Annotated in this window: 51 protein-coding genes (1 of these 51 cut by a window edge); 24 read left to right on the top strand and 27 right to left on the bottom strand. The window is 60.9% G+C overall.

The annotated features are described in order from the left end of the window. The 4 genes from HX807_RS13110 to rpsU form a co-directional block, all read right to left on the bottom strand. Positions 1–2273, bottom strand: partial view of a bifunctional diguanylate cyclase/phosphodiesterase gene (locus HX807_RS13110; RefSeq protein ID WP_177008800.1) — the 5' portion only. It extends 1471 nt beyond the left edge of the window; 2273 of the gene's 3744 nt are visible here — the first part of the coding sequence; it begins with the start codon at positions 2271–2273; the stop codon falls past the left edge of the window. 120 nt (positions 2274–2393) lie between these two features. After that, complete coding sequence (rpoD, locus tag HX807_RS13105) at positions 2394–4244, bottom strand: RNA polymerase sigma factor RpoD (RefSeq protein WP_003211014.1); 1851 nt, start codon at positions 4242–4244, stop codon at positions 2394–2396. Between the two features lie 67 nt (positions 4245–4311). Further along, positions 4312–6273 (bottom strand): DNA primase, encoded by a 1962-nt coding sequence (gene dnaG / locus HX807_RS13100; protein ID WP_003211012.1) that lies wholly within the window; start codon positions 6271–6273, stop codon positions 4312–4314. A 445-nt stretch (positions 6274–6718) separates the two neighbouring features. Beyond that, complete coding sequence (rpsU, locus tag HX807_RS13095; protein WP_002551877.1) at positions 6719–6934, bottom strand: 30S ribosomal protein S21; 216 nt, start codon at positions 6932–6934, stop codon at positions 6719–6721. A gap of 203 nt (positions 6935–7137) precedes the next feature. Here rpsU and tsaD point away from each other — a divergent pair, with 203 nt between their 5' ends. Next, positions 7138–8163 (top strand): tRNA (adenosine(37)-N6)-threonylcarbamoyltransferase complex transferase subunit TsaD, encoded by a 1026-nt coding sequence (gene tsaD, locus HX807_RS13090; RefSeq protein WP_087694726.1) that lies wholly within the window; start codon positions 7138–7140, stop codon positions 8161–8163. 33 nt (positions 8164–8196) lie between these two features. Here the strand turns inward: tsaD and plsY are convergent, their stop codons facing one another. Beyond that, positions 8197–8766 carry a glycerol-3-phosphate 1-O-acyltransferase PlsY gene (gene plsY / locus HX807_RS13085; protein WP_003211009.1) on the bottom strand — a complete coding sequence of 190 codons (570 nt, stop codon included), beginning with the start codon at positions 8764–8766 and terminating at the stop codon, positions 8197–8199. A 74-nt stretch (positions 8767–8840) separates the two neighbouring features. On the opposite strand from plsY, the gene folB reads away from it, so the two are divergent. Together folB and folK are read left to right on the top strand one after the other, a co-directional pair. Further along, positions 8841–9194 carry a dihydroneopterin aldolase gene (folB, locus tag HX807_RS13080; protein WP_003211007.1) on the top strand — a complete coding sequence of 118 codons (354 nt, stop codon included), beginning with the start codon at positions 8841–8843 and terminating at the stop codon, positions 9192–9194. After that, positions 9185–9703 (top strand): 2-amino-4-hydroxy-6-hydroxymethyldihydropteridine diphosphokinase, encoded by a 519-nt coding sequence (gene folK, locus HX807_RS13075; RefSeq protein ID WP_102370018.1) that lies wholly within the window; start codon positions 9185–9187, stop codon positions 9701–9703. Before folB ends, folK begins: the two co-directional genes overlap by 10 nt. Here folK and HX807_RS13070 read toward each other — a convergent pair. The 11 genes from HX807_RS13070 to HX807_RS13020 form a co-directional block, all read right to left on the bottom strand. Then, positions 9673–10908, bottom strand: coding sequence for a multifunctional CCA addition/repair protein (locus HX807_RS13070; RefSeq protein WP_008434412.1), 1236 nt, complete (start codon positions 10906–10908; stop codon positions 9673–9675). The genes folK and HX807_RS13070 overlap by 31 nt on opposite strands. A 63-nt stretch (positions 10909–10971) precedes the next feature. Then, positions 10972–12534, bottom strand: coding sequence for a SpoVR family protein (locus HX807_RS13065; RefSeq protein ID WP_003211001.1), 1563 nt, complete (start codon positions 12532–12534; stop codon positions 10972–10974). Continuing rightward, the gene (locus HX807_RS13060) at positions 12531–13802 is read right to left on the bottom strand and encodes a YeaH/YhbH family protein (protein WP_003211000.1); all 1272 of its coding nucleotides are present in this window, start codon (positions 13800–13802) and stop codon (positions 12531–12533) included. Before HX807_RS13060 ends, HX807_RS13065 begins: the two co-directional genes overlap by 4 nt. 126 nt (positions 13803–13928) lie before the next feature. Beyond that, a complete protein-coding gene (locus HX807_RS13055; protein WP_003210999.1) occupies positions 13929–15851 on the bottom strand; it encodes a PrkA family serine protein kinase in 1923 nt (640 codons plus the stop codon). A gap of 285 nt (positions 15852–16136) precedes the next feature. Next, on the bottom strand, positions 16137–16466 hold the full coding sequence (glpE, locus tag HX807_RS13050; RefSeq protein WP_008434417.1) for a thiosulfate sulfurtransferase GlpE: 330 nt from the start codon (positions 16464–16466) through the stop codon (positions 16137–16139). Positions 16467–16499: 33 nt separating this feature from the next. Then, positions 16500–17351: a symmetrical bis(5'-nucleosyl)-tetraphosphatase gene (locus tag HX807_RS13045; protein WP_177050171.1), complete on the bottom strand. Its 852-nt coding sequence runs from the start codon at positions 17349–17351 to the stop codon at positions 16500–16502. Continuing rightward, a complete protein-coding gene (gene apaG / locus HX807_RS13040; RefSeq protein WP_003210996.1) occupies positions 17351–17731 on the bottom strand; it encodes a Co2+/Mg2+ efflux protein ApaG in 381 nt (126 codons plus the stop codon). The genes HX807_RS13045 and apaG overlap by 1 nt, the downstream gene beginning before the upstream one ends. A gap of 106 nt (positions 17732–17837) precedes the next feature. Then, on the bottom strand, positions 17838–18650 hold the full coding sequence (rsmA, locus tag HX807_RS13035; RefSeq protein WP_076017896.1) for a 16S rRNA (adenine(1518)-N(6)/adenine(1519)-N(6))-dimethyltransferase RsmA: 813 nt from the start codon (positions 18648–18650) through the stop codon (positions 17838–17840). Then, on the bottom strand, positions 18647–19636 hold the full coding sequence (gene pdxA / locus HX807_RS13030) for a 4-hydroxythreonine-4-phosphate dehydrogenase PdxA (protein WP_003210992.1): 990 nt from the start codon (positions 19634–19636) through the stop codon (positions 18647–18649). Before pdxA ends, rsmA begins: the two co-directional genes overlap by 4 nt. Beyond that, positions 19633–20970 (bottom strand): peptidylprolyl isomerase, encoded by a 1338-nt coding sequence (locus tag HX807_RS13025; protein ID WP_003210991.1) that lies wholly within the window; start codon positions 20968–20970, stop codon positions 19633–19635. Before HX807_RS13025 ends, pdxA begins: the two co-directional genes overlap by 4 nt. After that, a complete protein-coding gene (locus HX807_RS13020; protein WP_102604411.1) occupies positions 20951–23749 on the bottom strand; it encodes an LPS-assembly protein LptD in 2799 nt (932 codons plus the stop codon). Before HX807_RS13020 ends, HX807_RS13025 begins: the two co-directional genes overlap by 20 nt. Before the next feature lie 130 nt (positions 23750–23879). Between HX807_RS13020 and HX807_RS13015 the strand changes: the two genes are divergently transcribed. From HX807_RS13015 to HX807_RS13005, 3 genes are read left to right on the top strand one after another with little or no spacing between them, the layout of a single operon-like run. Further along, on the top strand, positions 23880–24899 hold the full coding sequence (locus HX807_RS13015) for an aminoglycoside phosphotransferase family protein (RefSeq protein WP_008434428.1): 1020 nt from the start codon (positions 23880–23882) through the stop codon (positions 24897–24899). After that, complete coding sequence (gene murU, locus HX807_RS13010; protein ID WP_003210984.1) at positions 24896–25570, top strand: N-acetylmuramate alpha-1-phosphate uridylyltransferase MurU; 675 nt, start codon at positions 24896–24898, stop codon at positions 25568–25570. The genes HX807_RS13015 and murU overlap by 4 nt, the downstream gene beginning before the upstream one ends. 1 nt (position 25571) lies before the next feature. Continuing rightward, on the top strand, positions 25572–26339 hold the full coding sequence (locus HX807_RS13005) for a TerB family tellurite resistance protein (RefSeq protein WP_177050169.1): 768 nt from the start codon (positions 25572–25574) through the stop codon (positions 26337–26339). A gap of 180 nt (positions 26340–26519) precedes the next feature. On the opposite strand, the gene HX807_RS13000 is transcribed toward HX807_RS13005, so the two are convergent. After that, positions 26520–27494 (bottom strand): alpha/beta hydrolase family protein, encoded by a 975-nt coding sequence (locus tag HX807_RS13000; protein ID WP_177050167.1) that lies wholly within the window; start codon positions 27492–27494, stop codon positions 26520–26522. Positions 27495–27571: 77 nt separating this feature from the next. Here HX807_RS13000 and HX807_RS12995 point away from each other — a divergent pair, with 77 nt between their 5' ends. The 10 genes from HX807_RS12995 (at position 27572) to trpE (ending at position 39794) form a co-directional block, all read left to right on the top strand. Continuing rightward, positions 27572–29959, top strand: a complete 2388-nt coding sequence (locus HX807_RS12995; RefSeq protein ID WP_177050166.1) for a PAS domain S-box protein — start codon at positions 27572–27574, stop codon at positions 29957–29959. 25 nt (positions 29960–29984) lie between these two features. Further along, positions 29985–30614 carry a response regulator transcription factor gene (locus HX807_RS12990; RefSeq protein WP_003210977.1) on the top strand — a complete coding sequence of 210 codons (630 nt, stop codon included), beginning with the start codon at positions 29985–29987 and terminating at the stop codon, positions 30612–30614. A 226-nt stretch (positions 30615–30840) separates the two neighbouring features. Then, entirely contained in the window at positions 30841–31953 is a 1113-nt protein-coding gene (locus HX807_RS12985) for an ABC transporter ATP-binding protein (protein WP_003210974.1), read from the top strand. A gap of 43 nt (positions 31954–31996) precedes the next feature. Continuing rightward, positions 31997–33037 (top strand): ABC transporter substrate-binding protein, encoded by a 1041-nt coding sequence (locus tag HX807_RS12980; protein ID WP_003210973.1) that lies wholly within the window; start codon positions 31997–31999, stop codon positions 33035–33037. Positions 33038–33249: 212 nt separating this feature from the next. After that, entirely contained in the window at positions 33250–34482 is a 1233-nt protein-coding gene (locus tag HX807_RS12975) for an ABC transporter permease (protein ID WP_003210972.1), read from the top strand. 13 nt (positions 34483–34495) lie between these two features. Next, a complete protein-coding gene (locus HX807_RS12970; RefSeq protein WP_003210970.1) occupies positions 34496–35320 on the top strand; it encodes an ABC transporter permease in 825 nt (274 codons plus the stop codon). Between the two features lie 202 nt (positions 35321–35522). Continuing rightward, the gene (locus tag HX807_RS12965) at positions 35523–36671 is read left to right on the top strand and encodes an iron-containing alcohol dehydrogenase (protein WP_003210968.1); all 1149 of its coding nucleotides are present in this window, start codon (positions 35523–35525) and stop codon (positions 36669–36671) included. 83 nt (positions 36672–36754) lie between these two features. Further along, positions 36755–37429 carry a ribulose-phosphate 3-epimerase gene (rpe, locus tag HX807_RS12960; protein ID WP_003210966.1) on the top strand — a complete coding sequence of 225 codons (675 nt, stop codon included), beginning with the start codon at positions 36755–36757 and terminating at the stop codon, positions 37427–37429. Continuing rightward, the gene (locus HX807_RS12955; RefSeq protein ID WP_063026787.1) at positions 37426–38244 is read left to right on the top strand and encodes a phosphoglycolate phosphatase; all 819 of its coding nucleotides are present in this window, start codon (positions 37426–37428) and stop codon (positions 38242–38244) included. Before rpe ends, HX807_RS12955 begins: the two co-directional genes overlap by 4 nt. 68 nt (positions 38245–38312) lie before the next feature. Further along, positions 38313–39794 carry an anthranilate synthase component I gene (gene trpE, locus HX807_RS12950; protein ID WP_003210962.1) on the top strand — a complete coding sequence of 494 codons (1482 nt, stop codon included), beginning with the start codon at positions 38313–38315 and terminating at the stop codon, positions 39792–39794. A gap of 138 nt (positions 39795–39932) precedes the next feature. Here the strand turns inward: trpE and estP are convergent, their stop codons facing one another. After that, positions 39933–41855: an esterase EstP gene (gene estP / locus HX807_RS12945; RefSeq protein WP_003210959.1), complete on the bottom strand. Its 1923-nt coding sequence runs from the start codon at positions 41853–41855 to the stop codon at positions 39933–39935. Between the two features lie 412 nt (positions 41856–42267). Between estP and HX807_RS12940 the strand changes: the two genes are divergently transcribed. Genes HX807_RS12940 through HX807_RS12925 form a run of 4 tightly spaced genes read left to right on the top strand, consistent with a single transcriptional unit; the run spans position 42268 to position 45451 of the window. Next, positions 42268–42861: an aminodeoxychorismate/anthranilate synthase component II gene (locus HX807_RS12940; protein ID WP_003210957.1), complete on the top strand. Its 594-nt coding sequence runs from the start codon at positions 42268–42270 to the stop codon at positions 42859–42861. Positions 42862–42870: 9 nt separating this feature from the next. Then, positions 42871–43920: an anthranilate phosphoribosyltransferase gene (gene trpD / locus HX807_RS12935; RefSeq protein ID WP_003210955.1), complete on the top strand. Its 1050-nt coding sequence runs from the start codon at positions 42871–42873 to the stop codon at positions 43918–43920. Beyond that, a complete protein-coding gene (trpC, locus tag HX807_RS12930) occupies positions 43917–44753 on the top strand; it encodes an indole-3-glycerol phosphate synthase TrpC (RefSeq protein WP_102606385.1) in 837 nt (278 codons plus the stop codon). The genes trpD and trpC overlap by 4 nt, the downstream gene beginning before the upstream one ends. A 2-nt stretch (positions 44754–44755) precedes the next feature. Next, positions 44756–45451, top strand: coding sequence for a lipoate--protein ligase family protein (locus tag HX807_RS12925; protein WP_177050331.1), 696 nt, complete (start codon positions 44756–44758; stop codon positions 45449–45451). Here the strand turns inward: HX807_RS12925 and crp are convergent. Next, positions 45448–46092: a cAMP-activated global transcriptional regulator CRP gene (crp, locus tag HX807_RS12920; RefSeq protein WP_003210949.1), complete on the bottom strand. Its 645-nt coding sequence runs from the start codon at positions 46090–46092 to the stop codon at positions 45448–45450. The two genes, HX807_RS12925 and crp, sit on opposite strands and share 4 nt — an antisense overlap. A gap of 250 nt (positions 46093–46342) precedes the next feature. Between crp and HX807_RS12915 the strand changes: the two genes are divergently transcribed. Continuing rightward, positions 46343–46765: an OsmC family protein gene (locus tag HX807_RS12915; protein ID WP_003210947.1), complete on the top strand. Its 423-nt coding sequence runs from the start codon at positions 46343–46345 to the stop codon at positions 46763–46765. A 64-nt stretch (positions 46766–46829) separates the two neighbouring features. Here the strand turns inward: HX807_RS12915 and coq7 are convergent, their stop codons facing one another. The 6 genes from coq7 to hemJ all read right to left on the bottom strand — a co-directional run bounded on the left by coq7 (position 46830) and on the right by hemJ (position 51342). Continuing rightward, entirely contained in the window at positions 46830–47477 is a 648-nt protein-coding gene (gene coq7 / locus HX807_RS12910) for a 2-polyprenyl-3-methyl-6-methoxy-1,4-benzoquinone monooxygenase (RefSeq protein WP_003210945.1), read from the bottom strand. Positions 47478–47655: 178 nt separating this feature from the next. After that, positions 47656–47994: a histidine triad nucleotide-binding protein gene (locus tag HX807_RS12905; RefSeq protein ID WP_003210943.1), complete on the bottom strand. Its 339-nt coding sequence runs from the start codon at positions 47992–47994 to the stop codon at positions 47656–47658. Between the two features lie 46 nt (positions 47995–48040). Next, positions 48041–48829 (bottom strand): SDR family oxidoreductase, encoded by a 789-nt coding sequence (locus HX807_RS12900; protein WP_003210941.1) that lies wholly within the window; start codon positions 48827–48829, stop codon positions 48041–48043. A gap of 62 nt (positions 48830–48891) precedes the next feature. After that, entirely contained in the window at positions 48892–49857 is a 966-nt protein-coding gene (locus HX807_RS12895) for a DUF805 domain-containing protein (protein WP_003210940.1), read from the bottom strand. A gap of 63 nt (positions 49858–49920) precedes the next feature. Then, positions 49921–50889 (bottom strand): nitronate monooxygenase family protein, encoded by a 969-nt coding sequence (locus tag HX807_RS12890; RefSeq protein ID WP_008434459.1) that lies wholly within the window; start codon positions 50887–50889, stop codon positions 49921–49923. Positions 50890–50913: 24 nt separating this feature from the next. Beyond that, positions 50914–51342, bottom strand: coding sequence for a protoporphyrinogen oxidase HemJ (gene hemJ / locus HX807_RS12885; RefSeq protein ID WP_003210937.1), 429 nt, complete (start codon positions 51340–51342; stop codon positions 50914–50916). 136 nt (positions 51343–51478) lie between these two features. Between hemJ and argC the strand changes: the two genes are divergently transcribed. Both argC and erpA read left to right on the top strand, forming a co-directional pair. Beyond that, on the top strand, positions 51479–52513 hold the full coding sequence (gene argC / locus HX807_RS12880) for an N-acetyl-gamma-glutamyl-phosphate reductase (protein ID WP_076953354.1): 1035 nt from the start codon (positions 51479–51481) through the stop codon (positions 52511–52513). 162 nt (positions 52514–52675) lie between these two features. Continuing rightward, positions 52676–53026: an iron-sulfur cluster insertion protein ErpA gene (gene erpA / locus HX807_RS12875; RefSeq protein ID WP_003176443.1), complete on the top strand. Its 351-nt coding sequence runs from the start codon at positions 52676–52678 to the stop codon at positions 53024–53026. A gap of 66 nt (positions 53027–53092) precedes the next feature. Here erpA and HX807_RS12870 read toward each other — a convergent pair whose 3' ends face one another. Together HX807_RS12870 and HX807_RS12865 are read right to left on the bottom strand one after the other, a co-directional pair. Further along, positions 53093–54184, bottom strand: a complete 1092-nt coding sequence (locus HX807_RS12870) for an anhydro-N-acetylmuramic acid kinase (protein ID WP_008434463.1) — start codon at positions 54182–54184, stop codon at positions 53093–53095. Between the two features lie 3 nt (positions 54185–54187). Then, on the bottom strand, positions 54188–55603 hold the full coding sequence (locus HX807_RS12865) for a peptidoglycan DD-metalloendopeptidase family protein (protein ID WP_003210931.1): 1416 nt from the start codon (positions 55601–55603) through the stop codon (positions 54188–54190). Positions 55604–55814: 211 nt separating this feature from the next. Between HX807_RS12865 and tyrS the strand changes: the two genes are divergently transcribed. Beyond that, the gene (tyrS, locus tag HX807_RS12860; RefSeq protein WP_003210928.1) at positions 55815–57014 is read left to right on the top strand and encodes a tyrosine--tRNA ligase; all 1200 of its coding nucleotides are present in this window, start codon (positions 55815–55817) and stop codon (positions 57012–57014) included. Positions 57015–57070: the final 56 nt, after the last annotated feature.

Raw genomic sequence — 57070 nt, 5'->3', positions numbered from 1 at the left:
GAGATCTCGCCTTGCCAGTGGCCGTTGGCCGTCAGTTGGTGCCACATGGCCGCGTAGAAGGCGCTGTCGTGCAGGCCCGAGGCAAGCAGGCGCGGGGTTTGGCCAAGGGCCTCGGCTTCGCTGTAGCCGGTGATCTCGCTGAAGGCGCGGTTCACGGCGCTGATGTTTTGCCGGGTGTCGGTGATCAGTACGCCTTCGGCCGTGCTCTCGAACACGGTGGCGGCCTGTTGCAGTTTTTCCTGCATCAGTTGGCGTTCGGTGATGTCCCGGGCGATGGTCAGCATGCAGTCGTCGTCGCCGATGGGCAGCGGGCGGCTGGAGACTTCACATAGGCGAATTTCGCCGTCGCTGCGGCGGATGTGGCAGACAAAGTCGCGGACAAATCCATCCCGTTGCAGCCGTTCCAGCATATCTTTGCGTTCGTTCAGGTCGACCCAGATCCCGAGGTCCAGGGTTGACTGGTCCAGCGACATCACGCTGTTGAAGCCGGTAATTCGACTGAATCCTTCGTTGACCTCAATCAGCAAACCGTCGCTTTGGCGGGACAACAGCAGGCCGTCGGGAGAGGCATGAAAGGCCTTGGCGAATTTCTCTTCGGAGGTCTGCAGTCGCTGCTGGGTTTCTTTCAGCTGGGTGATGTCACGCACCACCACGACCAGAGCTTCGGTGGTATCCAGTTGAAAGGGTTCGGCGGAGATCAGTCCGGTGAAGGCCTGGCCGTTGCTGCGCAGGAAGGGCATTTCCAGGTTGCGGATGCTGGTGGTCTGTACCCGTTGCAGCAGGCCGGGGCCTACGCCCTGGATGCCCCAGATATTCAGTTCAGTGGCGGTTTTTCCTACGACTGCTTCGGCGCTCAGGCCGATCTGGTCTTCGAATGCCTTATTGACCTCCATCAGGCAGCCGTCCGACAGGCGGGCGATGACCAGGATGTCCGGGCATTGCTGGAACACAGAGGCGAATTTCTGTTCCGAAAGCTGCAACGCTTCCTCGGTGCGCTTGGCTTCGCTGATGTCGATCATCAGGCCGCGCAGCACGGGTTCGTGGCCGTGTTCGATCAGGCTGACGATGTCCCGCACCCACAGGCAGCGGCCATCGGCGGTGATCACCCGATAGTCGACACTGTGGTCGCGGTTGGCCCGGGTTTCGGCGTAGCAATAGGATTCGGTGCGGGTCAGGTCCGCGGGGTGGATGATGTTGCGCCAGAAGCCCGGGATCAGCCAGTGGGCACGGGGGTAACCCAGCAGTTCCTCGGCGTGGGGCGACACGTAGCTGTAGGTGAAATCGCTGATGCTGGCTTCCCAGGCGATCGCGGAAAGGCTCTCCACCAGGCCGCGATAGTGGTATTCGCTGCTGCGCAGTTCCTGTTCGAGGGCGACCCGGCGGGAAATTTCCGAGCTGAGCCGACGATTGATCCGAATAACCACGGCCAGCACGATGCTCAGCAACAGCACGGCAGGCAACCCGTAGAGCAGCACGTCCGTCCAGAGCGTGCGGTGGTCGATGACGTTGCCGACCCAGCGCTGCTGGATGGCCTCGGTCTCAGACGGGCTGATGTCGGCCAGGACTTTATCGAGGATGCCCACCAGCATCTTGTCGTCCTTGGGTACGCCCATGGCCAACTGATAGCGGTAAGGCGTTTCGCCGCTGATGTACAGGCCTTCCAGCTTGAGTTGACGCAGGCTCCACACGCTGGACGCCAGATCGCCCACTACGGCGTCGACCTTGTCGGTGGCCAGGGCCTGCAGCGTAGCGCTGACATTGGGCATGGCCACCAGGTTGAGGTCCGGGTGGTGAGTGCGCAGCAGTTCATGGGGCGCGTAGTTTTCCACCACGGCCACCTTCAACCCGTACAGGTCTTTGAGGCTGCGTGGTTGCGGGCCGCCTTCGTGGGCGAGGATGACGATGGGGAAGTCGAGATAAGGCCGGGTAAACGACAGGAAACCCTGGCGTTCCGGTGTGGACATGATGCCCGGCAGCAGGTCGAGCTGGTTGTTGCGGGCCTGTTCCAGCACGGCGCTCCAGTTCACCGGCTCGATCAGTTTTATCCTGACGCCAAGGCGATCCTGCATCAGCCGCACATAATCAGCGGCCAGGCCCTGGTAGCGACCGTCTTCATCGCGGTATTCAAAGGGTGGCCAAGAGGCGTCGACGCCCAGGCGCAACTCTTGGTGGTCCGCCAGCCAGCCACGCTCTTCATCGGTGAGAGTCAACGCGCCAGCCGTTGCGGTCCAGGTCAGCAGCGACAGCAGTAACACGGTCGGCAATCTGGGCATAACGGTCTCGTTATGGCACGGGGAATGTTTCGAGTGTAGACGGGCATTGCGGGGGAGGGGAGGCAGCGAGGATTTAATCTGCAGAAGCAAAAACCCCGGCCTGGGCCGGGGTTTTTGTGATCACTCGTCGAGGAAGGAGCGCAAATGCTCGCTTCTCGTCGGGTGGCGCAGCTTGCGCAGCGCCTTGGCTTCGATCTGACGAATCCGCTCACGGGTAACGTCGAACTGCTTACCAACCTCCTCAAGGGTGTGGTCGGTATTCATGTCGATGCCGAAGCGCATGCGCAGTACCTTGGCTTCACGGGCAGTGAGGCCGGACAGTACGTCGCGAGTCGCTTCTTTCAGGCTCTCAACGGTAGCAACATCGATTGGCGACTGCATGGTCGAGTCTTCGATGAAGTCACCCAGATGGGAGTCTTCGTCATCACCGATCGGGGTTTCCATGGAGATCGGCTCTTTAGCGATCTTCAATACCTTGCGGATTTTATCCTCAGGCATTTCCATGCGTTCGCCCAACTCTTCCGGGGTCGGTTCGCGACCCATTTCCTGCAACATCTGCCGGGAAATACGGTTGAGCTTGTTGATCGTCTCGATCATGTGCACCGGAATACGGATGGTGCGGGCCTGGTCGGCGATCGAGCGAGTGATCGCCTGACGGATCCACCAAGTGGCATAAGTCGAGAACTTGTAGCCGCGACGGTATTCGAACTTGTCCACCGCTTTCATCAAGCCGATGTTGCCTTCCTGGATCAGATCGAGGAATTGCAGGCCACGGTTGGTGTACTTCTTGGCGATGGAGATCACCAGACGCAAGTTCGCTTCAACCATCTCTTTCTTCGCGCGGCGGGCCTTGGCCTCACCGATCGACATGCGACGGTTGATGTCCTTGATCTCGGCAATCGTCAGACCGGTTTCAGTCTGCAATGCAGTCAGCTTCTGCTGGCAACGAACGATGTCGGCCTGGAAGCGACCAATGGCTTCAGCGTATTTGCTTTTGCCTTTGGCCAGTGCGTCGGTCCAGCTTTCGTCGACTTCGTTGCCCGGGAACTGGCGCAGGAAGTCGGCACGCGGCATGCGCGCATCACGGACACAGAGCTGCATGATCGCACGCTCTTGTGCACGCAGACGCTCAAGGGCGCTACGAACTCGCTCAACCAGGCCTTCGAATTGCTTCGGTACCAGTTTGATCGGCATGAAGAGTTCAGCCAGGGCCAGCAATTCAGCAGTTGCCTGCTTGCTGCCGCGACCGTGCTTCTTCAGGGCCTTGCGAGCCAGTTCCATCTGATCGGAGACCGCGCCAAAGCGCTGGGCTGCGATGATCGGATCCGGACCGCTTTCGACTTCTTCTTCGTCATCAGTGCTGGCTTCAGCTTCGTCGTCGTCGGTGTCGTCGTCTGCTTTCGCAGCCTTGGCATCGATCGGTGGCGGAATTTCAGCCGCAGGTGGCGCAATGCCGTCGTCCGGGTCGATATAACCGCTCAGGACGTCGGACAGGCGGCCACCTTCGGTGGTGACGCGAGTGTACTCGGAGAGAATGTGGTCAACCGTGCCTGGGAAGTGCGCGATTGCGCCCATCACTTCACGGATGCCCTCTTCGATACGCTTGGCGATTTCGATTTCGCCTTCACGTGTCAGCAGCTCTACCGTACCCATTTCGCGCATATACATGCGCACAGGGTCAGTCGTGCGACCGATGTCGGTCTCGACCGCTGCCAACGCGGCGGCTGCTTCTTCAGCGGCTGCCTCGTCGGTATCGGCGTCGGCCAACATAAGGGCGTCCGCATCCGGAGCACTCTCGTGTACGGGGATCCCCATGTCATTAATCATGCGGATGATGTCTTCCACCTGCTCTGGATCTGAAATATCCTCAGGCAGGTGGTCGTTGACCTCTGCGTAAGTCAGATACTTCTGCTCACGACCAAGGGTGATCAACTCTTTGATACGAGACTGCTGTTGCGCTTTTCCGGACATAACACCCTATCCACTGAAGGTCTTGGCGGGCAAAAAACAAGCCGAGGATTATACCCGAGCTATGACCTCACACGCCAGCTGAGGTCGGGTTTGATGCGGAAACATTGCGACTTAAAAGGTCGCGCAGTTGATTTTTCTCTTCGGCGGTCAATTCACTCTGACGCGCTTTTCGAAGAAGTTGTTCCAGGTTTCGCTCGCGTTGACGAGCTACCAAGCTAGTAATGGTGTCGAAAAACTGTTGTTCAAGGTTATCGCCATCAATCAGCCATTCCTTTTCTGCCAATGCCTTCAGCAAACGGCCCTGTTCGGTGCCGTGCCAGCGTGCAATCAGCTGGAATGAGTTTAGCTTAGGATTCTTCTGTACGGCTTCGAGCAGGGCCACCAACAGTTGCGTATTGGTGTGGTCTTCGGCCGCAAAGTGCCCCGCATCCTCGACTTTTTGTGCCAGTTGCGGGTGGTGCAAAAGTGTACGCAGGGCTGCCATGGTGGGCGGCTCTACTGCTGCTGGGACGCGTGGGCCGCGCGGTTCGTCACGGTCACCGCCACGTTTGCCGTTTTTGTCCCAGGGTTTCTTGTCCCATTTCTTGCCGCCGGCGCCGGGTTTCTTCGGTGTCCACTCCTGCTGGGGCGTGTAGGCCTCCTGCGGTTGGTGGAAGTCGGAGTAGTCCGGCATGGCGTCGTAATCCATGCCCGGGTCGTAGGCCGGCGGCGCCTCTTGCGGCGCGCTGCGGGCCAGCTGGCTGACGGCCTCGCCACTCAAGCCGGTGATTTCCAGCAGGCGCTGGCGCATCAGGGTGCGCAGGTTGGCGCCCGGAACCTTGTCGATTAGCGGGGCCGCGAGGGTGACCATGTGGGCCTTGCCTTCGAGGGAGCGCGGGTCGGACTCTTCGGTCAGTTGCTGGAAAAAGTAATCGGCCAGCGGTTGTGCGTGTTGGTTGATGCGCGCGCGGAACGCGTCGGTGCCTTCGGAGCGGACCAGGGTGTCCGGGTCTTCACCTTCGGGCAGGAACAGGAAGCGTGCGCGCCGCCCGTCCTGCAGGCTCGACAGGGTCGACTCAAGGGCACGCCACGCTGCGTTGCGGCCGGCCTGGTCGCCGTCGAAGCAGAACAGTACGTTGGGCACCACGCGAAACAGGCGCTTCAAGTGCTCTTCGCTGGTCGCGGTGCCCAGGGTCGCCACGGCGTTGCGCAAACCTTGCTGGGCCAGGGCAATCACGTCCATATAGCCTTCAACCACGATGATTTCGTCGAGGTTGCGGTTGTTCTTGCGCGCCTCAAACAGGCCGTAGAGTTCCTGGCCTTTATGAAACACCGGGGTTTCCGGTGAGTTCAGGTATTTGGGCTTGTCGTCCCCCAGCACCCGGCCGCCGAACGCGATGATGCGGCCGCGGCTGTCGCGGATCGGGAACATCACGCGGTCGCGGAAACGGTCATAACGCTTGCCGGTCTCGGCGTTTTCCACCAACAGGCCGGCGTCGATCATGGCTTTTTGCTGCAGGGTGTCGCTGCTCAGGTGCTTGTACAGGTTGTCCCAGCCCGGCGGGGCGAAGCCGAGGCCGAAGTCGCGGGCGATTTCACCGGTCAGGCCGCGGCCCTTGAGGTAATCGACGGCGGCTTTGCGCTGCGGGTGGCTTTTCAGTGCCTGGCGGTAAAAGTCGGCAGCAGCGGTAAGCAGCGGGTACAGCGGCGAATCGGTGGGTTGCCGCGGTTTGTGCGGGCGGCCACTTTCTTCGCGGGGGATTTCCATGCCGGCGGCTTTCGCCAGTTCCTCGACGGCCTGGGGGAAGTCCAGGTTGTCGTGGTCCATGATGAAGCCGAGGGCGTTGCCGCCAGCGCCGCAGCCGAAGCAGTAGTAGAACTGCTTGTCGGGGCTGACGCTGAACGACGGAGTCTTTTCCTTGTGGAACGGGCAGCAGGCGGTGTAGTTCTTGCCGGCCTTTTTCATCTGCAGGCGCGAGCTGACAACATCGACGATGTCGGTGCGGTTCAGAAGGTCGTCAATAAAGCTCTGGGGAATTAGCCCGGCCATGGCGTTCTCGTCATCACTGCGTGTAAAAGAGGGCCCGCAAAGTGCTCAAGGCGCGCGTGTTGTGCGGCTCGATCTACTGTCGTCTGCTTGGTCTGTCAGGAAGTGTATCTGCCGAACATTCACTGACGTTAGTTCCGATCAGTGCCCGGCGTAGAAATGTTGCCCGGGAGTCCGGTCTTGGCCATGTGGGGGCCTCGGAAGCTCATCGGTGGGCGCAGCCGACCTGTTGATCGCCTGTTAAAAAATAAGTGTGCTCGTCAGTAGCCTTGTTAGGCTCGTCAGAAGAGACGTGCACCGCTGGCAAAAGAGCCAGTCCTGACGTGTGAAGCAGTTCGTTTCAGTCGCGTGTGCGGCGTCAACGGTGAAGCATCAAGCGATATCCGCAAATGCCAACAGCCCGGCTGAGGGCCGGGCTTGGCAGAAGCTTGCTACGAACGTCTGTGTATTAGTACAGACGAACGGCGCGGCGCTGCTCGCGCTGAACTTTCTTGGCGTGACGCTTAACAGCGGCTGCTGCTTTACGCTTACGCTCAGAAGTTGGCTTCTCGTAAAATTCGCGGCTACGAACTTCAGCCAGAACACCGGCTTTTTCGCAGGAGCGCTTGAAACGACGCAGAGCTACGTCGAAGGGTTCGTTCTCTTTTACTTTGACGGCTGGCATCCAGAGCTACCTTCTTTCATTACCGGGAATCAACGTTCTCGTCGCAAAAAATTCGCGGCTGAGGTCGTCGGTTTTTAAGGGTTGCGGATGTTAACCCCTCATTGCCCGGAATGCAAAGCCTCTGATCGAAAACCGCTAGTCGGGAGGGGGAGTGGCGACTATTATGCGCGCCTTCGAATTCAGCCTCTACAAGGCGCAAACCCATGCTAGTTCTGGGATTAGAAACCTCGTGCGACGAAACCGGTGTCGCACTTTACGACAGTGAACGCGGGCTTTTGGCCGACGCACTGTTCAGTCAGATCGACCTGCATCGCGCCTATGGCGGCGTGGTGCCGGAGCTGGCCAGCCGTGATCATGTCAAACGCATGCTGCCATTGATTCGCCAGGTGCTGGACGAGGCCGGCTGCGTGCCGACCGAGATCGACGCCATTGCCTATACCGCAGGCCCCGGATTGGTCGGAGCCCTGCTGGTTGGGGCCTCTTGCGCCCAGGCGCTGGCATTTGCCTGGGGCATTCCGGCCCTTGGTGTGCACCACATGGAAGGCCATTTACTGGCACCGATGCTGGAAGAAAACCCGCCAGCGTTCCCGTTCGTCGCTTTGTTGGTTTCAGGCGGCCATACGCAGCTGGTTCAGGTCGACGGAATCGGTCAATACACGCTGCTGGGCGAAAGCCTGGACGACGCTGCCGGTGAAGCTTTCGACAAGACTGCGAAGATGATGGGCCTTAATTATCCGGGCGGCCCGGAAATCGCCCGCTTGGCAGAAAAAGGCGTTCCGGGGCGCTATACCTTCCCGCGCCCGATGTGCGATCGCCCTGGCCTGATGTTCAGTTTCAGCGGCCTGAAAACCTCTGCCCTGAACACCTGGCAGCAGAGCGTCAGCGCCGGAGACGACAGTGAGCAAGCCCGTTGCGACATCTCGCTGGCGTTCCAGCAGGCCGTGGTGGAGACTTTGACCATCAAGTGCAAGCGGGCCCTGAAGCAGGCGGGCATGAAGCGCCTGGTGATCGCGGGCGGCGTCAGCGCGAACAAGGCGCTGCGCAGCTCCCTGGAGAAAATGCTCGGCGACATGAAGGGCGACGTGTTTTATGCGCGTCCCGAATTCTGCACCGACAACGGTGCGATGATCGCCTATGCCGGTTGCCAGCGTTTGCAGGCCGGGCAGCATGAAAGCCTGGCAATCAGCGTGCAGGCGCGCTGGCCGATGGAGCAGTTGCCGCCGCTGTAACGGGCGAACGTGAGCCGGGTTCACCGGGCGTATTTAAAAATGCCGTTCGCGCCCGGCAAACAGGTCGCGTAAATTGCCCCGGTGGCGCCAGACGATCAGCAGCGTGAGCACGCTCATCGGCACCAGCGCCTCCGGTTCCTGCCACGCCAGCAACGGCAGGGTCAGGGGCGTGGCGATGAGGGCGGCCAGCGAGCTGGTGCGTGTCAGGTAGAACGTCAGCAGCCAGGCCAGGATGGCCAGCAGCGCCGCCGGTGGGTAGATCCCCAGCAGCATGCCGGCCGCCGTCGCAACGCCTTTGCCGCCGCGAAAGCGAAAGTACAGCGGGAACAGGTGGCCGAGCACCGCGCAGACGCCGATCCAGGCTTGCTGTTGCAGCGAGAGCCCGGCGAGATCGGCGATCAGCACCGGCAGCAGGCCCTTGCAGACGTCGCCGAACAGCGTGAGTACGGCGAGTTTCTTGCCGGCCAGGCGCAACATATTGGTGGCGCCGGCATTGCCTGAGCCACTCATTCGCGGGTCGGGATTTCCCGTCAGGCGGCTGAGCAAAATGGCGAAGGACAGCGAGCCGAGCAGGTAGGCGAGAGTCGCCAGTAACCAAAACATGCTAACTATTCCGGGCGAGGACGCCCTGATTCTAACGGGGCATCGCGCCCTTGTCGTGCAGCGGAGAAGAGTGCTTGGACAGAGTGTTTATCGAAGGCCTGGAAGTCGACACCGTGATCGGGGCCTACGACTGGGAGCGCGGTATCCGGCAATGCCTGCGTCTGGACCTGAGCTTCGCCTGGGATAACCGCCCGGCCGCTGCCGGTGATGACCTGACCCTGGCGCTGGATTACGCGAGCGTGTCCGCGCGGATCCAGGCCTTTGCCGAGCAGGCGCAATTCCAGCTGGTGGAAACCTTCGCCGAGCGCCTGGCTGAAGTGTTGATGAGTGAGTTCCAGATTCCCTGGCTGCACCTCAAACTGACCAAGCCCGGCGCCGTACCGGCCGCCAAGGGTGTGGGCGTGGAGATCGAGCGCGGATGTCGCTAACTCAGGTTTACCTTGGTCTTGGCAGTAACATCGAGCGTGAGGCCCATTTGCACGCTGGCCTTGATGCGCTGGCGGGTTTCCTGACGCAGATGCGCTGTTCGCCGGTGTTTGAAAGCCAGCCTGTGGGCATAAAGAGCGGGCCATTCTTCAATCTGGTGGTGTCGGCGTATACCGACCTGCCGTTGATGGAGCTGGACCGCCGGCTGAAATTCATCGAGGCCGACAATGGCCGCTACGCCCCGGATCGCAAGGGCTTGCCGCTGGACATCGACGTGCTGCTGTATGGCGAGCTGGTGGGTAACTTCGATGGCCTGATCCTGCCCCGGGCCGAAATCCTGAAAAACGCGTTTGTGCTGTGGCCGCTGTCGTTGATGGCGCCGCAGCGTGTGCATCCTGAGGTGGGCAAGTCATTTGCCGCGCTGTGGGAGGATGCACACATTGACCAGGTACTGGCGCCGGTCGCGTTCGAATGGCGGGATCAGCCGTTGACGCCGGACTCGCTCTTGTAGGCTTTTAGCGCCTTGAGCCGTTCGCGTTTCAGCGCTTCGCCCAGTTCGGGACCTTTGTAGCCTTGTTCCAGTAGCGGTGCGACGGCCACACCTCTGGCCGCCAGCGCCGCACCGCGCAAATAATCGGCTTGTGGATAACTTCTCTGCTCAAGGCCCTTGCGCCCGCGGGCGTCCATCTCGCATGCCACCACAAACTCTTCAAAGCGTTGCGGGCGACGGTAAACGTCGAAGCTTTGCAGCAACTCCAGCAATGTCGAGGGCCTCAGCTCCAGTGCGCGGTGGCCATGGGTGTGATATTCGCCCACCAGCAACGCCAACTCCTGGCAATCCCTTGGCACCTTGAAGCGTTCGTTCATCGCCTTGATCAGCTTCACGCCGCGTTGCTCATGAGCGATGTGCTGCGGCAACTTATCCACAGGCGTGAGCCCCTTGCCCAGATCGTGCAGCAGGCAGGCCCAGCGGACGGTCAACGGTTGGGCATGGATGGCTGCCTGTTCCAGCACGCTCAATGTGTGCACGCCGGTATCGATTTCGGGGTGATGGGCCTCGGGTTGCGGCACGCCAAACAGTGCGTCGATTTCCGGCATCAGGGTTTTCAGGGCGCCGCAATCGCGCAGCACCTGGATAAACACCTGTGGCTGGTTTTCCATCAATGCGCGGGAAATCTCCTTCCAGCTGCGTTCGGGCGTCAAGGCTTCCAGTTCGCCCGACGCGCTGAGTTCGCGCATCAGTTCCAGGGTTTCGGGCGCTACCGTAAAGCCGAGGCCGGCATAGCGCGCGGCAAAGCGTGCAACGCGCAGGACACGCAGTGGATCTTCGGCAAACGCCGGGGAAACGTGACGCAGAATGCGTGCGTCCAGATCCTGCTGGCCGTGATAAGGGTCGGTCAGGTTGCCCGCGTCATCCTCGGCCATGGCGTTGATGGTCAGGTCGCGGCGGATCAGGTCTTCTTCCAGGGTAACTTCGGGGCTGGCGTGAAACACAAAGCCGCCATAACCCCGGCCGCTCTTGCGCTCCGTGCGGGCGAGGGCGTACTCGTCACCATTTTTCGGGTCAAGAAATACCGGGAAGTCCGAACCCACAGGCTTGTAGCCCAGGGCGAGCATTTCTTCAGTGGTAGCGCCGACTACGACACGGTCGATATCGGTAACGGGGATGCCCAGCAGGCGATCACGTACCGCACCACCGACTTTGTAGATTTGCATGAAAAAGCCTCCATTAGCGGCACAGGATAACGCCTGCGGCCCGCCAATGGAGGCTTTGCCGTTTCACAGATGCACGACTGCCAGGTCCAGGCGGCCGTAATCGTTATCGCCGTGTTCGTTGCGGGGCGGAACGTGGTGGGTTTTCATGACCTGGTCGCCTTGCAGCGTCTCCAGGTGGATATCGAACCCCCACAGCCGGTGCAGGTGCTTGAGAACCTCCTCAGTGGACTCTCCCAGCGGTTTGCGGTCGTGCTGCTGGTGGCGCAGGGTCAGCGAGCGGTCGCCGCGTACGTCGATGCTGTAGATCTGCACATTGGGTTCGCGGTTGCCCAGGTTGTACTGCGCCGCGAGGGTTTCGCGGATGGTGCGATAGCCCGGCTCGTCATGAATGGCGGGCACCAGCAGATCGTCCTTGAGGTCGTCGTCCATGATGCTGAACAGCTTGAGGTCTCGAATCACCTGAGGTGACAGGTACTGCAGGATGAAGCTTTCATCCTTGAAGCTGCTCATGGCGAACTTGATGGTCGACAGCCAATCGCTGCCGGCAATCTCCGGGAACCAGCGGCGGTCTTCTTCGGTGGGGTGCTCGCACATGCGCCGGATATCGCGGTACATCGCAAAGCCCAATGCATACGGGTTGATACCGCTGTAGTAGGGGCTGTCGAAGCCCGGCTGGAAGACCACGCTGGTGTGGGACGTCAGAAACTCCATCATGAAACCGTCGGTGACCAGGCCTTCGTCATACAGGTCGTTCATCAGGGTGTAGTGCCAGAACGTGGCCCAGCCTTCGTTCATCACCTGGGTCTGGCGTTGTGGGTAGAAATACTGGGCAATCTTGCGCACGATCCGCACGATTTCCCGCTGCCAGGGCTCCAGCAATGGTGCGTGCTTTTCGATGAAATACAGGATGTTTTCCTGAGGTTCGGCGGGGAAGCGCGCATTGTCCTTGTCGTTATTCTTGCCGGCGCGTTTGGGAATGGTGCGCCACAGGTCGTTGATCTGTTTTTGCAGATGCTCTTCACGGTCCTTCTGGCGCAGCCGTTCTTCTTCGGCGGAAATCGGATACGGGCGTTTGTAGCGGTCGACGCCGTAGTTCATCAGGGCATGGCAGGAGTCCAGCAGGTCTTCCACCGCGTCGATGCCGTGGCGCTCCTCGCACTGCATGATGTACTGCTTGGCAAATACCAGGTAATCGATGATCGAGCTGGCATCGGTCCAGGTGCGGAACAGGTAGTTACCCTTGAAGAAGCTGTTATGCCCGTAGCACGCGTGGGCCACCACCAGCGCCTGCATGCAGATGGTGTTTTCTTCCATCAGGTAGGCGATGCACGGGTCGGAGTTGATGACGATTTCGTAGGCCAGGCCCATCTGGCCGCGGGTGTAGGACTTTTCAGTGCTGAGGAAGTGTTTGCCGTAGGACCAGTGGTGATAGCCCAGGGGCATGCCCACGGACGCATAGGCATCCATCATCTGTTCGGCGGTGATCACTTCGATCTGGTTGGGGTAGGTATCCAGGGCATAACCCGCCGCGATGCGGCTGATTTCCCGGTCATAGGCCTGGATGAGTTCGAAGGTCCATTCGGACCCCGTGGATATGGGTTGGCGCTTATGCTCTTTGGCGGTCATGTCACTAACCTGCGCTGGAAGAGTTCACGGAAGACCGGATAGATATCACCGGCCGAGACCAATTGTTGCTGGGCGAAGGTGTCAGCGAAGGCTTCGCTGATGCGCTCGTATTCGAACCACAGCGCCTGATGCTCGCGCGGGGTGATTTCGACGTAGGTGTAGTACTGCACGAACGGCATGATCTGGTTGATCAGGATATCGCGGCAGATCGGTGAGTCGTCGTTCCAGTTGTCGCCGTCGGAGGCCTGGGCGGCGTAGATGTTCCACTCGTTGGCCGGATAGCGTTCAGCCATGATTTCCTGCATCAGCTTCAAGGCGCTGGAAACAATGGTGCCGCCGGTTTCCCGCGAGTAGAAGAACTCTTCTTCGTCGACTTCCCTGGCGCTGGTGTGATGGCGGATGAACACCACATCGATCTTGTCGTAGTTACGCTTGAGAAACAGGTACAGCAGGATGAAGAAGCGCTTGGCGATGTCCTTGGTCGCCTGGGTCATGGAGCCGGACACGTCCATCAGGCAGAACATCACCGCCTTGGAACTGGGATTGGGTTGCTTGACCAGCAGGTTGTACTTCAGGTCGAAGGTGTCGAGAAACGGCACGCGATGGATTCGCGCGCTGAGTTTGGCGATTTCGGCTTCAATTTCCTGGATATCGCCGAAGTTATCCGGCTCTTCGCGTTTCAGGCGTTCCAGTTCCGCCTTGGCATCCCGCAGTTTTGCCCGGCTGCTGCCAGACAAGGCGATACGTCGCGCATGGGCCGAGCGCAGGGTGCGGATGATGTTGATCCGTGACGGGTTGCCTTCATTGCTGATCCCGGCACGCACGGTCTTGAAGGTGTCGGTACCGGTCAGGTTGCGTTTGACCAGGTTGGGCAGTTCCAGGTCTTCGAACATGAACTCCAGGAACTCTTCCTGGGTGATCTGGAACACGAACTCATCCATGCCTTCGCCGGAGTTACCGGCCTTGCCCGGGCCTTTGCCGCCCGCGCCGCCCTGGGGCCGCTGGATATGTTCGCCGCTGGTGAATTCCTTGTTGCCGGGATGCACGACGGTCTGTTTGCCGCCCCGGCCGTGGTGCAGCACCGGTTCATCGATGTCGCGTCCGGGGATGCTGATCTGTTCGCCATGCTCCATATCGGTGATGGAACGGCGGCTGACGGCCTCTTCGACGGCCTTTTTGATGTGGTCACGGTAACGCCGCAGGAACCGCTGGCGGTTTACCGTGCTCTTGTTCTTGCCATTGAGACGTCGGTCGATCACATAGCTCATGCAGGAGCCCTCCGGGCAGCTTCAAGTTACAAGCTTCAAGCGGCAAGCTGGAAGCTTAAAGACAAGCGGTCGATTGCCAGGCTGACCGGCGCACCGGGAGCCTGGCATTGCACGCTTGTCGCTGCCTTACTGCGATTTGCGGACCCGCAAGTACCACTCGGAGAGCAGTCGTACCTGTTTGTCGGTGTAGCCACGCTCGACCATGCGAGTGACGAAGTCGTTGTGTTTTTGCTGATCCTCCTTGCTGGCCTTGGCGTTGAAGCTGATGACCGGCAGCAGATCCTCGGTGTTGGAGAACATTTTCTTCTCGATGACCACCCGCAGCTTCTCGTAGCTGAGCCAGGTAGGGTTCTTGCCGTTGTTGTTGGCCCGGGCGCGCAGCACGAAGTTGACGATTTCGTTGCGGAAATCCTTCGGATTGCTGATGCCGGCGGGTTTTTCGATCTTTTCCAGTTCCTCGTTGAGGGCTACGCGGTTGAGAATCTCGCCGGTTTCCGGGTCGCGGTATTCCTGGTCCTGGATCCAGAAGTCTGCGTACAGTACATAGCGGTCGAAGATGTTCTGGCCGTATTCGCTGTAGGACTCCAGGTACGCGGTCTGGATTTCCTTGCCGATGAACTCGATGTAGCGCGGTGCCAGGTATTCCTTGAGGAAGCGCAGATAGCGCTCGCGGGTTTCAGCCTGGAATTGTTCCTGTTCGATCTGCTGTTCCAGCACGTAGAGCAGGTGCACCGGGTTGGCGGCGATTTCGTGCGGGTCGAAGTTGAAGACCTTGGACAGGATCTTGAACGCAAAACGTGTCGACAGGCCGTTCATGCCCTCATCCACGCCGGCGGTGTCGCGGTATTCCTGGATCGACTTGGCCTTCGGATCGGTGTCCTTGAGGTTTTCGCCGTCATACACCCGCATCTTCGAGTAGATGTTGGAGTTTTCCGGCTCCTTGAGGCGAGACAACACGGTGAACTGGGCCAGCATCTTCAGGGTGTCAGGCGCGCAATGGGCCTTGGCCAGGGAGCTGTTGAACAGCAGCTTGTCGTAGATCTTGATTTCATCGCTGACCCGCAGGCAGTACGGCACCTTGACGATGTAGATCCGGTCGATGAAGGCTTCGTTGTTCTTGTTGTTGCGGAAGGTGTGCCATTCCGATTCGTTGGAGTGGGCCAGCAGGATCCCGGTGAATGGAATCGCCCCCAGGCCTTCGGTGCTGTTGTAGTTACCTTCCTGGGTGGCGGTAAGCAGTGGGTGCAGCACCTTGATCGGTGCCTTGAACATCTCCACGAACTCCATCAGGCCCTGGTTGGCCCGGCACAGTGCGCCCGAGTAGCTGTAGGCATCGGCGTCGTTCTGCGGGAATTCTTCGAGTTTGCGGATATCGACCTTGCCCACCAGCGCCGAGATGTCCTGGTTGTTCTCGTCACCGGGTTCGGTCTTGGCCACGGCGATCTGGTTGAGGATCGATGGATAGAGCTTCACCACCCGGAACTGGCTGATGTCGCCGCCGAATTCGGCCAGGCGCTTGGTCGCCCACGGCGACATGATGGTATTGAGGTAGCGCCGTGGAATACCGAAGTCTTCTTCGAGGATCGCGCCATCTTCCGTGGCGTTGAACAGCCCCAGGGGCGACTCGAACACCGGCGAGCCCTTGATGGCGTAGAACGGCACCTTCTCGATCAGTTGTTTGAGCTTCTCGGCCAGGGACGACTTACCGCCGCCGACGGGGCCGAGCAGGTAGAGGATCTGTTTCTTCTCTTCCAGGCCTTGGGCGGCATGGCGGAAATACGAGACGATCTGGTCAATGCATTCTTCCATGCCATGGAAGTCTTCAAAGGCCGGATAGCGACGGATCACCTTGTTCGAGAAAATTCGCGACAGTCGCGAATTGGCTGCGGTGTCCACCAACTCCGGCTCGCCGATCGCCAACAGCAGGCGTTCAGCGGCAGACGCGTAGGCGCTGCGGTCCTTTTTGCACAGTTCGAGATACTCCTGAAGCGAGAGCTCTTCCTGGCGGGTGGACTCGAAGCGTTGTTGGAAGTGGCTAAAAATACTCATGACGTCGTCACCTCGCTCGATACGTGGAGCCGACGCCGGATCAATCAGTCGATGCTGGCAGTCATTGGTGGACACCAATGGCCGTTTTCCCCCCAGAACACCCTGAAACGCTACCGATGACCCGCACGCCGGTGTACCGGCTCTCCCCTGTTTTGGATGGCCTGCGCTTAAGGATAGTTCGGAATCCGGGAGGTCAAGGCGCGATACGAAATTAGTTTGGCCGCGCCGTTCGTCAGAAACGGCGCGAGGCCAAGCGTCACGCGGGATAGCGGGGTTTGAAAAAAATTATTGCGCGTCGCCTGCGGCAATTTCTGCAGGATAGGTCGCACGCCATAGCTCAAAGCCACCGTCGAGGCTATAGACGTCGGAGAAGCCCTGGCTCACCAGGTAGGCGGCGGCGCTTTGGCTGGAGTTGCCGTGGTAGCACGCCACGATGACCGGCGCGTCGAGATCGGCGGCGCGGATGAAGTCGGCGATGTTGTGGTTGTCCAGGTGCTGGGCACCACTGATGTGGGCGGCGTTGTAGGTCGGCTGGTCGCGGATGTCTACAACCACCGCGCCTTGCTCGCGCAGGGCCTGGGCTTGCTCGGGAGGGATACGTTTGAATTCAGTCATGGCGGGCTCCTTTGGCCTGTGTGAAAGCGCGGCTCAGCGCTTTGCCGCGGCCTGCAGTTGTTCGGGAACGGGGGAGTCGCACTGGCAGCTCGAGCGCTCGCCGGTGTCGATGTTCATCAGGGTCATGGCGCCGCCCCATACGCAGCCGGTGTCGAGGGCGAACACGCCAGGTTCATCACACTTGCCTTCCAGGGCTGCCCAGTGGCCGAAGATGATCTTCGTTTCACGGGTCTTGCGCTCCTTGTGGGCGAACCAGGGCTTGTAGCCGGGGAGGGCGGTGTCGGCGCCTTCCTTGCTCTTGAGGTCCAGCTTGCCTTCGGCGGTGCAGAAACGCATGCGGGTGAAGTAGTTGGTGATCACCCGCAGCCGCGCGACGCCGGTCAGTTCGTTGTCCCACTTAACGGGTTCGTTGCCGTACATGCCATCCAGGTAAGCGGTGTACAGGTTGTCATCGGCCAGGGCTGCTTCGACTTCACTCGCGCACTTGAGGGCTTTCTTCAGCGTCCACTGGGGTGGAATGCCGGCATGCACCAAGGCGGTGTCGCGGCTCTCGTCGTAGTGCATGAGTTTTTGCCGGCGCAGCCAGTCAAGCAGCTCGGTGCGATCCGGCGCTTCGAGGATTTCCCGCAGGGTATCGCCCTTTTTCAGACGCTCGATGTTATTGCCGGCGGCCAGCAAGTGCAGGTCATGGTTGCCCAGTACGCACACCAGGGAGTCGCGCATGCCATAAAGGAAGCGCAGGGTTTCCAGGGATTGCGGGCCACGGTTGACCAGGTCGCCCACCAGCCACAGGCGATCCTTGGCCGGGTCAAAGGCCACACGCTCGAGCAGGCACTCGAGCGGTTCCAGGCAGCCTTGCAGGTCGCCGACGGCATACGTCGCCATCAGTGCAGGGCTCCAGGCACCGCGAGGCGGAACGGGGCGATGATGGCGTCGAAGTGTTTGCCGTCGTCGGCGAGCATCTGGTAGCTGCCTTGCATGTTGCCGACGCGGGAGGTCATGACAGTGCCGCTGCTGTAGGTGTGGCTCTTGCCTGGGGCGATCAGCGGTTGTTGGCCGACCACGCCGGCGCCGCGTACTTCCTCGACCTGGCCGTCACCGTCGGTGATGACCCAGTGGCGCGACAGCAGCTTGGCAGGCAGCTCGCCGTTGTTTTGCACGGTAATGGTGTAGGCGAACGCAAAGCGGTTCTGCTCGGGTTGCGATTGTTCCGCCAGAAAGCGGGTGACGACGCTGACGTCGATCTGATAACGAGGATCGGACATGCAAGAGGCCTTAAAAGCAAAAGCGGGGGAACAGCGGATGCCGGTCAGTCTAGGCCAAGTGGTGGGCACTAGGCCAGACATGCTGTCTGGCCGTGCCCGACTCTACTTATTCGGCCGCTGGCGCAGGCTGAATGGCGAGCTGGTCAGCCAGGCGCACGAAGGCAGCCAGGTCCAGCTGCTCAGGGCGCAGGCTGCCGTCGACGCCGGCGGCTTCGATTTCAGCGTTGCTGAGCAAAGCCTTCAGCGTATTGCGCAAGGTCTTGCGGCGTTGGTTAAACGCCTCGCGTACCACGCGCTCCAGCAACTTGTGATCTTTGGCCGGGTGTGGCAACACCGCGTGAGGCACCAGGCGCACGATGGCGGAGTCGACTTTCGGCGGGGGGTTGAACGCGCCAGGTCCGACGTTGAACAGGTGCTCTACGCGGCAATGGTACTGAACCATGATCGACAGGCGACCCCAGTCACCGCCTCCAGGACCCGCTGCCAGGCGCTCGACCACTTCCTTTTGCAGCATGAAGTGCATGTCGCGGATGATGCCGGCGTTGTTCAGCAGGTGAAAAATCAGCGGGGTGGAGATGTTGTACGGCAGGTTGCCGACCACCCGCAGGCTGTTGGGCGCTGCATTGAGGCTGGTGAAGTCGAACTTCAGCGCATCACCCTGGTGCAGGTTGAAATTGGGCATGCCGGCGAACTGCTGGTTGAGGATCGGGATCAGGTCCTTGTCCAACTCAACCACGTCCAGCTGGCCGCCGCTTTTCAGCAGGCCTTGGGTCAGGGCGCCCTGGCCCGGGCCGATTTCCAGCAGGCGGTCTTCGGGCTTGGCATGGATGGAACGCAGGATGCGATCGATCACGCCAGCGTCGTGCAGGAAGTTTTGCCCGAAACGCTTGCGCGCCCGGTGTTGGTAATGCTCGGTCATATACGGGTCTCGGCCATCTGATAGGCGGTTTCCAGGGCCACGTGCAGGCTGCCGGTATCGATCTTGCCGCTGCCTGCGAGGTCCAGGGCGGTGCCATGGTCGACGGAGGTGCGGATGATCGGCAGGCCCAGTGTCACGTTGACCGCGGCGCCGAAGCCTTTGTACTTCAGCACGGGCAGGCCCTGGTCATGGTACATCGCCAGCACTGCGTCGCAGTGCTCCAGATATTTGGGGGTAAACAGAGTGTCGGCAGGCAATGGGCCGCGCAGGTCCATGCCTTCAAGGCGCAGACGCTCCAGGGTTGGTTCGATGATGTCGATTTCTTCATGGCCCAGGTGGCCACCTTCACCGGCGTGGGGGTTGAGCCCACAGACCAGGATGCGTGGTTGGGCGATGCCGAACTTCTGTTGCAGGTCGGCGTGCAGGATGCGTGTTACACGCTCCAGTCGCTCGGGGGTAATGGCGTCGGCAATCTCGCGCAGGGGCAGGTGAGTGGTCACCAGCGCCACCCGCAGGTCGCCCGTTGCCAGCATCATCACCACTTGTTCGGTATGGGTCAGCTCAGCGAGGAATTCGGTATGCCCGGAAAAGGCGATGCCTGATTCGTTGATCACACCCTTGTGTACCGGGGCGGTGATCATCCCGGCAAAATCCCCGTCGATGCAGCCCTGGCCGGCACGGGTCAGGGTTTCCAGGACGAAGGCAGCGTTGGCCTTGTCCAGTTGCCCGGCCACGACCTTGGTCGCCAGCGGGGTATCCCATACGTACAGGCTGTTGGCCGGTGCCGGCAGATCAGGCCAGTTGCCCGGGCCCACCGGCAGCAGATCGACAACCACACCCAGCTGCGCGGCCCGCTCAATGAGCAGGTCGCGGCTGGTAATGGCAATCAGGGGGTGTGGCTGGGGGTGCGAGGCGAGCAGCAGGCACAGGTCAGGACCAATGCCGGCCGGCTCGCCGGGTGTCAGTGCGAAACGCTTGGGTGTCACTGGGCTGCCTGGTCGGTGCCTGTTTGGTCGGCACCAGGAAGCTTGTTCTCTACGTAGGCTTCGTCACGGATCTGACGCAACCAGGTTTGCAGCTCTTCGTCGTATTTGCGGTTACGCAGTACGGTCAGGGCTTGCTGCTCGCGGGCCTGGGTGGTGTTGTCAGTGGCGCGACGGCCAAGGACTTCCAGCACATGCCAGCCGTATTGGGTCTTGAACGGCTTGGACAGAACGCCTTGCGGGGTCTTGGCCATGACGTCCTGGAACTCTGGAACCAGTGCCTTCGGATCGATCCAGTTCAGATCGCCGCCGTTAAGCGCCGAACCCGGGTCTTCGGAATAGCTCTTCGCCAATTCGCCGAAGTCTTCGCCCGCTTCGATGCGGTCATAGAGCTTCTGGGCCAGTTCCTTGGTTTGGGCTTCGGTACGGATCTCGCTTGGCTTGACCAGGATGTGACGAACGTGAACTTCGTCCTTCATCTGCGCTTCTTCGCCACCGCGCTTGCCGAGCAACTTGAGGATGATGAAACCGCCAGGCGTACGGGCAGGCTGGGTGATGCCACCGACTTCCATGGCACTCAGCTCGCGGTCGAACGGTGGTGGCAGTTGCGCGGCTTTACGCCAGCCCATGTCACCGCCTTCGAGGGCGTTGTCGCTGCCGGACTGGGCAATGGCCATCTGGGCAAAGTCGGCACCTTGCTTGAGACGGTCATAGATAGCCTGGGTTTTCGCTGCGGCAGCATTGAGCTGTTCAGCGTTGGCGCTGTCTGGCGTAGGCACCAGGATGTTCGCCAGGTGCAGTTCTTCGGAAAGCTGCATCTTGCCAAGGTCGGAGGCGAGGAAGTTCTTCACTTCCTGCTCGGACACCTGAATCCGTTCGGCCACGCGACGCTGACGTACACGGCTGATGATCATTTCCCGGCGAATCTGGTCACGGGCGTCCTCATAGGACAGGCCGTCGTGAGCCAGGGCTGCGCGGAACTGATCAACACTCATGTTGTTGCGCTGGGCGATGGTGCCGACAGCCTGGTTCAACTCTTCGTCGCTGATACGGATACCGGAGCGATCGCCGATCTGCAGTTGCAGGTTTTCAACGATCAGGCGTTCAAGCACCTGCTGGTCCAGCACGCTGGTCGGCGGTACGCCGCCGCCACGCTTGGCGATGGTTTGCTGAACTTCCTTGACCCGTTGGTCCAGTTGGCTCTGCATGATCACGTCGTTATCGACGATGGCCACTACCTTGTCCAGCGGTTGAACCGCAGCGTGAGCTGCGGCGGTACCCAAGAACAGCGCGCCCAGCATCAGCGGGCGCAGACAATCAGAAAGCTTGGTCTTCACGTTCACGATAACCTTCAATGCCTTTGTCGAGGAAGCTCTCTACCTTGGCGCCGGTCAGGCCGCCGAGTCCTTTGAGGACAACTTGGAAGAAGAGCCCGTGGTCACCCTTTTCGTTCAGCGGGGCAGCCTGGGTGTATTCGTCGTTGGAGACCCAGTAACGGTTGATCACACGCAGTTTCCAACAGCAGTTGTCGTACTCGAAACCACCAAAGGCTTCCAGGGTGCGGTTGCGGGCATAGTCATACTGCCAGCGGGTGATCAGGTTCCACTGCGGAATGATCGGCCACATCATCGAGAAGTCGTGTTGCTGGATTTTGTAGTAATCCTTCACGAAGTTGTCGGTGCCCGGAGTGCCATAGTCGCCGCCGAACTGCCACTTGCCGGTCGACTGGTTGTAGACGACCTGGTCATTGCGATAGCGGTAGCCGACGTTGATAACCTTGTTCGGGTTGTCTTCCGGCTGATAGTGGAACATCGCGCTGCCGGAGCGTGGGCTGTGGCTGTCGGTGTCCCAGTTATAGTCTGCAGTAGCGCGCCAGTCGCGGTTGAAGCGGAACTCGTAATCCAGTGCGATAGGCGAGACGTTCGAATGCGCATCGTCGCGGGTCTTGGCATCAATACCTGGCAACTGGACTTCGCGATCCTTGAAGTACAGGGCCTGGCCGATGGAGACGCGTTGACGCTCGAAACCGTTGTCCTGAATCCAGCGGCTGGTCACGCCGAGGGACAGTTTGTTCTCGTCGCCGATACGGTCGCTTCCGACGAAGCGGTTGTCGCGGAACAGCGATGAGTAGTTAAACGTTGTCTCGCTGGTGTCGAATACCGGAATGTCGGTTTGATCTTTCTCAGGTACATAGAGGTAGAACAAGCGTGGTTCCAGGGTTTGGCGATAGTTGTCGCCGAACCATTGGGTATTGCGGTCAAAGTAAAGGCCGCTATCGATACTGGCAATCGGTACTGCACGGTCCTCAGAGCTTTTGAAGCTCTCGCCAAGCGAGGAGGAGCCAAGGCGATTGGTGACCAGGTCATTCTTGCCGATGCTGTCCAAGTCCAGATCGTACTTGGTGTAAACGTACTTCAATTTCGGCGTGATGAAACCGTAGGTCCAGTTCAGTGGCAGCGAGACGCTAGGTGCCAGGTTCAGGCGGTTACCGTTCGCACGGTTCAGGCCGGCTACGTTTTTATCGAGTCGGTCAGATGTAAGGCCGTCCTCGTCGGTAAACGTGCCGTTCTCAAGGTCTCGTTCGAACCTGACTGCCTCAGTCTCGTAGGCAAACTCCAGACCGGCTGGATGATATGGCAGCGTGCCGTTGAACGTGAGCTGGGGCAGCCTGTTGTAAGGCGTAATATTGGAGATAGTCGCCAGCTGATAAGCTTGGACGTTCAATCGCGCCGTATAGCTGTCGCCGCGATAGCTTACGGAACCCTGTTGGTTGACGTATTCCTGGCTCTGAACGCCAATCTGGTACGACTTCAGGTCCTGGAAGTAATACGGGTCGCTGATCTTGGTGTAGTCGACCTGTGTCAGCAGGCGTGAATCCAGACCGCCCTTGTGCTGCCAGTTGAGCATGTAGCGGGTTTTTTCGTAGTCGGTCTGGTTTTTGCGCTCGTCGTTATCATCGTTCAGGTACGCGCCGCCGAACTGGCCTTCGCTGGACTTGGTGAGGTAGCGGAATTCGCCTTCCATCAACAGGCCGCGCTTGGTCATGTATTGCGGGTACAACGTGGCGTCGTAGTTCGGCGCCAGGTTGAAGTAGTACGGCGTAACCAGGGTAAAGCCAGTCTCGCTACCGGTGCTGAAGCTCGGCGGCAGGAAGCCGGATTGACGACGGTTGTCGATCGGGAAATAGATATACGGGGTGTAAAGGATCGGAATGTCCTTGACCCGCAACGTCACGTTGGTCGCGGTACCGAAACCAGTGGCCGGGTTGAGCGTGATGTTGTTGCCCTTGAGCTGCCAGGCGTTGCTGTTCGGCTCGCAGGTGGTGTACGTACCGTCCTTGAGACGGATGATCGCGTTCTCGGCACGCTTGGCGTACAGGGCGTTACCGCGGATGCGCGATTTGTGCATCACGTATTCGGCGTTGTCGACCTTGGCGGCGCCGGTGTCCAGCTGGACTTCAGCATGGTCGCCCACCAGCAGGGCACCGTTGTCGCGCAGACGGACGTTGCCGTTCAGCTCGCCACGGTTCTCGGCCTGGTACAGGTTGGCCTCGTCGGCCTCGACCTGCATGCTGCCCTGGCGCATGACGACGTCACCGGCCAGGGAAGCAACTTGTTGTTCCTGCTCGTAACGAGAGACCTTGGCGCCGATGAAGGTCGGCGCGTCGCTCTTGTTCGTCTTGTCGTTCATGCCAGGACGGATCGGCTCGATGTACGCGCCGGAGCAGTACGGGCCGGTTTCGGCCAGTTGTGCGGCGGTGAGCTTCTCGCGAGGGACCCAGTCCAGGTGGCTGTAGTCGGCGCTGCGCGAACGCAGGCCGCGGCCCTTGGCTTCGGTGACCAGAGCGGTCTGCGGCACGGCCTCGGCGGTGCCGCCGGACTCGCCTTGCGGCGTGCCACTGGCAGAGCTGACGGCACTGCCGTCATGCACCGGGCGCGGTGGCAGCGGGGCTGCGGCCGTTTTCGGCGCGCAATCCCAGGCACCCGAAGCAGAGACTGAGCAGTCATACTGTTCCGCGGCGACCACGAATGAGGTGGCGAAAGGTTGCATGGCCAGCAGACTGCCGGTTACCAGCAACGGAAATTTTCTACGAAACGCGGGGGATTTCAATGCCATCTTATTAGTCCGGGCTTCCTGCGTGCCATCTGCCCGCGGTGTGGGCCGCACGCCTCTCGATGGTCTGAAAAAGATGCGTGATAATAAAGCATGACCCGCTTGACGGCTAGCGCCGTCGGAGACCCTTGTAATGCCCGACCAAGATCTACGTTTGCAACAGCTGAAAGTCTGGCTTGATGAGCAATTGCCAGGCCTCTTTACCACCCAGGGCTGGGGTGTCGTACCCCCGGCCACGTTGACTGCGGCCAGCAGTGACGCGAGTTTCAGGCGTTACTTCCGGTGGGAGGGAGGAGGTCGCAGTTTTGTCGTGATGGACGCTCCACCCCCCCAGGAAAACTGCAAACCTTTCGTCGATATCGCTCATTTACTCGGTCAATCGGGAATAAATGTTCCGAAAATTTATGCGCAAGATCTGCTTCGCGGCTTTCTTTTGCTGAACGACCTGGGGAAAAAAACCTATCTGGACGTGATTACGGCTGAAAATGCCGATCAATTGTTCGCCGATGCCATCGACGCATTGCTGGCTTTCCAGCAATTGCCGATGGAAGCCCCGTTGCCCAGTTATGACGTCGCGCTGTTGCGTCGGGAGCTGGAATTGTTTCCTGAATGGTACGTTCGCCGGGAGCTGGGCATCGAGTTTGACGCCCGGCAGCTTGGCCTGTGGCAACGCGTCAGCGAACACCTGATTGACAGCGCCCTGGCCCAGCCCAAGGTCCTGGTGCATCGCGACTATATGCCGCGCAATCTGATGATCAGCGAGCCGAATCCCGGCGTGCTGGACTTCCAGGATGCGGTCTACGGCCCGGTGACCTACGACATCACGTGCCTGTTCAAGGACGCCTTCCTCAGTTGGCCGCAGGCCCGCGTGCGGGAATGGCAGCGCGGTTACTGGCAGCGCGCCGGCGCGCTGGGTATCCCGGTGCAGGCGGACTTCGAGGAGTTCCTGCGGGCCAGCGACCTGATGGGCGTGCAGCGTCACCTCAAGGTGATCGGCATCTTTGCGCGCATCTGCCACCGCGATGGCAAGCCGCGCTACCTGGCGGACGTGCCGCGCTTCTTCGCTTATATAGAGGCGGTGCTCGCGGACCGGCCAGAGTTGAGCGAACTGGGTGAATTGCTGGCGAGCCTGCGCGTCGAGGCGGTGGTATGAAGGCCATGATCCTGGCCGCCGGCAAAGGTGAGCGGATGCGCCCGCTGACCTTGCACACGCCCAAGCCGCTGATCCAGGCCGGCGGCAAGCGCCTGATCGAGTACCACCTCGAGGCGCTGGCGAAAGCGGGCTTTACCGATATCGTCATCAACCATGCGTGGCTCGGCCAGCAGATCGAAGGCTATCTGGGCGATGGCTCGCAGTACGGCGTACGCATCCAGTACTCGGCCGAAGGCGAGCCGCTGGAGACCGGCGGCGGGATCTTCAAGGCCTTGCCGCTGCTGGGGGACGAACCGTTCCTGGTGGTCAATGGCGACATCTGGACCGACTACGACTTCGCCAGCCTCCACCAGCCACTGGATGGGCTGGCCCACCTGGTGATGGTCGACAACCCGCCGCACCATCCGTCCGGTGGTGATTTCTACCTGAAGGACGGCGCGCTTCATGATGCCGCCGCCGGTGCCGATAACCTGACCTTCAGTGGCATTTCCGTACTCCACCCCCAGCTGTTCGCGGGTTGCAGTGCGGGTGCCTTCAAGCTGGCGCCGCTGTTGCGTGACGCCATGGCGAAAGGGTTGGTGACGGGGGAACACATGAACGGACGCTGGATCGATGTCGGGACGCTGGAGCGTCTGGCGCAAGTCGAAACCCTGCTGACAGCGGGGCACTAGGATGTTGTGGCCAGGGACTCTGATCGGAGCCGGGGCGGGCTTTGCCATTGCCAGCATTCCGGGGGCCATGTTGGGCGCACTGCTGGGCCAGGCGCTGGACCGGCGCCTGGAACTGCAAAGCTGGGCCCAGTTACGCGAGCGCCTTGGCGGCCGGCCGGCGTTGCGCAATGACGAACTGCTGTTCGTGTTGCTCGGTCGCCTGGCCAAGAGCAACGGCCGGGTGGTGGACGGGCATATCCAGCAGGCCCGCCAGGAAATGCGCTCGCTGGACATGGCCGAGCCGGCCCAGCGCCGTGCGATTGCCGCGTTCAATCGCGGCAAGTCCGGCTCGGACCGGGTACGCAGTTACCTGGGCGTGCTCAAGGCCCAGCCCCATGCGGCGGAAGGTGTGCTGCGTGCCTGTTGGCGCATGGCCTGGGCGGACGGCAAGGCCAGTACGGCCGAGCGCGAGTTGATTGAACAATGGGGCAAATGGCTCGGCTGGACGGTCCAGCAGATCCAGGCGCTGGCGGCTGACTATGAGCCGGAGCGCAAGCCGTTGGCCAATCGTGGCGGGGCTTATCAGGAGGCGTTGCGGATTCTGGGGGTGACGTCGACGACGGAGCCCGCGGTGATCAAGCGTGCCTACCGGCGCCTGCTCAGCCGGCACCACCCGGACAAGATTGCCGGCAGTGGCGCCAGTCCAGTCCAGGTGCGCGAGGCGACCGAGCGCACCCGCGAGCTGCACAACGCCTACGCGCTGATTCGCGAAAGGCGAGACTTTCGCTAACAGAATTATCAGGCGCTGCTTTTTTATGGCGTAAACCGGATCAACTGTGGGAGTGGCGGTGCGACGATTCGACTTGCTCGCGAATGCGGTGGATCAGTAACAGATGCAGTGACTGACTCACCGCATTCGCGAGCAAGCCCGCTCCCACATTTTACTCTCCAGTGTTTTTGAGATTTACGATCAGTCCCCGGGATTTTGCGGGCTCAGCCACCCGCGAATCCGCCGGTACAGCTGCTCTTGCCCTGCCTGGCTGTTATCGGGGAAGGCCTTCAACGACACCTGCTTGTAGCTGTCATTCTTCAAACGCTTGCTGGCCTGGGAACGTTCCTGGGCCGCTTTGCGTGCCTGGGCGTTGTCCTGGAAGAAAAAGTCTGCCGTGGCCAGCTTCAGTTTCGGTGCCAGTTGTTGCAGGTCCGGGGCACGGCCCGCCGGGGTCTGCGCGGCCACCATGACAAATTTCTGCACCTGCGCCGGTTGTTTTTCACTCAGGTAACGCGCGGCCCACCAGGCGCCGGTGCCGTGGCCGAGCAATACGACGCTGCGGGCATTCTGGGTCTGGGCGAAGGCGAGGGCGGCGTCAATGCGCGCGAAGATTCGCGTGGCGTCGGTCTTGTCTTGTTCATCGGTGCCGGGAACCACGGCCGGGTCAGTGCCTTCCGCTTCGGCGCTGGCGGCTTGCTCCACGGGTTTGGCGACGGTGCTGGCGTCTTTGCTGCTGGTCTCCACGGTCGCCTTGGGCGATTCGATGACGCGGGGTGGCAAGGTGTCCAGGGTCAGGTCCGGCAGCGACAAGCTCAGGGAGCCCCAGGAAGCGTCCGGCAATTTCTTGCGCAACGGCGCGATTGCTTGAGGCCAGTCAGCACTTTCGCCGTTGCCCGGGACGATAATCACCACGCCTTCAGGCTCACCGCTGTTGGCCGGCTTCCACAAAGCCAGGAAAGAATCGCTGCCTGCCTGCAACTGTTGTTGTTCCTGCTGCGGGATTTGTCGTTCCAGGGCGTTGGCTTCTTCCTGGCTGCGCTCCGGCAAGGGCTGGCGCACCACTGGCTTTTCCGGGGCGGGAGCGGGAGTGTCGGCGGCCTCGACACAAAAGGCGCTGGTAAACAGCAGCGACAGGCACAATGCTGGCAGTGCCGAGCGGTGGGAAAGTGGCATCGTTGATTTCCGGCCAGAAGTGATTCCGGCAGCCTAATGGGTTGGTCAGTATTTGTCAGTGATATGAGACGTGGATCATGGGTTTTCGCTACCTGCTGGTTATCGGCTGTATATGCTTTCCCTTGATCGCGGGCGCCGTGCCTGCGCCTGCCACTCACCAGGCGCAGCTCGATGCCGGCCAGCGCGAATGGCTCGAACAGCATCCCGACCTGCGGGTCGGGCTGGTGTTACAGGCGCCTTATGCCCAATACGATCGGCGCTTGCAGCGCCTGTCCGGGGCCAATGTCGAATTGATGCAGTGGTTGGCCAAGGCGCTGAATATCGAACTGACCTGGCGCAACTTTCCCAATCAGGAGCAACTGGAGGCGGCGGTGCGTGACGGCGAGGTCGACCTCGCCCCCGGCCTGCTGCAAACCCCGGCCGGCCTGCGCCTGTGGTTATTCTCCGATCCGTATATGCGGGTGCCCCAGCACATTGTCGGGGTTCGTGATGGCAGCACCGCAGTCGACCTGGAGAAACTCGACGACCAATCCCGCGTCGCCGTGCGCATGCCCAGCGCAGTGGCGGATTACCTGCGCAGCACCTACCCGAGTCTCAACCTGCAAGGCGTGCCCATGGAGCGCCAGGCCCTGCAATTGCTGTTGAGCCAGCAGGCGCGGTATGCGGTGGTGGATGAGGCGCAATTGAGCCGTTTGTCGGGCGAAACCGAGTTCGCCGGCCTTGCCGTGGTCGGCGATATCGGCCTGCCGCAATTGCTGCGGGTGGCCACGCGGCGCGACTGGCCCGAGCTGGCCGATATCATGCAAAGCGCCTTGCGCGCGATTCCCGCTCGTGATCTGGACCAGTTGCACAGCCGCTGGCTGCAGCCCAAATACCCACGGGTGACCGAGTCCCCCGGCTTCTGGCAAAACCTCACGTTGCTGCTGGGCCTGCTATTGCTCGCCAGCCTGGCCGTGGTGTTCTGGCAGCGCCGCCAGCAACGCGGCCTGGAGCATAATCTGCTGGCCGCCCGCGAAGAAAGCGCCGCCCGCGCCGCCGGTGCCGAAGCCTTGCGCCTGACCCAGTTCTCCATCGACCAAAGCACCGTCGGTATCCTCTGGGTCAATTGGGACAGCCATGTGCGCTACGCCAATCAGGCGGCGGAAACCATGCTCGGCTACGCCCCCGGCGCCCTGATCGAACGCCCGCTGATCGAATTCGACCCGACGCTGACCATGGACCGCTGGCTCAACCTGTGGAAGCGCGCCCGGGCCAGCGAAGACGGGCCGCAGAGCTTTGCCACCAATTGCCTGCGCGCCGATGGCAGCGTATTGCCAGCCGATGTGTCCCTGAGTTTCCTGCGCTTTGCCGACGGCGAATACCTGGTGGTCTACCTCAACGATGTCACCGAGCGTCGCCGGGCCCTCGCGGCGTTGCAGGAAAGTGAGGCGCGGCTGCAAGGGATCGCCGCCAATGTGCCGGGGCTGGTGTTTCGCCTGGAGCGCTTGCCGCGCAGCGAGGCGATCGAGTTCGCCTACATCAGCCAGGGCAGCGAGGGCCTGGTGGGGTACGCGCCGGAAGTGCTCAGCCATCCGGCCATGGGCATTCGCAGCCTGGTGCATCCCGACGACCGCGCCAGTTATCACCGCACCCAGGACCAGGCCATCGAGACGGAGAGCAACTGGGCCTGGCAGGGCCGCATCCTGACCCGCCTGGGCGAGCAGCGCTGGGCCGATATCAAGGCCGTGACCCGGCGCCTGGAAGACGGCGCCGTGGTTTGGGACGGAATTGTCTGGGACATCAGCGAGAGCAAGCGCATCGAGCTGGAGCTGGACGCCTCCCGCGCGCAATTGCGGGAATTGTCGGCCCACCTGGAAACCGTGCGCGAGGAAGAGAAGGCCCGCATCGCCCGGGAAGTGCACGACGAGTTGGGGCAGATGCTCACCGTGCTCAAGCTGGAGACCTCGATGTGCGAGCTGACCTACGCCCAACTGGATCCCGGCCTGCACGAGCGGCTGAACAGCATGAAGCGCCTGATCGCCCAACTGTTCCAACTGGTACGCGATGTGGCCACCGCCTTGCGTCCGCCGATTCTCGATGCCGGGATTGCCTCGGCGATCGAATGGCAGGCCCGGCGTTTCGAGGCCCGGACGCAGATTCCGTGCCTGGTGCAGGTGCCGGATAATCTGCCGGCGCTGAGCGACGCCAAGGCCATCGGCCTGTTCCGCATCCTGCAGGAGGCACTGACCAATGTGATGCGCCATGCCCAGGCGCATACTGTCGAGCTGACGCTGGTGGCGGAGGGCGCGCACTTGCGCCTGACCATCAGCGACGACGGTGCAGGTTTCGTCCAGGCTCCCGGGCGCCCTGTATCGTTTGGCCTGGTGGGCATGCGCGAGCGGGTGCTGATCATGGGCGGGCAGTTGAGCCTGGACAGCGCATTGGGCGAAGGCACCACCCTGAGTGTGACGGTGCCGCTGGATTGATAACCAAAAGAAGAGGACATCCACAGTGATCCGTGTACTGGTAGCTGAAGACCACACCATCGTTCGCGAAGGCATCAAGCAACTGATCGGCCTGGCCAAGGACCTGCTGGTGGTGGGCGAGGCGAGCAATGGCGAGCAGTTGCTGGAAACCCTGCGCCACGTGCCTTGCGAGGTGGTGTTGCTGGACATCTCGATGCCTGGCGTCAACGGCCTGGAAGCCATCCCGCGGATCCGTGCGCTGAACAATCCCCCGGCGATCCTGGTGCTGTCGATGCACGACGAAGCGCAAATGGCCGCCCGTGCGCTGAAGGTCGGTGCCGCCGGCTATGCCACCAAGGACAGCGACCCAGCGCTGCTGCTGACCGCGATCCGCAAGGTCGCGGCGGGCGGGCGGTACATCGACCCGGACCTGGCCGACCGCATGGTCTTCGAAGTCGGCCTCACCGATTCCCGCCCATTGCACTCGTTGTTGTCGGAGCGCGAGTTCTCGGTATTCGAGCGCCTGGCCCAGGGCGCCAACGTCAACGACATCGCCCAGCAGTTGGCGTTGAGCAGCAAAACCATCAGTACCCACAAGGCGCGCCTGATGCAAAAGCTCAATATCACCTCCCTGGCGGAACTGGTGAAGTACGCCATGGAGCACAAACTCCTATAGCGGCATACCTGTTTGCGACTACCTGCCGAGCGCCGCGCTGCCCGGTCTTGCTGCTTGTAGCGTGGGGTTTGTAACTGCTCTGTTCTATCCCCGCCATCCGTGTAGGGCAATCCCTACCCCAAACCTTCCATCCTGCTGATGCCAATCTCTCCGGGCCCCCGATTTTCGCGGCCTTGCCCTGGGACTACGCTTGTTCCACGGCAGTCCAAAACAAAAAGGTGCGGGTATGAGCGAGGTGGATTCAAATGATGTGCTGGTCAGCTTTCGTGGCGTGCAGAAGAGCTACGACGGCGAGAACCTGATCGTCAAAGACCTCAACCTGGAGATTCGCAAGGGCGAGTTCCTGACCCTGCTCGGGCCGTCCGGGTCGGGCAAGACCACCAGCCTGATGATGCTCGCCGGTTTCGAAACCCCCACCGCCGGCGAGATCCAGCTGGCCGGCCGCTCCATCAACAACGTGCCGCCCCACAAGCGCGACATCGGCATGGTGTTCCAGAACTACGCGCTGTTCCCGCACATGACCGTCTCCGAGAACCTGGCGTTTCCGCTCTCTGTACGCGGCCTGAGCAAGACCGACATCAGCGAGCGGGTCAAGCGTGTACTGAGCATGGTCCAGCTCGATGCCTTCGCCCAGCGCTACCCGGCGCAACTCTCCGGTGGCCAGCAGCAGCGGGTGGCCCTGGCCCGGGCGCTGGTGTTCGAGCCACAGCTGGTGCTGATGGACGAACCCCTCGGCGCCCTCGACAAGCAACTGCGCGAACACATGCAGATGGAGATCAAGCACCTGCACCAGCGCCTCGGCGTGACGGTGGTGTACGTGACCCACGACCAGGGCGAAGCACTGACCATGTCCGACCGGGTGGCGGTGTTCCACCAGGGCGAGATCCAGCAGATCGCTGCCCCGCGCACCTTGTACGAAGAACCGAAAAACACCTTCGTCGCCAACTTCATCGGCGAGAACAACCGCCTCAATGGCCGCCTGCACAGCCACACCGGCGACCGCTGCGTGGTCGAACTGGCGCGCGGCGAAAAGGTCGAGGCGCTGGCGGTGAACGTCGGCCAGGTCGGCGGCCCGGTGACCCTGTCGGTGCGCCCCGAGCGCGTCAGCCTGAATGGCTCCAGCGAAAGCTGCGTCAACCGTTTCTCCGGGCGCGTGGCCGAGTTCATCTACCTGGGCGACCACGTGCGGGTGCGCCTGGAAGTCTGCGGCAAGACCGATTTTTTTGTGAAACAACCGATCGCCGAGCTGGACACAGCCCTGGCGGTCGGCGACGTGGTACCGATTGGCTGGCAAGTCGAGCACGTTCGCGCACTCGACCCACTTCTAGAGGCGAATTGATCGCCCCCTTGCTTCACCAACCTCGCACGTGGAGAGAACAACAATGTTGAGATCCCTGAAATATTCCGCCCTGGCTCTGAGCTTGATGGGCGCGACACAGGCCATGGCAGGCCCTGATTTGACGGTGGTGTCCTTTGGTGGCGCGAACAAGGCGGCGCAGGTCAAGGCCTTCTATGCACCGTGGGAAAGCGCGGGCAACGGCAAGATCGTCGCCGGCGAATACAACGGTGAAATGGCCAAGGTCAAGGCCATGGTCGACACCAAGAGCGTGTCCTGGGACCTGGTGGAAGTGGAGTCGCCGGAACTGTCCCGTGGCTGTGACGAAGACATGTTCGAGCCCCTGGACCCGAAACTGTTCGGCAACCCGGGCGACTACGTGAAGGGCGCGATCCAGCCGTGCGGCGTGGGTTTCTTCGTGTGGTCCACGGTGCTGGCCTACAACGCCGACAAACTGAAAGCACCGCCAGGCGGCTGGGCCGATTTCTGGGACACCAAGAAATTCCCGGGCAAACGCGGCCTGCGCAAGGGCGCCAAGTACACCCTGGAATTCGCCTTGATGGCTGACGGTGTGGCGCCGAAGGATGTGTACAAGGTGCTGGCCGGCAAAGATGGCCAGGACCGTGCGTTCAAGAAGCTCGATGAGCTCAAGCCGTATATCCAGTGGTGGGAAGCGGGCGCCCAACCGCCGCAGTACCTCGCTTCTGGCGATGTGGTGATGAGTTCTGCCTACAACGGCCGGATCGCTGCCGTGCAGAAAGAAAGCAATTTGAAAGTGGTGTGGAACGGCGGGATCTACGATTTCGACGCCTGGGCCATTCCAAAAGGCCTGGCCAAGGACCGTGCTGACGCGGCGAAGAAGTTCATCGCCTTCTCGGTGCAGCCGCAGCAGCAGAAGACCTATTCGGAAAACATCGCCTACGGCCCGGCCAATACCCAGGCGGTACCGTTGCTGGCGAAGGACATCCTGAAGGATATGCCGACTACCCCGGAAAACATCGCCAACCAGGTGCAGATCGACGTGAGCTTCTGGGCGGATAACGGTGAGCAACTGGAGCAGCGCTTCAATTCCTGGGCTGCCAAGTAACCACCGCACCCAGGGTGGATGGGCTTTTTGTGGCGAGGGGGCTTGTCCCCCGTTGGGCTGCGAAGCGGCCCCAAAACCAGCCACCGCGGTCAGTCTAATAAACCACAGTGGCTTTACTGGGGCTGCTGCGCAGCCCAACGGGGGACAAGCCCCCTCGCCACAGGTGTGGGCCTTCACAGGTCTGCATTCTTTTTTACGATCCGGAGTTCGCCATGGCCCTCGCCATTCCCAGCCCCACCCTGAAACAGCGCCTGGCGCGTGCCGAGCGGCTCAACCGCTGGAAGGCCCAGGCCCTGATCGCGCCATTGGTGGTGTTTTTGCTGCTGGTGTTCCTGGTGCCGATTGTGGCGCTGCTCTACAAAAGCGTCGGCAACCCGGAAGTGGTGGGCGGCCTGCCGCGCACGGTGGTGGCGGTGACGGCCTGGGACGGTCGTGGCTTGCCGGGCGAGCCGGTGTACCAGGCCATCAGCGAGGACCTGGGCGAAGCCCGGAAAAACTCGACCCTGGGCGACCTCTCCAAACGCTTGAACATGGAGCTGGCGGGCTATCGCAGCCTGCTGACGAAAACCGCGCGGGCGCTGCCGTTCACCGAAGCGCCTGCCTCCTATAAAGAAGCGCTGGAAAACCTCGACGAACGCTGGGGCGACCCGGCGTACTGGCAGGCGATCCGGCGCAACACCAGCAGCCTCACGCCATACTACTTGCTGGCCGCCGTCGATCACCGCATCGACGACCTCGGCGAAATCGCCCCGGCCACCCCGGACCAGGCGATCTACCTCGATATCTTCGCCCGTACGTTCTGGATGGGCCTGGTCATCACCGTGTGCTGCCTGCTGCTGGCCTATCCGTTGGCTTACCTGCTGGCCAACTTGCCGGCGCGGCAAAGCAATTTGCTGATGATCCTGGTGCTGCTGCCGTTCTGGACCTCGGTGCTGGTGCGCGTGGCGGCCTGGATCGTGTTGCTGCAGTCCGGCGGCTTGATCAACAGCGCGCTGATGGGCATGGGGCTGATCGATAAACCCGTCGAGTTGGTGTTCAACCGGCTGGGGGTCTACATCTCCATGGTGCACATCCTGTTGCCGTTCATGATTTTGCCGATCTACAGCGTGATGAAAGGCATCTCGCCCACCTACATGCGGGCGGCAATCTCCCTGGGCTGCCACCCATTCGCCAGCTTCTGGCGCGTGTACTTCCCGCAGACCTACGCAGGCGTTGGTGCCGGCTGCTTGTTGGTGTTCATTTTGGCGATTGGCTACTACATCACCCCGGCCTTGCTGGGCAGCCCGAACGACCAGATGGTCAGCTACTTCGTGGCCTTCTACACCAACACCAGCATCAACTGGGGCATGGCCACGGCCTTGGGCGGCTTGCTGCTGCTGGCCACCGTGGTGCTGTACCTGATCTACAACTGGCTGGTGGGCGCCAGCCGCCTGCGCCTGAGCTAAGGAGACCGTTGCGATGCTGAGCCCTTATATGTCGCCCGTGGAACGGGTCTGGTTCTACAGCTTGCGGATCCTCTGCGGCCTGATCCTGTTGTTCCTGATCTTGCCGGTGCTGGTGATCATCCCGCTGTCGTTCAACAGTGGAAGTTTCCTGGTCTACCCGCTGCAAGGTTTCTCGCTGCACTGGTACCAGGATTTCTTCGGTTCGGCGGAATGGATGCGCGCCCTGAAGAACAGCATCATCGTGGCTCCGGCGGCTACAGTGCTGGCGATGGTGTTCGGCACGCTGGCGGCGATTGGCCTGACCCGGGGGCACTTTCCCGGCAAGGCGCTGGTGATGGCCCTGGTGATTTCGCCGATGGTAGTGCCCGTGGTGATTATCGGTGTGGCCAGTTACCTGTTCTTCGCGCCGCTGGGCCTGGGCAACAGCTTCTTCTCGCTGATCGTGGTGCACGCGGTGCTGGGCGTGCCGTTTGTGATCATCACCGTGTCGGCGACCTTGCAAGGGTTCAACCATAACCTGGTGCGGGCGGCGGCCAGCCTGGGCGCGTCACCGCTGACGGCGTTTCGCCGGGTGACCTTGCCGTTGATTGCCCCGGGGGTGATTTCCGGTGCGCTGTTCGCCTTTGCCACCTCGTTCGATGAAGTGGTGGTGACGCTGTTCCTTGCCGGGCCCGAGCAGGCAACCTTGCCCCGGCAGATGTTCAGCGGCATCCGTGAAAACCTCAGCCCTACCATTGCCGCCGCGGCCACCTTGCTGATTGCCTTCTCGGTGGTGCTGTTGCTGACCCTGGAATGGCTGCGCGGGCGCAGCGAGAAACTGCGTACGGCCCAGGTCTAAAGCCAAACAGAGATCAAAATGTGGGAGCGGGCTTGCTCGCGAAGGCGGTGTGTCAGTCAACAGAGATATCGACTGGCCTACCGCCTTCGCGAGCAAGCCCGCTCCCACATTGGGTTTGTGTCTATTCAGTAGCTGAATGCAAGACAACCAGCCCAAGTCAGCTAATCTTGTGCCAGCCCATAACTGATAAGAGGCCGCGCACATGAGTACTTCCTCATTCAAGATCGCCCACAAACTGCTCACCGGCCCAGGCGCCATCGAGCAACTGGCCGCCGAGCTGACGCGGCTGGATGTCGACAACCCGCTGATTGTCACCGATGCGGCACTGGTCAAATCCGGCACCGTGGCGCTGGCGCTGGAACACCTGGGCGAACGGACCTACGAGATTTTCGACCGCGTGCTGCCCGACCCGGAAATCGCCATCGTCGAGGACTGCATGCGCGTCTACCGCGAAGGCGGGCATGACGGCCTGATCGGCGTCGGCGGCGGCAGTGCCATCGACATCGCCAAGAGCGTGGCGGCCTACGCCGGTTACCATGGCGCCCTGGCCGACCTGTTCGGCGTGGACCAGGTGCCGCGCAAAGGCCCGCCGCTGATCGCGATTCCCACCACGGCCGGCACCGGTTCGGAGGTGACCAACGTGGCGATTCTGTCGGACAAGGTCGCGCAACTGAAAAAAGGCATCGTCAGCGATTACCTGCTGCCGGACGTGGCCCTGATCAGCCCGCAGATGACCCTGACTTGCCCGCGCAGCGTCACCGCCGCCAGTGGGGTGGACGCATTGGTGCACGCCATCGAATCCTACCTGTCGCTGAATGCCTCGCCGATCACCGATGCACTGGCCATCGGGGCGATCAAACTGATTGCCAAGGCGTTGCCCAAGGCCTACGCCAACCCCGCCAACCTTGAGGCCCGGGACGACATGGCCACCGCCAGCCTGATGGCCGGGATGGCGTTCGGGAATGCCGGCGTGGGCGCGGTGCATGCGTTGGCCTACCCGTTGGGCGGGCGTTTCAACATCGCCCACGGCGTAAGCAATGCCTTGCTGCTGCCCTACGTGATGCACTGGAACAAGCTGGCGTGTGTGGAGCGCATGCAGGAGATTGCCGAGGCCATGGGCGTGAATATCACGGGTTTGAGTGCGGTGGATGCCGCCGACCAGGCCGTCGATGCGATGACGCGACTGTGTGCCGCAGTCGAGATTCCGTCCGGCCTGCGCAGCTTCGGTGTGCCTGAAGATGCGATCCCGGCCATGGCGGTAGAAGCGGCGGGGATCGAGCGGCTGATGCGCAACAATCCGCGCAAGCTCAGCGCCGCTGATATCGAGAAAATCTACCGGGCAGCTTATTAACCATTGAGCGAGGTCACGGTGCGCGCGGCAAAGCATGAGGTATACAATGCGCGCCATCGTGATTTAGCTCAAAAAGGTGCGTCATGCAGCCCTTCGTCATTGCTCCATCGATTCTCTCCGCCGACTTCGCCCGCCTGGGCGAGGAAGTGGACAAGGTGTTGGCCGCCGGTGCCGACTTCGTTCACTTCGATGTCATGGACAACCACTATGTGCCGAACCTGACCATTGGTCCGATGGTCTGCGCCGCCCTGCGTAAATACGGCGTGACCGCGCCTATCGATGCGCACTTGATGGTCAGCCCGGTGGACCGCATCGTCGGTGACTTCATCGAAGCCGGCGCGACCTACATCACCTTCCACCCGGAAGCCACGTTGCACGTGGACCGCACCCTGCAACTGATCCGCGAGGGCGGTTGCAAGGCGGGCCTGGTATTCAACCCGGCCACTCCGCTGAGCGTGCTTGAGTACGTGATGGACAAAGTCGACATGGTGTTGCTGATGAGCGTCAACCCGGGCTTCGGCGGGCAGAAGTTTATCCCGGGCACCCTCAACAAGCTGCGTGAAGCGCGGGCGCTGATCGATGCGTCGGGCCGTGATATCCGCCTGGAGATCGACGGTGGCGTCAACGTCAACAACATCCGCGAAATCGCCGCGGCCGGTGCTGACACCTTTGTGGCCGGTTCGGCAATCTTCAATGCCCCGGACTATCAGGAAGTGATCGCCAAGATGCGTGCAGAACTGGCGCTGGCGCGTCCATGAGTGGCTTTGAGCAACTGTTCCCCGGCAAACTGCCACGGCTGGTGATGTTCGATCTGGACGGTACGTTGATCGATTCAGTGCCGGACCTGGCCGCGGCGGTGGACCAGATGCTGCTCAAGCTGGGGCGCAAGCCGGCGGGTATCGAGTCGGTGCGCGAGTGGGTCGGCAATGGCGCGCAGATGCTGGTGCGTCGGGCCTTGGCCAACAACATCGAGGCCGAGGGTGTCGATGAGGTGGAAGCCGAGCATGCGCTTGAGCTGTTCAACGTGGCCTACGAAAACGGCCACGAACTGACCGTGGTTTATCCCGGCGTGCGCGACACCCTGAAATGGCTGCACAAGCAGGGCGTGGAAATGGCCCTGATCACCAACAAGCCGGAGCGTTTCGTCGCACCGCTGTTGGACCAGATGAAGATCGGCCGGTATTTCCGCTGGATCATCGGCGGCGATACCTTGCCGCAGAAGAAGCCCGACCCGGCCGCGCTGTTCTTCGTGATGAAAATGGCCAATATCCCGGCGTCCCAATCGCTGTTTGTCGGCGATTCGCGCAGTGATGTGCTGGCGGCGAAAGCGGCGGGGGTCAAGTGCGTGGCCTTGAGTTACGGCTACAACCATGGCCGGCCGATTGCCGAAGAATCCCCGGCGCTGGTGATTGATGACCTGCGCCTGTTAATCCCCGGTTGCTTGGGAACGGGCGCTGAGATAACGTTGCCCGACGCTGTTCCATCCCCTTCTGGAAATCCCATCGTGGTGGTCACTCGCAAACTCTGGATGAAAGTCATCAAGGCCCTGGCCCGCTGGCGTTGGCGCGCCTGACTGATCCTCGCCGCGCTGCGGCACGTTTGCACACCTGACCGTTAGACCCTCAAGCCACGAGGCACCTCATGATCCGCGAAGAATTCCTGCGTTTGGCCGCTGCCGGCTACAACCGTATCCCCATGGCCTGCGAAACCCTGGCCGACTTCGACACCCCGCTGTCGATCTACCTGAAACTGGCCGACGAGCCCAACTCCTATCTGCTGGAGTCGGTGCAGGGCGGCGAGAAATGGGGCCGTTATTCGATCATCGGCCTGCCGTGCCGCACGGTGCTGCGGGTACATGATCACCATGTGAGCATCACCCTGGACGGCGTCGAGATCGAAAGCCATGACGTGGAAGACCCGCTGGCCTTCGTCGAGGAATTCAAGGCGCGCTACAACGTGCCGACCATCGCCGGCCTGCCGCGCTTCAACGGCGGCCTGGTGGGTTACTTCGGCTACGACTGCGTGCGCTACGTGGAAAAACGCCTGGGCAAATCCCCGAACCCCGATCCGTTGGGTGTGCCGGACATTCTGCTGATGGTTTCCGACGCAGTGGTGGTGTTCGACAACCTCGCGGGCAAGATGCACGCTATCGTGTTGGCGGATCCTTCCCAGGCCGATGCGTTCGAGCAAGGCCAGGCGAGCCTGGAAGCGCTGCTGGAAAAACTGCGCCAGCCGATCACCCCGCGTCGCGGCCTGGACCTCAGCCGTCCACCGGCGGCTGACCCGGTGTTCCGCTCCAGCTTTACCCAGGATGACTACGAGCGTGCGGTCGATACCATCAAGGAATATATCCTTGCCGGTGACTGCATGCAGGTGGTGCCGTCGCAACGCATGTCCATCGACTTCAAGGCCGCGCCGATTGATTTGTACCGGGCGCTGCGCTGTTTCAACCCGACGCCGTACATGTACTTCTTCAACTTTGGCGACTTCCACGTCGTGGGCAGTTCGCCGGAAGTGCTGGTGCGGGTCGAAGACAACCTGATCACCGTACGCCCGATTGCCGGCACCCGCCCTCGCGGTGCGACCGAAGAGGCGGACCTGGCGCTGGAACAGGACCTGTTGAGCGACGACAAGGAAATCGCCGAGCACTTGATGCTGATCGACCTGGGCCGCAATGACACCGGGCGTGTCTCGGAAATCGGTTCGGTGAAGCTCACCGAGAAGATGGTGATCGAGCGTTACTCCAACGTGATGCACATCGTGTCCAACGTCACCGGCGAGCTGAAGGCCGGGTTGACGGCGATGGATGCACTGCGGGCGATCCTGCCGGCGGGCACCTTGTCGGGCGCACCGAAGATTCGCGCGATGGAAATCATCGACGAGCTGGAGCCGGTGAAGCGGGGTGTGTATGGCGGCGCGGTGGGGTATTTCGCCTGGAACGGCAATATGGACACTGCGATCGCGATCCGTACGGCGGTGATCAAGGACGGCGAACTGCACGTGCAGGCGGGCGGCGGGATTGTGGCCGACTCGGTACCGGCCCTGGAATGGGAAGAGACGCTGAACAAGCGCCGGGCGATGTTCCGCGCGGTGGCGTTGGCTGAGCAGACCCCGCAGGACTGAAGTCAGACGTAGATCAAAAATGTGGGAGCGGGCTTGCTCGCGAAGGCGGAGTATCAGTCGATATATAAGGCGACTGTCGCACCGCTTTCGCGAGCAAGCCCGCTCCCACATTTGGTATTTGTCAGTTTCAAGTCCGAGTCAGAAATCCAGACTCACCCCGACACTCAGCCCTTGCTGGGTAAAGTTGTCATCCTTTCTCACGTTATAGGCCGCGTTCAGCGCCAGGTCCTTGGTCACCTTGTGGGTAATCCCCAGGTTCAAGCGATCCGAATTGCTGCGTGGCGTGTAGCCGTCCAGTTTGAAATCAATCCCCGGCACGCTGTTGAGGGACATGCCCACTCGCTGCGTATCGTTTTCAAACTCGTGCTCGTGGGCCACTTCGCCAAACACCAGGGTTTGCGGGGTGAAGCGGTAGTTGGCTTGTAATCCGATTCCCAAACGCTTGGAGTCGCGCTGTTGGTCATCAAAGGTCAGCGCGGTGGAACGGGCATCTTTCTCCGAATAACCATTCACCTCGACCCGCGAATAGTCAGCGCTGATAAAGGGTGAGAAGTGCCATTCGCTGTTTGGCTCGGCGATGTCATACCCAACCCGTGCGCTCAATGCCCATAGCCAGCCGTCGGTGTCGCCTTTCTCGGTGCCTTCGCTGATGCCCAGGGCGAACTTGCGCTTGAGGTTGTCGAAGTCCAGTTTGCCGCCGGTCAATGCGGCGTCGGCCCACCAGTGATCTTCCTGATATTGGGCGAACGCGGTGCCCAGGTAGCTGTTGAGCTTGTAGTCCGAATCGCTGGCGCCGGCCTCAAGACTCTGGCGATAGAAGCCTGCTGCCACACCCACGCGCCACTCGTCATTGAGCCTGTAGCTGCCACCGATGTTCAGGTTATAGCCGCTGCCGTCACCGCTGGCCGAGCTGTTCTGATCATCGAAGTCCAGGTGCTGGCCGCCAGCGTCGACGATCGCCCGCCATTGGCCCACGGCCTGCCAGCTACGGGAGTCGGCTTGCCATTGGTTGCGCAATGAATCCTGATGGGCGCGCAAGGTGCCTTGGGCCATTTCCGGAAGCAGGGTGATTTCCCAGGGGGCTGCCAGCAGCGAATACGCGTAGTCGGCGATCAGTGCCTGGCCGGCCTCGGTCGGGTGCACGGTGTCGTTGTAAATCAGCTTGGTCGGGTCCGGATTGGTGCCGCCGACGCCATACACCGGATTCCTGCAGGTGGTGCCGCTGAAGCACGTCTGGTTGAGGTTCTGGTCGGTGGCAAAACCAAAACGCCCGGGATCGGCAAAGGTTTCCTTGAGCAGCAACGGAATGTTCAGCGGGATGATCTGCGCATCGATTTGCGACAGGCGCTGTACCAGGGTCTGGTTGAACGCGCCGGCCAGGGTGCTGACGGCCCCTTGGAGCGGGGTGCCATTGACGGCAGGTGTCAGGCCCAGGTCCGGCAGCATCCATACCATTACATAACGGGCGCCAGCCTGTTGCAGCGCCTGGGCGCTGTCGGCCAGGCGCCCGGCTGCGGCCGAGGCCTGGTCGGGGCTGAGGACCAGGCCGTCGAGGAAGTCATTGCCGCCGCCGGAGAGAAAGTACAACGCGTTGGGGTCGGCTCGGCCCCCCGTTGATGCCAGGTATCCGGGACGTGTACGCAATACCTGCCCGGTGTCGCTGTCGGTGACGGTGGAGTTACCGGTGATGGCATCGTAGATCTGTTGGGTGGTGTAGCCGCCGACGGCCCAGTTATTGCCGTCTGGCTGGCCCAGCGCGGCGCGCTCCGGCGAGGTCGAGGCATTCAGGTCGCCCGGGGCAACCCCCAGCTTGCCGCCCAATAACGTCGAGGAGATCAGCGATGTGCTTTCGCCGCTGCCGTCGAAGTATTGCGGGCCGGTGCGGTTGGTGAAGCGATAGGTTGAGCCCGGTGCGCCAGGGTCGGCAAATGTACCGGCGTCGGCCAGGCTGTCACCGAAAACGACCATCGTCGAATAAGGCGAGGGCGCGGCGAAGGCTTGCGAGCATGCCAGCGCCAAGAGGCAGCCGACGATGGGGGTGAAATAGGGCATCTTGGTCATGAGTCCGTCCATGATTTTGTTTTTTTGTCAGCACTGTGACTGTAGCGCCCTTGGAAGGGTTCTGAAAAGTTTGACGCCAATTATCAGTCGGGCAGTTTTCCCCGTATTTGCGGCTCGATATTGCACCGTTGGCGAGGCTACGTTACTGTGCCTGAACGTATGAATGAGACCCTCCCCGTGTTGATCATCAGCAAACTCTTGATGCGAGTAGTCAAGGCACACGCCCGTTGGCGTTGGCGCGCCTAACTTTTCTCTACCGGCCCCGCCGGACCTGTACCGATTTGCCTTCTTCACCCTCTGTTAAACGCCCCTTGCCGACCAACCCCGGCAACCGGAAAGTGCGTCTGGCAGCGGGTCACTCCCTTGGAAGGCCGTCATTAGAAGTCAGTGAATTCAAGAGGTTTTAACCCACATGTTGCTGATGATTGATAACTACGACTCCTTTACCTACAACGTTGTGCAGTACCTGGGCGAGCTCGGCGCCGAGGTCAAGGTGGTGCGCAACGACGAATTGACCGTGGCCCAGATCGCCGCGTTGAACCCTGAACGCATCGTCGTCTCCCCAGGCCCGTGTACGCCGACCGAAGCGGGCATCTCACTCGAAGCCATCCAATACTTTGCCGGCAAGCTGCCGATCCTGGGCGTGTGCCTGGGCCATCAGTCCATCGGCCAGGCCTTCGGTGGCGACGTCGTCCGCGCCCGCCAGGTAATGCACGGCAAGACCAGCCCGGTATTTCACAAGGACCAGGGCGTATTCCAGGGTTTGAACCTGCCGGTAACGGTAACCCGCTACCACTCGCTGGTGGTCAAGCGTGAAACCCTGCCCGAGTGCCTTGAGCTGACGGCCTGGACCCAGCTGGAAGACGGCTCGGTCGACGAGATCATGGGCCTGCGTCACAAGACACTGAACGTCGAAGGGGTGCAATTTCACCCGGAATCGATTTTGACCGAGCAGGGCTTCGAGCTGTTCGCTAACTTTCTCAAGCAGAGCGGCGGCACGCGCTAAGGACTTTTCATGGATATCAAGACTGCCCTGAGCCGTATCGTCGGCCATCTGGACCTGAGCACCGCTGAAATGAGCGATGTGATGCGCGAGATCATGACCGGTCAATGCACCGACGCGCAGATCGGCGCGTTCATGATGGCCATGCGCATGAAGAGCGAGAGCATCGACGAAATCGTCGGCGCTGTGTCGGTCATGCGTGAGCTGGCCGACAAGGTTGAACTCAAGACCCTCGACGGCGTGGTCGACGTGGTCGGCACCGGCGGCGACGGTGCGAACATTTTCAACGTGTCGACGGCTTCTTCCTTTGTGGTGGCCGCTGCCGGCTGCACCGTGGCCAAGCATGGTAACCGCGCGGTGTCGGGTAAAAGCGGCAGCGCCGATTTGCTGGAAGCAGCAGGCATCTACCTGAACCTGACCCCGGTACAAGTGGCGCGCTGCATCGATCATGTCGGTATCGGCTTCATGTTTGCCCAGTCCCATCACGGCGCGATGAAACACGCCGCCGGCCCGCGCAAGGACTTGGGCCTGCGTACCCTGTTCAACATGCTCGGCCCGCTTACGAATCCGGCCGGTGTGAAGCATCAGGTAGTGGGCGTGTTCAGCCAGGCGCTGTGCCGGCCATTGGCTGAAGTCCTGCAGCGCCTGGGCAGCAAGCACGTGCTGGTGGTGCACTCCAAGGATGGCCTCGACGAGTTCAGCCTGGCGGCGCCGACCTTCGTGGCGGAGCTGAAGAACGACCAGGTCACCGAGTATTGGGTCGAGCCAGAAGACCTCGGCATGAAAAGCCAGAGCCTGCACGGCCTGGCGGTAGAAAGCCCGGCAGCCTCCCTTGAACTGATTCGCGATGCCCTGGGACGCCGCAAGACCGAAAACGGCCAGAAAGCCGCAGAAATGATTGTGCTCAACGCCGGTGCGGCGCTGTACGCCGCGGATCACGCCTACAGTCTTAAAGAGGGTGTTGCCCTCGCTCATGATGCATTGCATACCGGGCTGGCGCGCGAAAAGCTCGAAGAACTGGGTGCGTTTACTGCGGTGTTCAAAGTGGAGAATGAAGGATGAGTGTTCCGACCGTTCTGGAAAAAATCCTGGCCCGCAAGGCAGAAGAAGTCGCCGAGCGCCGTGCCCGGGTCAGCCTGGCTGAGCTGGAAGGCCTGGCGAAAACCGCCGATGCACCGCGTGGGTTCGCCAATGCGCTGATCAAGCAGGCCAAGGAAAAACAGCCGGCCGTTATCGCTGAAATCAAGAAGGCTTCGCCGAGCAAGGGCGTGATTCGCGAGATCTTCATCCCTGAAGACATTGCCAAAAGCTACGAGAAGGGCGGCGCGACGTGCCTCTCGGTGTTGACCGATATCGACTATTTCCAGGGTTCCGACCTGTACCTGCAGCAAGCGCGTGCCGCGTGCTCGCTGCCGGTGATCCGCAAGGATTTCATGGTCGACCCGTACCAGATCGTCGAAGCCCGTGCCTTGGGCGCCGATTGCGTGCTGTTGATCGTCTCCGCACTGGATGACGTGAAAATGGCTGAACTGGCGGCCGTGGCCAAGAGCGTCGGCCTCGACGTGCTGGTGGAAGTGCACGACGGTGATGAACTGGAACGCGCGTTGAAAACCCTCGACACACCGTTGGTGGGCGTCAACAACCGCAACCTGCACACCTTCGAAGTCAGCCTGGAAAACACCCTCGACCTGTTGCCGCGCATCCCGCGCGACCGGTTGGTGATCACCGAAAGCGGCATCGTCAATCGCGCCGATGTGGAACTGATGGAAATCAGCGGCGTGTACTCGTTCCTCGTCGGCGAAACCTTCATGCGTGCCGAGAACCCGGGGGCTGAATTGCAGCGCCTGTTCTTCCCGGAGCGTGGCGTTGCCGTCAGTGGCTCGACCCTGGATTGATGATGACCCAGCCGGTGGCGATGACGGTCGAGGCAGGCCTTAAGGCCGAGCAGGATTTGCTCGCCGCGGTCTGTGCCGGCGAGCAACCGTTCGGCCTGCTGTTCTGGCAGCCCAGCGATCAGGCGTTGGTGATGCCTCGTCGTTTGAGCCGCCTTCCGGCATTCGAGACCGCCAGCCAGGTGTCGGCAGATGCCGGTTGGCCGGTGCTGCTGCGGGAAACGGGCGGTGAGCCTGTTCCGCAATCGGCAGCCACGGTCAATATCGCGTTGGTCTACGCGCCACCACGCAGTGAAGGTGACCAGGGCCGTATCGAAACCGGCTACCAGCGTCTGTGCCAGCCGATTTGCGACCTGCTGATCGAGTTGGGTGGCAACGCGTCGGTGGGCGAGATCGACGGTGCGTTTTGCGACGGTCGCTACAACGTCAACCTTGATGGTCGCAAAATGGTCGGTACCGCCCAGCGCTGGCGCCAGAGTGGCGGGCGCCCGGTGGGGTTGGTGCATGGTGCGTTGCTGCTGGATGACGATCGCGTCGAGTTGATCGCCGCGGTCAATCGCTTCAATGAAGCATGCGGCCTGGAACAACGGGTGCGCGCCGAAAGCCACATCGCCCTGCACGAAGCCTTTGCGGCGCCAGATGCGATTGCCCGGCTTGATACGTTGTACCGTCAGATGCTTGCGAATTTCCTGCCGGTTTAACGCGTACCGAAGACCACCATGGTCTTGCCTTTGACATGCACCAGGTTGCGTTCCTCCAGGTCCTTGAGCACGCGGCCAACCATTTCCCTTGAGCAACCGACGATCCGCCCGATTTCCTGGCGGGTGATCTTGATCTGCATCCCGTCGGGATGGGTCATTGCGTCCGGTTGCTTGCACAACTCCAGCAGGCAGCGGGCAACCCGGCCGGTGACGTCGAAGAACGCCAGGTCGCCGACTTTGCGCGTGGTGTCTCTCAGGCGCTGTGCGATCTGGCCGCTCAGGGCGTACAGAATGTCGGGATCCTGCTGGGCCAGTTCGCGAAATTTCGTATAGCTGATCTCGGCGACTTCGCATTCGACCTTGGCCCGCACCCAGGCACTGCGTTGCTGTTCCTTGCCGGCTTGTTCGAAAAGCCCGAGTTCACCGAAGAAATCACCGGTATTGAGGTAGGCGATGATCATTTCGCGACCATCGTCATCCTCGATCAGGATGGTGACCGAGCCTTTGATAATGAAGAACAGGGATTCCGAGCGCTCGCCCGCGCAGATGATGTTGTGCTTGGCTGGATGACGCCGGCGCTGACAATGCATCAGCAGTTTGTCGAGGTTCTTGATTTTGGGTGTGGGAGTAATAGCAACCATGGTTGTATCCCGAAAAGACTGCACGGTGTTGGTGAGCTTGTTTTTTTATCCAGCGCGATCAACGGCTAAGCTACATCATCCAATGGATGGCAATGCGCCATTGATTTGGCGCCAGCTTAACAGACACATTCTGACTTCATTAGGGAATTTACCCAGCAAACCCTGCTGTTGATCGCTTTCATGGGAAACGCTGCCGGCCCAAAGTGCTGTGCTAAGCTGGCGACCCTTTTTTAGCAGTGGAGTCTGGGCGATGAAGGCACGCATCCAATGGGCGGGCGAAGCCATGTTCCTCGGTGAGTCGGGCAGTGGCCACGTGGTGGTCATGGACGGCCCGCCGGAAGCCGGTGGCCGCAACCTGGGCGTACGCCCGATGGAAATGCTCCTGCTCGGTGTAGGCGGTTGCAGCAATTTCGATGTGGTGAGCATCCTGAAGAAGTCCCGCCAGGCGGTGGAAAGCTGCGAAGCATTCCTGGAAGCCGAGCGTGCCACCGAAGACCCGAAGGTGTTTACCAGGATCCACATGCACTTTGTCGTCAAGGGCCGGGCGCTTAAAGAAGCCCAGGTCAAGCGGGCCATCGAGTTGTCGGCAGAGAAGTACTGCTCGGCCTCGATCATGCTGGGCGCTGCGGGCGTTGCCATCACTCATGATTACGAGATCATTGAGTTGGGCTGATTCTTCAATCGGCAGGCAAAAAGAAAGGGCGCTTGATAGCGCCCTTTTTTGTTTTCTGCTGAAACTAGATGCGGTACGTGCTTTTGGTCATGACCTTGGCCAGCAGGCTCATGCCAAATTTCACCGGTGCCGGGAAGCGGAAGCCGCCCGCGTCCAGCGCGCTTTCGGCGTGATGTTCTTCATCAATGCGCATCTGCTCAAGAATCGCCCGGGACTTTTCGTCTTCAGCCGGCAGTTGCTCGAGGTGTTCATTGAGGTGTTTGCACACCTGATGCTCGGTGGCGGCCACAAAACCCAGGCTGACTTTGTCGCTGATCAGCCCGGCCACCGCACCAATGCCAAACGATAAGCCGTAGAACAGCGGGTTCAGCACGCTCGGATGGCTGTTCAACTGGCGAATGCGTTGTTCGCACCAGGCCAGGTGATCGATTTCTTCTTCGGCGGCATGTTCCATCGCAGCGCGCACTTGCGGCAGCTTGGCGGTCAGGGCCTGGCCCTGGTACAGCGCCTGGGCACAGACCTCACCGGTATGGTTGATACGCATCAGGCCGGCGACGTGGCGGGTGTCGGTCTCGCTCATCTGCGCTTCGGGCCGCACGATGGCGGGCGACGGGCGGTGCGGTTGGCCGCTGAATGGCAGCAGCGTGCGCATGGCCGTATCGGCTTGCAGCAACAGACGATCAATCGGCGAGTAGTGACGTTGGGTAGTCATGCTGACCTCCGGGAAGAATCTCGGCGGCCAGTTTACCGCAAGAGAGGGGGAAGCGTTTGCGCTGGGTCAAATTGCTTGTGTGGCGAGGGAGCTTGCTCGCGCTGGAGTGCGCAGCGCTCTCGTTTTTGGGGCTGCTACGCAGCCCAGCGGGAGCAAGCTGCCTCGCCACAGGTAGTGCTCAGCCCGGCGGCCAGTTCATCTGGCGTTGACCCAGAACATGCATGTGGATGTGATAAACGGTCTGTCCGCCATCTTCGTTGCAGTTCATCACCACACGGAAGCCCTTCTCACAGCCTTGCTCAACCGCCAGGCGCTGGGCGGTGAACAGGATATGCCCGGCCAGCGCCTTGTCTTCCTCGGTGAGGTCGTTGAGGGTGCGGATCGGCTTTTTCGGAATCACCAGGAAATGCACGGGTGCCATTGGCGCGATGTCGTGGAAGGCCAGGACCTGGTCATCCTCGTAGATGATCTTCGCGGGTATTTCTCTGTTGATGATCTTGGTGAACAGAGTATCCACAGCTGTTTCTCCATTGTGAAAGTGCAGGGTGAGTGTACTCAGGCGATCAGCGCGGGCAATAGGCCTTGTTGATCGCGCCGGCGATCTTGCGGGTCAGCCAGCGCGGGCTCAGGCGCGGGCTGAACGCCAGCCAGCGATTACGCCGGCCGGGAATGATGATGGCTTTGTTCCTGGCCAGCGCACGCACGGTGTAGAGCGCGACTTCTTCCGGGCTCATCAACTGTTGGCTGCGATCCAGCTTGGCGGTGTCCATTTGGGCGGTGCCGAAGAATGCGGTGCGGGTCGGGCCGGGGCAAAGAACGGAAACCTTGATGCCGCAGGTCTTCAGTTCCTCGCGCAAGCCTTCGGAAAAGTGCAGCACGTAGGCCTTGCTGGCGTAGTAAGTGCTCATCCACGGGCCGGGTTGGAACGCGGCAACCGACGCGACGTTGAGAATCTGCCCGCCGCCGTGCAGGGCCATGGCGTTGCCGAGGGCGTGGCACATGCGGGTCAGGGCGAGGATGTTGACCTCCATCAGGTCCTGCTCGGTCATCCAGTCCTGCGCCAGGAACGGGCCGCTGGTACCGATGCCGGCGCAGTTGACCAGCAGGTCGATCTGCCGCTCGCCTTCTTCCAGTTCCAGCAGGAACCCGGAGAGCCGCAGGGGCTCGCCCAGGTCACAGGCGCGGAACAGCACCTCGACGCCGAAGCGCTGAGTCAATTCGATTGCAATGCTTTCCAACTGATCACGCTGGCGGGCCACCAGAATCAAGCTGCGGCCGCGACGGGCCAGTGCTTCGGCCAAGGCCAGGCCGATGCCGCTGGAGGCACCGGTGATCAGAGCGTAACGGGTCATGCGTTTCTCCATCGCAACGCTACCGGGCCTGTGACAGAGGCGTCACAGGCGTCGGGCGTTTTTCACTGTTGCGTAGAGTCTACAGGTTCGGCTGTGTCGTCAGCACTTTGCACATCGACTTCATCGACGGTGGTGGCCTGGTCGCTGTCGTCATCGGAGTTGATGGAGCTGCTTTCGTAGCTGCCACCTACATCGCTTTCCAGTTGATCCAGGTAGCCGCTCATGCCAACCAACACCGCGCCGGCAAATACCAGCGGAATGAATGCGAGCCACAATGCGGAGAGGATTTTCACCGCAGTGGAGTTACGCGGTGGTGGCGCGCCGTACTGGTTTGCGCCCGTGTTACCGGGGAGGACCATCAGCAGGATCGGGAAGATGCTGCCAACGAAGGGCACCAGGTGCAGGAACCACAGCCAGCCGGACCAGCCCAGGTCATGCAGGCGCTGCACGGTGATCTGTACGCTGACCCACACAGCGGCCACGAGTATGGCAATCCCCACGAGGAAGCCAATGACCATGGCAATCGTCGGAGAGACCGCAGCGATACCAAGTCCGACGGTGAAGAACACGCTGGAGACGAGGAGGATCACCACGCTCAGCACCAGCGTCCACGCCAGGAAGCGCAGGCGTCCGATCCGGCCGTTGACGGTGAATACCTTAAGGGTGGAAAACTCCGGCAGGTTCTCGCCAACCGCGGCTCGGGGCGGGGCGTAAGGCGATGCGGCGGGGCGGGTGTAGTCAGTCGCGCTGCCGGAGTCCGTTTCATGGGTTTCGGCAAGGCTGAAGGCGACCGGCTGCTCTTCTTCTATCCGCGCATCCACCCCGGCGTTTTTCAGCGCTTGCAGATAGGTCTCGGCATCGGCGCGGGAAAGGTCGCGTTTCAGCGCGACCGGGCGGCCGGTGAAAAGCTTTTCGATCGCGTCGACATCACTTTTGAACAACTCGGCGAGGTTCAGCTTGGCGGTGGTGCTTTCGACACCCGGGAGCAATGCGCCATCAAATACAATCTTGAAACGGTTGTCGCTCATGCGGGCATCCTTGTCACTTGAATAGGGGAGGCCTGCCTTGATCAGCAGGCTTTGGATCGCGGATCAGCGTGGCCAGCGTTCAGGCAATTGTGCCGCATGCTCGAGCGCCTTGCGGTATTCGGCATCCAGGCGGGCCACGAGTTCATCGACGCTGGGCAAATCATCAATCTCTCCGACGCCCTGGCCGGCGGACCACACGGTCTTCCAGGCTTTGGCTTCGTCGTTGAGTGGCTTGAGCTTGGAGCCAAAATTGACTTCACCCTTGCCTTGCAGCGCGGCGAGGTCGAAACCGGCGTTTTCCAGGCTCTGGCGCATGAAGCTTGCGGGAACACCGGAGACGGCTGGAGTGTGCACGATGTCGGCGGCGCGCGATGTGAGCAGCATCTCTTTATAGGCATCCGGGGCATGGCTTTCGGTGGTGCCGATAAAACGCGTGCCGAAATAGGCCAGGTCGGCGCCGAGCAGTTGCGCGGCGAGGATTTCGTGGCCGTGGTTCAGGCAACCGGCGAGCAGCAGGGTTTTGTCGAAGAACTGACGGATTTCTGCGATCAGCGAGAACGGGCTCCAGGTGCCGGCATGGCCACCGGCGCCCGCCGCAACGGCGATCAGGCCATCGACGCCGGCTTCAGCGGCTTTTTCGGCGTGGCGCCGGGTGGTGACATCGTGGAATACCAGGCCGCCGTAGCTATGCACCGCGTCTACCAATTCTTTCACCGCGCCCAGGCTGGTGATGACGATCGGCACCTTGTGCTCGACGCAGATCGCCAGGTCAGCTTCCACCCGCGGGTTACTGTTGTGCACGATCAGGTTGACCGCATAGGGCGCCGGGTTATCCAGCAGCGCCAGGCCCGCTTCGATTTCTTCCAGCCACGCCTTGAAGCCGCTGCTTTCCCGCTGGTTGAGGGCAGGGAAGCTGCCGACGATCCCGTTGCGGCAGCAGGCCAGCACCAGTTGCGGGTTGGAGATCAGAAACATCGGCGCAGCCACGACGGGCAGGCGCAGATTTTGTTCGAGCGAAGCGGGCAGCGACATTGGAAGTACCCCGAGTAATAGAGATTAGAACGGTTTGACCACGACCAAAATTACGATAGCCAGCAATATCAGAACTGGCACTTCATTGAACCAGCGATAAAAGACATGGCTGCGGGTGTTTTCGCCACGGGCGAAACGTTTTACCTGCGCGCCGCACATATGGTGGTAGCCGATGAGCAGTACTACCAGGGTCAACTTGGCGTGGATCCACCCGCCGGATTGAAAGATGGCCGGGTTGAGGTAGATCAGCCATCCGCCGAACACCAGGCTGGCGATCATCGCCGGGCCCATGATGCCGCGGTATAGCTTGCGCTCCATCACGCTGAAGCGTTCCTTGCTGATGGTGTCCTCGCTTTGGGCGTGGTAGACGAACAGGCGCGGAAGGTAGAACAGCGCGGCAAACCAGCAGACGATGCTGACGATATGAAAGGCTTTGACCCATAGATAAAGCATTTTTAGTTATTCCCAGGTTCACGGTAGCTGAAGATAGTAGTGGCTCTTGCGTCTACACGTCATGTTGAAGGTTGTCGCAGGACGATACGAACCCTATTATCGACGGCTTTCCAGTGGGTTCGTTGAGGGCAGGTTTATGGTCAAGGTCGGTATCGTCGGCGGCACGGGTTACACCGGTGTCGAATTGCTGCGTCTGTTGGCTCAGCATCCGCAAGCTGAGGTGGTGGTGATCACTTCCCGATCCGAGGCCGGCCTGGCTGTGGCCGATATGTACCCGAACCTGCGAGGCCACTATGACGGCCTGGCGTTCAGCGTTCCGGATGTCAAGACCCTGGGCGCGTGTGATGTGGTGTTCTTTGCCACGCCTCACGGTGTGGCCCATGCCCTGGCGGGCGAGTTGCTGGCCGCCGGCACCAAGGTGATCGACTTGTCGGCAGACTTCCGCCTGCAGGACGCCGATGAGTGGGCCAAGTGGTACGGCCAGCCTCACGGTGCACCGCAGTTGTTGGAAGAGGCGGTGTACGGCCTGCCGGAAGTCAATCGTGAGCAGATCAAGCAAGCACGCCTGATCGCTGTGCCGGGTTGCTATCCGACGGCTACGCAGTTGGGTTTCCTGCCATTGCTGGAAGCTGGGCTGGCGGATGCATCGCGGCTGATTGCTGACTGCAAGTCGGGCGTCAGCGGTGCTGGTCGTGGGGCCGCTGTAGGTTCGCTTTACTCCGAGACGTCGGAAAGCATGAAAGCCTATGCAGTCAAAGGCCATCGTCACTTGCCGGAAATTCGCCAGGGGCTGCGTCGTGCTGCGGGCAAGGATGTCGGCCTGACGTTTGTGCCGCACCTGACACCGATGATCCGCGGGATCCACTCCACACTGTATGCGACAGTCGTTGATCGCTCGGTAGACCTGCAGGCGCTGTTTGAAAAGCGCTATGCCAATGAGCCGTTCGTCGATGTGATGCCGGCGGGCAGCCACCCGGAGACCCGCAGCGTGCGCGGTGCCAACGTGTGCCGTATCGCAGTGCATCGTCCACAGGATGGTGACCTGGTGGTGGTATTGTCGGTTATCGACAACCTGGTCAAGGGCGCCTCGGGCCAGGCTGTGCAGAACATGAACATCCTGTTTGGCCTGGATGAGAAGCTGGGCCTGTCCCACGCGGGCATGCTGCCGTAAATTTTCTGCTGTTGCGCAAAGGCCCGTTGATCGGGCCTTTCGTGTTTTTAATGGCCGCTGCGCAGATTGATATACCGTAACAATAGTTGACCGCTTTTCTAGGAGAAGCGGATAATGCCCGCCATCACGCATATGGCGGCGCTACGCCGGGAGATTATCAGCATGAGCGTTGAATCCTTCACCCCCACGGCTTTGCAATTCACCCACGGTGCTGCGCACAAGGTGAAGAGCCTGGTCGATGAAGAGGGTAATGATCGCTTGAAGCTGCGCGTATTTGTTACGGGCGGCGGTTGTTCAGGGTTTCAGTACGGTTTTACCTTCGATGAAGACGTGGCCGATGACGACACCATCGTTGAGCGCGAGGGCGTCAGCCTGGTTGTCGATCCGATGAGCTTCCAGTACCTGGCAGGAGCCGAGGTGGACTATCAGGAAGGTCTGGAAGGTTCGCGCTTCGTGATCAAGAACCCGAATGCCACCACCACTTGTGGTTGCGGGTCTTCGTTCTCGATCTGATCGACAGCGGATATAAAAACGCCGCTTGGCCTTGATAGGGCCAAGCGGCGTTTTGCTGTGTGGGATTCAGGCGGGGTAGATCGCGCCGAGTACACGAAGGCCGCGGGCGCCGGTGACGCTGGGGCGGTTGGCGGCGATGCCTTCCAGACAGCAATGGGCCAGCCAGGCGAACGCCATGGCTTCGACCCAGTCAGGGTCTACGCCGCAGGTGGCGGTGCTGCTGACCTGGGTCGCCGGCAGCAGGGCGCTCAGGCGGCTCATCAAGGTTGCGTTGTGGGCGCCGCCGCCGCAGACCAGCAGGGTTTCGGTCTGTGGTTGGGCGGTTTGCAGGGATTCGACGATGGTCAGGGCAGTCAGCTCGAGCAATGTGGCTTGCACGTCCTGGGCTGCGAATGGCGGCAATCGTCCCAGGTGATGCTCAAGCCATCCCAGGTTGAAGACTTCGCGACCGGTGCTTTTTGGCCCCTTGGTCACAAAGAACGGATCGCTGAGCAATGCCTTGAGTAGCTGGGGTTCAACCTTCCCGCTGGCAGCCCACTGGCCATCGCGGTCGAAGTTCTCGCCGCGTTGCTGGTGAATCCAGGCATCCAGCAGGACATTCCCCGGGCCGCAGTCGAAGCCCGCGACCGGTTTGCCGGTCTCGATCAGGCTGAGGTTGCTGAAGCCGCCCACATTCAGTACGGCGCGGTTGCCCGTACGCTCGCCAAACAGTGCCTCATGAAATGCAGGCACCAGCGGGGCGCCTTGGCCTCCGGCGGCGACATCGCGGCTGCGGAAATCACTGACGACGGTGATTCCGGTCAATTCGGTGAGCAGTGCCGGGTTGCCGATCTGCACGGTAAAACCCCGTGCAGGTTCGTGACGAATGGTTTGGCCGTGGCTGCCAATCGCTCGAATGTCCTGGGGCTTGAGGTTCTGCTGATCGAGTAGGGCGTGAATACCTTGGGCGGCAAGCGTCACCCAGTTCTGCTGCGCGAGCGCCGAACGGGCAATCTCGTCCGGGCCGCTGGCGCACAGGCCAAGCAGCTCGGAACGCAGGGATTCAGGCATGGGGATGTAGTGGGTGGCGATCAGCTTGATCGCCGGGCCTTGCTCGATCAGCGCAATGTCCAGGCCATCAAGGCTGGTCCCGGACATCACACCTATATAGAGCGACATGGCTTAGCGCTTCGCCGAAGCCAGGAGAGTAGAGCGCTCCTGGTCCATGCGGGCCATCAATGGCTGGCTCTGCTGCAGGAAGCGGGCGCGCTCGGCCTTGGCGATCGGGTCGGCCATTGGCAGCTTCTGGCCCAGTGGGTCGACGTGCACGCCGTTGACCTGGAACTCGTAGTGCAAGTGCGGGCCGGTGGACAGCCCGGTAGTGCCGATGTAACCGATCACCTGGCCCTGCTTGACGTTGCCGCCGGTCTGGATGCCCTTGGCGAAACCTTGCATATGGCCATACAGCGTACGGTAGGTGGCCCCGTGCTGGATGATCACGGTGTTGCCGTAGCCGCCACGGCGACCGGCCAGCAAGACCTTGCCGTCACCGGCAGCCTTGATCGGCGTGCCACGCGGGGCGGCGTAGTCGACGCCTTTGTGAGCGCGAATTTTGTTCAGAATTGGATGCTTGCGACCCATCGAGAAACGCGAGCTAATACGGGCGAAGTCAACCGGGGTACGGATGAACGCCTTGCGCATGCTGTTGCCGTCGGCGGTGTAGTAGCTGCTGTTGCCTTGTTTGTTGGTGTAGCGCACGGCGGTGTAGGTCTTGCCACGGTTGGTAAATCGCGCAGAGAGGATGTTGCCGGTGCCGACGACCTTGCCGTTGGCGACCTTCTGTTCGTAGATCACGTCGAATTCGTCACCCTGGCGAATGTCCTGGGCGAAGTCGATGTCGTAGCCAAACACGCTGGCCATGTCCATGGTCATGCTGTGGGACAGGCCGGCGCGGGCGGCGGACTGCGACAGCGAGCTGTTGATCACGCCGTGTACATAGGCGGAGCGCATGACCGGCTTGGTGGTGATGCGGTTGAACGCAAAGCCCTTGGCGCCTTTGGTCAGGGTGATGCTTTCCAGGTCGCTGACGTTGCTGTGCAGGTTGGTCAACTGGCCGTCGGGCGCCAGTTCGAATTCAAGCTTCTGGCCATGCTTGAGTTGGGTGAATTGCTTGGCCTGCTTGTCGCTTGCCAGTACATCGTTGACCGTCGCGGCGGGGAGGCCGACCTTTTCGAACAGGGTCGAAAGGGTGTCGCCCTTGGCAACAATGACTTCCCGGTGCAGCGGGTTCTTGGGTGCCTCTACTACCGCAGGTTCGGCCTGCGCGGTTTCCTTGGTGTCTTCGGCGCTGCTTTCGATCTGGGCAAACGGCGATTCGGCTGCGCCATTTGTGGCTTGAAGTGCGTCGGAAGCGTCTTGATCTTGTGTCAGTTGCTCAACCGGACTTTCAAGGTCAAGGCTTAGGGTCGTTCGTTTGGCTTCTACGTCGCTGGAAGGAAATACCAGGAGTGCCAGGCTCAGAAGGGCGGCGATCCCACTTGCGGCGAGCAGGTGGGTCTTCGGGTAAAGCGGCGGCGCTTTAGACGGTTCTGTGGTCATAAGTAATTTTGACTTTGAAAAGATGAATTGGAAAAGATGAATGACATGATGAAGATGAAATAACTGTATAAAATATAACCAAATCATCTGTGGTGCAAGCTTGCGAACGCTGGGCTTGCTGAACGGTGTCCGTGCGCAGGGCAAAACTTGTAATTAGTCCCTGATCTTGTATGGTTGGTTCCCTTTTGAATCTGAGCCTTGCGGGTCTGTTATGAAGTCGGTTGAAGAGCAGCTAGCGCTGATCAAACGTGGTGCGGAAGAACTGTTGGTCGAAGCTGAGCTGATCGAAAAGCTCAAGCGTGGCCAGCCCCTGCGTATTAAGGCCGGCTTTGATCCGACGGCGCCGGATCTGCACCTTGGGCATACGGTGCTTATTAATAAGCTGCGCCAGTTCCAGGAACTGGGGCATCAGGTGATCTTCCTTATAGGTGACTTCACCGGGATGATCGGCGATCCGAGCGGCAAGAGCGCTACGCGTCCGCCGCTGACCCGTGAGCAGGTTCTCGATAACGCCGAGACCTACAAGACCCAGGTCTTCAAGATTCTTGATCCGGCCAAGACCGAGGTGGCCTTCAACTCCACCTGGATGGATCAGATGGGGCCGGCGGATTTCATTCGTCTTACGTCCCAGTACACCGTTGCTCGCATGCTCGAGCGCGATGACTTCGATAAGCGCTACTCCACTAATCAGCCGATCGCTATCCATGAGTTCCTGTACCCATTGGTTCAAGGGTATGACTCGGTGGCGTTGCGTGCCGATGTCGAGCTGGGCGGTACTGATCAGAAGTTCAACCTGCTGATGGGGCGTGAGCTGCAGCGTGCGTATGGGCAAGAGGCTCAGTGCATTCTGACGATGCCGTTGCTGGAAGGGCTGGATGGCGTCAAGAAGATGTCCAAGTCCCTGGGTAACTATGTCGGTATCCAGGAAGCGCCGGGTGTGATGTACGGCAAGCTGGTTTCGATTCCGGATGCGCTGATGTGGCGTTACTTCGAACTGTTGAGTTTCCGCTCGATGGATGAGATCAATGCACTGCGTGCTGAAGTGGAAGCTGGGGCTAACCCGCGGGATGTGAAGATCAAGCTGGCTGAAGAGATTGTTGCGCGCTTCCATGGTGAAGAGGCTGCGGCCAGTGCTCACCGTGCTGCGGGTAACCGTATGAAGGATGGCGAGCTGCCGGATGATCTGCCTGAGATTGAATTGACTGCTGGCGAGGCAATGCCGATCGCTGCCGTCCTTAATAAGGCGGGCCTGGTGAAGAACTCGGCGGTGGCGCGCGACCTTCTGGGGTCTGGCGGTGTGCGTATAGATGGTGAGGTTGTCGATCGCACCTTTATATACGAGCTGGGCGCGACCCACGTTTGCCAGGCCGGCAAGAAGGCATTTGCGCGTATTACGCTTAAATCCGAATAAACCTGAAATTAACTGTTGACGGCGTTTTATATCTGTCTATAATTCGCCCCACTTCC

The organism is Pseudomonas sp. D8002 (assembly GCF_013385695.1).
Lineage (GTDB): Bacteria > Pseudomonadota > Gammaproteobacteria > Pseudomonadales > Pseudomonadaceae > Aquipseudomonas.
This window is presented reverse-complemented; position numbering and strand designations above follow the sequence as displayed.

Coding starts and splice junctions, on each gene's coding strand:
- HX807_RS12965 (WP_003210968.1), top strand. CDS start 35,523: ATGAGTACTTCCTCATTCAAGATCGCCCACAAACTGCTCACCGGCCCA.
- argC (WP_076953354.1), top strand. CDS start 51,479: ATGGTCAAGGTCGGTATCGTCGGCGGCACGGGTTACACCGGTGTCGAA.
- HX807_RS12900 (WP_003210941.1), bottom strand. CDS start 48,829: ATGACCCGTTACGCTCTGATCACCGGTGCCTCCAGCGGCATCGGCCTG.
- trpD (WP_003210955.1), top strand. CDS start 42,871: ATGGATATCAAGACTGCCCTGAGCCGTATCGTCGGCCATCTGGACCTG.
- glpE (WP_008434417.1), bottom strand. CDS start 16,466: ATGACTGAATTCAAACGTATCCCTCCCGAGCAAGCCCAGGCCCTGCGC.
- HX807_RS12980 (WP_003210973.1), top strand. CDS start 31,997: ATGTTGAGATCCCTGAAATATTCCGCCCTGGCTCTGAGCTTGATGGGC.
- HX807_RS13055 (WP_003210999.1), bottom strand. CDS start 15,851: ATGAGTATTTTTAGCCACTTCCAACAACGCTTCGAGTCCACCCGCCAG.
- trpC (WP_102606385.1), top strand. CDS start 43,917: ATGAGTGTTCCGACCGTTCTGGAAAAAATCCTGGCCCGCAAGGCAGAA.
- coq7 (WP_003210945.1), bottom strand. CDS start 47,477: ATGACTACCCAACGTCACTACTCGCCGATTGATCGTCTGTTGCTGCAA.
- rsmA (WP_076017896.1), bottom strand. CDS start 18,650: ATGACCGAGCATTACCAACACCGGGCGCGCAAGCGTTTCGGGCAAAAC.
- HX807_RS12870 (WP_008434463.1), bottom strand. CDS start 54,184: ATGTCGCTCTATATAGGTGTGATGTCCGGGACCAGCCTTGATGGCCTG.
- HX807_RS12890 (WP_008434459.1), bottom strand. CDS start 50,889: ATGTCGCTGCCCGCTTCGCTCGAACAAAATCTGCGCCTGCCCGTCGTG.
- dnaG (WP_003211012.1), bottom strand. CDS start 6,273: ATGGCCGGGCTAATTCCCCAGAGCTTTATTGACGACCTTCTGAACCGC.
- crp (WP_003210949.1), bottom strand. CDS start 46,092: ATGGTTGCTATTACTCCCACACCCAAAATCAAGAACCTCGACAAACTG.
- trpE (WP_003210962.1), top strand. CDS start 38,313: ATGATCCGCGAAGAATTCCTGCGTTTGGCCGCTGCCGGCTACAACCGT.
- apaG (WP_003210996.1), bottom strand. CDS start 17,731: ATGTCCGATCCTCGTTATCAGATCGACGTCAGCGTCGTCACCCGCTTT.
- hemJ (WP_003210937.1), bottom strand. CDS start 51,342: ATGCTTTATCTATGGGTCAAAGCCTTTCATATCGTCAGCATCGTCTGC.
- HX807_RS13015 (WP_008434428.1), top strand. CDS start 23,880: ATGCCCGACCAAGATCTACGTTTGCAACAGCTGAAAGTCTGGCTTGAT.
- HX807_RS12865 (WP_003210931.1), bottom strand. CDS start 55,603: ATGACCACAGAACCGTCTAAAGCGCCGCCGCTTTACCCGAAGACCCAC.
- rpoD (WP_003211014.1), bottom strand. CDS start 4,244: ATGTCCGGAAAAGCGCAACAGCAGTCTCGTATCAAAGAGTTGATCACC.
- tyrS (WP_003210928.1), top strand. CDS start 55,815: ATGAAGTCGGTTGAAGAGCAGCTAGCGCTGATCAAACGTGGTGCGGAA.
- HX807_RS13065 (WP_003211001.1), bottom strand. CDS start 12,534: ATGACCGCCAAAGAGCATAAGCGCCAACCCATATCCACGGGGTCCGAA.
- HX807_RS12975 (WP_003210972.1), top strand. CDS start 33,250: ATGGCCCTCGCCATTCCCAGCCCCACCCTGAAACAGCGCCTGGCGCGT.
- rpe (WP_003210966.1), top strand. CDS start 36,755: ATGCAGCCCTTCGTCATTGCTCCATCGATTCTCTCCGCCGACTTCGCC.
- HX807_RS12985 (WP_003210974.1), top strand. CDS start 30,841: ATGAGCGAGGTGGATTCAAATGATGTGCTGGTCAGCTTTCGTGGCGTG.
- plsY (WP_003211009.1), bottom strand. CDS start 8,766: ATGTTTTGGTTACTGGCGACTCTCGCCTACCTGCTCGGCTCGCTGTCC.
- HX807_RS13070 (WP_008434412.1), bottom strand. CDS start 10,908: ATGCAAATCTACAAAGTCGGTGGTGCGGTACGTGATCGCCTGCTGGGC.
- HX807_RS12895 (WP_003210940.1), bottom strand. CDS start 49,857: ATGAGCGACAACCGTTTCAAGATTGTATTTGATGGCGCATTGCTCCCG.
- folK (WP_102370018.1), top strand. CDS start 9,185: ATGTCGCTAACTCAGGTTTACCTTGGTCTTGGCAGTAACATCGAGCGT.
- HX807_RS12925 (WP_177050331.1), top strand. CDS start 44,756: ATGACCCAGCCGGTGGCGATGACGGTCGAGGCAGGCCTTAAGGCCGAG.
- HX807_RS13045 (WP_177050171.1), bottom strand. CDS start 17,351: ATGGCGACGTATGCCGTCGGCGACCTGCAAGGCTGCCTGGAACCGCTC.
- rpsU (WP_002551877.1), bottom strand. CDS start 6,934: ATGCCAGCCGTCAAAGTAAAAGAGAACGAACCCTTCGACGTAGCTCTG.
- HX807_RS12955 (WP_063026787.1), top strand. CDS start 37,426: ATGAGTGGCTTTGAGCAACTGTTCCCCGGCAAACTGCCACGGCTGGTG.
- estP (WP_003210959.1), bottom strand. CDS start 41,855: ATGACCAAGATGCCCTATTTCACCCCCATCGTCGGCTGCCTCTTGGCG.
- murU (WP_003210984.1), top strand. CDS start 24,896: ATGAAGGCCATGATCCTGGCCGCCGGCAAAGGTGAGCGGATGCGCCCG.
- HX807_RS12995 (WP_177050166.1), top strand. CDS start 27,572: ATGGGTTTTCGCTACCTGCTGGTTATCGGCTGTATATGCTTTCCCTTG.
- HX807_RS12970 (WP_003210970.1), top strand. CDS start 34,496: ATGCTGAGCCCTTATATGTCGCCCGTGGAACGGGTCTGGTTCTACAGC.
- HX807_RS12915 (WP_003210947.1), top strand. CDS start 46,343: ATGAAGGCACGCATCCAATGGGCGGGCGAAGCCATGTTCCTCGGTGAG.
- HX807_RS12940 (WP_003210957.1), top strand. CDS start 42,268: ATGTTGCTGATGATTGATAACTACGACTCCTTTACCTACAACGTTGTG.
- HX807_RS13000 (WP_177050167.1), bottom strand. CDS start 27,494: ATGCCACTTTCCCACCGCTCGGCACTGCCAGCATTGTGCCTGTCGCTG.
- erpA (WP_003176443.1), top strand. CDS start 52,676: ATGAGCGTTGAATCCTTCACCCCCACGGCTTTGCAATTCACCCACGGT.
- HX807_RS13005 (WP_177050169.1), top strand. CDS start 25,572: ATGTTGTGGCCAGGGACTCTGATCGGAGCCGGGGCGGGCTTTGCCATT.
- HX807_RS13060 (WP_003211000.1), bottom strand. CDS start 13,802: ATGAGCTATGTGATCGACCGACGTCTCAATGGCAAGAACAAGAGCACG.
- HX807_RS13020 (WP_102604411.1), bottom strand. CDS start 23,749: ATGGCATTGAAATCCCCCGCGTTTCGTAGAAAATTTCCGTTGCTGGTA.
- tsaD (WP_087694726.1), top strand. CDS start 7,138: ATGCTAGTTCTGGGATTAGAAACCTCGTGCGACGAAACCGGTGTCGCA.